Origin of the sequence: Paenibacillus shirakamiensis (genome assembly GCF_017874255.1) — a bacterium.
GTDB classification, from domain to species: Bacteria; Bacillota; Bacilli; order Paenibacillales; family Paenibacillaceae; genus Fontibacillus; species Fontibacillus shirakamiensis.
The window spans coordinates 403,701-461,371 of the sequence record NZ_JAGGLD010000002.1; the positions used below are offsets into that span (position 1 = coordinate 403,701).

A 57,671-nucleotide genomic window follows, 5' to 3' on the forward strand; every position below is an offset into this window, starting at 1 on the left:
TTCCTTCTTCGTCGTACTTAAATAGACTTTTACTTCCGCTGCTTGTTGTAGTCTGTAGAACTTTATCATTTCCGTCATATTGATACTTGGTAACGATCTTACGATCCTCCAGTGGTTTGGCATACAACGTTACCGGATCTTTACCCACACTCTCGACTAATTTGCGATCATCTCGGTCATAAGTTACTCCCTTGTACGTATACTTCCCTGCGTCCAAAGGAATCCAAGAGTCTGTAAGGCGGTTCAGACCATCATAGTTGAAGTAACTAGTATTTCCCCTTGCATCCGTAGTTGCCTTCAATACTCCATTCGTCTCATATACATTACTTACTGAATTGCCATCTGGATTCTGTCTCTCGACTTCTTGGCCCTGGTCATCATACGTCCACGTGGTTACAGCCGTATCTGTACCATTTAAGTATTTCATTTCTTTCTTCTGTGTCTTTCCATTATCCAGAACTTTATAACTATACTCGGCAAGGAGATCCGGTACTGCTTGAGCACTCGTCTTGAAGAACATTTTACTAACCCGATTCATTACATCATATTGATAGACATATGAAGATTTATTAGGCCGTGTCTCAGTTAACTTATTCCCATAGATATCGTAAGTAAAAATTGTCTCATTCCCTACAACATCAGTCTGCTTTTGGATTTTACCGTTAGGATAATACACATAGCGAGTCCCTGCGCCTGCATCTCGGTATGAATTAGATAGCGTATTATCGTTAAGTCCATCTTTATCTGCAACATATTGCATGGGAGCAATACTCTGGACTAGACGCTGCTGACTATCATAAATGAAGCGATTGGTCTCTCCCTCACTCTGAGCAGATCGAATTACATGTCCGTTGTTATCATAATTGTAATCAGTACGATAGCCACGTGGAGAGATTTGACTGGTCTTCCATCCTAATATGTTATAGGAAGCGCTTGTACTGTTCCCCTCTGGATCTGTAAGTGTAGCTTTATTCCCGTAACGATCGTAGGTGTAAGATGTCGTATTCCCTTCGGGATCGGTCTCTGATTTTAACAAACCACTAACATTTAGACCCAGCTTCTGAACTTCTGCGAGTGAATAATACGCATAGCTGGATGTTGCAAATTTTGATGGATCGTTTGCGTTATAGCTATCTGTTCCGTTTAGGGGTCGTACTTTTTTGAGTAATAGTAGTTTGTTAGCATCATAGATATAGAATGTTAATTTACCTAATTCATCTTTTTCAGAAATGAGATTATTCTTATCATCATAGCTATATTCATTAGAGCTACCATCCGGGTTCACGCTTTTGGTGATATTCCCGTTGCTATCTCTAGTGTACTGTGTCTTGTTTCCATTTCGGTCAGTAACCGCCTTCTCTTCACCAAATTTATTAAATCCGTTAGCATCATTGTAATACTCTACGAATGTTAATCTACCTTCTGGATCTTGAGACTTGATTACGAACATGGCCGTGTCATACCATTTGACAACGACTCGTCCATTAATATCCTTAATCGTCGTCATTCGGTTCGCTAGATCATACGTATAATTTTGCAGACTCCCCATATTATCCGTATATTGACTTACCTTATGTGGTCCAGTAGCAGGGCTATGATCATACACAATGGTCTCAACGATGTTCTGACTCGCATCTTTGAGCTTGGTGAGATATCCATAAGTGTCGTAGACATAGCTGCTTATGACATTTCCTTCTGGATCTGTGACAGTTACAAGTCTGTTCGAACCGTCATAGCTATATTTCACATTTCGATTCATTGGATCTGTAATCATCGTTAGATAGCCTGCTGCATTATATGTGACGGTATAGACACGTCCTACAGTATCTGTAATCTTAACAACTTTGCCTGTGCTATCTACATCTATTTTGACTATGTTCCCATTACGATCTTGCATGGATGTCAGATATCCAGCGGTATTAAAGACGTACTTATATTGATCTGCCGTCGTCAATAGATGTGTGCCATCAGTCTGTTTGACAAGGGTTCCATGTGAATCATTCGCAGTATAGGTTCCGTCGGTATTTTTGACAAACACCATCGCCGTACCTTTAGGAAGCTTGGCTACCTTTAACGTAGAGTTCGTGGAATCGTCTTTCAGATTTCCTTCAAAGCCAAAAGTCCACCCTCTTCCCATAGTACTCGAAGCACGATCATCCTTAGAATTGTACGTTCGAGTGAAATCTACACTAAATCCTGGTGCAGTAACAGTAAGATCCGTTATGGATTTGGAATAGTTCCCCGTGGTAACGGAGACACCTTCTTCCCCGTAGTGAATTTGCTCTTGTAGGGATGTATCAATGGTCGTAGCTAAGGTAACAACCATATCTCCTTTTCCTGTAGAAGGCTTCTGAGTAGTATTCGGCTTATTCGTATCAGGCTTGGTCTCCGTTGCTTTGAGTGCTTTGGCCGCATTAATTACTCCACTGCTTGCAGTCTTCCCTTCCAATGACTTCAAGTAAGTTGTACTTGATTGTACTCGCTGAGCTAACTGCTCCGCCGTCAAATCCGAGAACTGACTTCTTACTAAAGCAGCCGTACCCGTAGACATTGCCGCGGCCATAGAAGTTCCACTTAAGTAACCATATTCACGATTAGGAAGTGTGCTTAAGATTCCTACCCCTGGAGCTGCAACATCCACAGACGAACCATAATTCGAGTTGGACGCAAGCTTACCTTGATTGTCAATGGCAGCAACAGATATAACGTTAGGTAACTTATAAGCTGCGGGATAGATTGGCGCTTTAGTCATATCCTGTCCATTATTACCTGCTGCACACACGAATAACATATCGCTTTGGCTCATCGCCTCCTGCAAAGCTGGATTGACTTCGGGGCTCCCAAAGCTGGCGTTCATGACTTTAACACCCATCTGCTTCGCATATTCAATAGCCTCAATTGCATCCGAAGTATAGCCTGTTGTCCCACTGATGAATTTTAGCGGTAAGATTGTTACTTTCGGAGCCGTTTCGGCAATGATTCCTGCCACATGCGTTCCATGCTTATCATCTGCTGCGCTATCGTATACGGTTGCGTCATGGTTAGAGAAATCCCATCCATTCACATCATCGACATAGCCATTTCCATCATCATCGATTCCGTTGTCTGGAATCTCATTGGAATTGATATACATATGAGACTTGAGATCAGGATGAGAAATATCCACTCCCGTATCTAGCACTCCAACTACTGTGGATGATGCACCTTGAGTTACTTTCCAAGCATCCTTAGCCTTAATATCCATACCTGATTCTCCAGCTTGGTATCCTATATTCTGACCTGTATTGGACAAGCCCCAAAGCTCATCGAATCGATCGGCTAATGCTGAAGAACTAATAGTTAATTTATAGTCTGGCTGTGCGAACTGAACATTTGGATCTTTCTTTAATTCAGCGATCGTCTGATTCACATCATCGTTATCGCCTATTTCAAGTACTTCTACATTAGAGCGTCGCATCTTAGCTTTGGTATCTAACTTGCCTAATTTTAGCTTGGTCTTAATTTCCTTTTTACTAGCTACCGCTTTTTCGTTATTTTTGTACTTTACGATAATCTGCTTGTGGTGCTTCGTTGCTGTTACATTGGTTATTGTGTTCCCTGATGGTTCCGCTTGGACAGGCCCAATACTGCTAGATAACATGCTTATAATTACTGAACTCATCAAAAATACATGAAATGATCTGGATAATAGCTTCTTCATAGGTTCCTCCTAAAATTCCATTGGTCTAACATAACTAAGTGAATCTGTGAAGATCTTAGGCTCTGCTTTTTGAATCACGGTATAGGTTAGGGAGGAACCGCCAGATACATTAGCTCTAAATTTGATGCTGTTCAGAACACCTGTCCAAGATTCTCCTATATTCACTACTTTATCTGTGGTAAACACAATTTGGCCTGGCTTAAATGCTGTGACAGTAATATCCGTTCCTGCAATTTTTCCGGTGGAAAGTTCCGGTGTTCCTGTAATCATAGATAAGTCCACTACTGTAAGCGCATTGGAATCGTAATTCACCATTAACGTGTAGCGGCTGAAGTCTGTAACATCAGATGCCGTCAGTCCCAAATCAACGGTCTGTTTCTTGGTTAATTTAGCCGTCATTGTGTTATTTACAATCAGTCCTGTCCAATCTCCATTTCCTGCGGCATTGCGGGTACGTATCCGGTATTTATGTTCTGAACCCTTGGCAATTCGGCGATGTTGGTAGGAAGTATGCATACCCATGTCCTCTACCTTCCCATCAACTTCGATATCATAACCTTGAGCTGTTGGATCTGCATCCCAGGTAACATTCACAATACTTCCTGAAGAAGATAGTTGAATATTTTGAGGTGCGGCTGGGAAATCAGGAAGCGTAGCGAGTGTTACCATCTTGGACCAGTCTCCTTGCACCGCATCTGTGGTAGCGCGAACACGGTACGTATGTGGTGTGAAGGAGTCAAGTAAAATATCTCGGTATGTCGTATCCTCGAAGTTATTAACCACGACTTGTCCATCCAGTTCCACGTCGTAACCCTGAGCTCCTTGGACTTTCTCCCAAGTTACCGTAACGTAATCCTTCCCTGCTACGGCATTTACATGCGTAGGAGGAATAGGCTTTAGAGGTAGGGTTGTTAACGTAATGGGTAGCGACCATCCACTAATACCCGCTACTCCTTTGGCCCGAATACGATAGACGTGTGTAGTCTCAGGCGTTAGACCCTCTTGCTTATAGGTACTTCCGATTATACTTCTGATTTGTCCATCCACCTCGACATCGTAGCCGACAGCCGCGAGTACTGGACTCCAATTTAGTTCAATGGACACATCTTGCACATTGTCCGTAATCTTACTAGGAGTTGACATGAAGAAGGTAGTACACGAAATGGGACTGCTCCAATCCCCAGATCCTACTTCGTTCACGCCTCTTACCCGATACTGATGAGTGGAACCTGGCTCCAGCCCAGCAATCTCGGAAGCATTCGACATACTATTCTTGATGACTACAATTCCATCGGCCTCGATTTCATAGTAAGAAGCATCTTCAATAGGTTTCCAACTCAACCTAACCTTTTTCTCCTCTGCATCTGCTTTTAGTTCTGTAGGAATTGTCGGAAGGGTAGTAAGAGTCATTACCGTATAGCGCTGAGACCATGGACTCGCTCCACCACTATTGAGTGCACGTATCCTGTACGTATGCTGTGAACCTGGGACTAGACCTCCGGCTTTGAATTGTGTGGACTTGCTCGTCTGGCGAAGTTGACCGTCCCATTCCACTTCATAAGTCATAGCTTCAAGCACATCATTCCACTGCAAACTTACGGTTTTGCTAGTAGGTATTGCGTTAATATTACCGGGAAGTGTGGGAAGGGGAAGTAACGTTCTAACCACAACGGCAGTACTCCACGGCCCCTTAATTCCGTTATTCACCGCGCGTACTCGGTAGGTATAGACGGTATTGGAAGCTAATGAATTCGCACTGTAGACAAGCGAACTTCCATTCGAGATGACCTGGCCACTGTTTACTTCAATCTCATACTCCGTGGCATCTTGAACTGCATTCCAGCTTAATTTGGCACTATTGCTCGTGACTGAACCTTTTACATTTTGAGGCTGTACAGGTAGCTTGGCCGGAGGTCCGACTTGAATAGAAGTAGGTGAAGCCGTCTCAATTCCCTCTTGATTCCTAGCCTTAATCTGGAATTTATATGATTTTCCTGACGTAAGTCCTTTAACGGTAATTTTCTTGTTAGTTAAGGTGATCCATACAGGGGATGTAGAAAGATTTCCGCTTGCATCGACTGTGCTATTGCCCGTAGTTAATTGGTATTGTGTATTCGAAGGATTGGTGTCTGAGATGTTAAATGAAGCTGTGGTTGGCGTTGTTCCACTTAGCGCCAGAGCTGGGTCTGCGGCTAGTGTGTAAGCATCTCGATTCTCTGTAGTAATATTGCCTAAGGAGTCCTGAACTTCAAATTTGACGATGTATTTTTTGTTAGGGGTAAGACTACTTATCTTTGAATTATAAGAAGGACTATAACTCCAGCCCGTAGTCTTGTCATTAATACTGAATCTGTATGGACCAGCATTACCATTAAAAATAACGGAAGCTTTGATATCATTGGACGTTGAAACAGTACTTAGAGTGTATTGAATGGGTACATCATTCATCGAAAAATTTCCCAAGACCTGATTCATCTGAATGCCGTCACTAACTTCGTAACGAATCGTGTGATTGCCTTTGGTTAAATTATCCTTTTTCAAGCTATTAAATGTGACTATATCCGTATCACCTGATAGTTTAATATTCTTTTCTTCTCTACTTTGAGCTTCATTATCTAAAAAATATTTTACAGTTACTAGAGTGTTCATAGGACCGGAGAGTTTGACTCTGGGTAGGAAAGGCTGCTCTTGAAAAGCTGCTACAGGTAAAAATTGATTTCCTCCTAATTGAGCTATCTCACCATAATCATTGGATCCCCAACTCTTGACGCTTCCATCCTCCATCAATGCTAAAGAATGGGTGTAACCTGCAGCTAATTGTGTAACCCCTTTTAAAAATGGATTAATAGTTGGGGTTTTAATATCTTTTGTATTACCCATCCCTAACTGTCCATAGGAGTTACTTCCCCAGCTTTTTACTGTTCCATCTTCCATTAAAGCTTCAACATAACCACGATCAGCATATTTAGCCCCTGCACTTAGTATCTTTACTCCCTTTAAGTCAGGGATAGTTGTTGGTATAAGAACAGCCGAGTTATTAGCTACGCTTCCTAAAAAGTTACTACCATTTCCCCAGCTTTTTACTGTTCCATCTTCTAATAAAGCAAAGGTACCTGTACCATTAGATATTATTTGCTTGACGCCAGTAAGTCCTGGTACTAACGTAGGCACTAATCTGTCTATTTTATCTCCTGTGCCCAGTTGTCCATAGGAGTTATCCCCCCAGCTTTTTACTGTTCCGTTACTTAGTAAAGCTACACTGTAATTGATACCCGTAGCTACTTGTTTGGTTGTACCAAGTCCAGCAATATTCTTAGGACTACTTTGATCTACTAAGTTACCTATGCCTAATTGTCCTTTATTATTGGCTCCCCAACTTTGTACAGTTCCATCTTCTAAGAGCGCAAGTATGTATCTTCTACCTGCTGCTAATTGCTTAGTTTTACCAAAGTAAACACTATCAGGTTCTAATCGATTCGACTTGTTGTTTGAATCTAGTAAGCCATCCGTGTTCATACCCCAGCCCATCACTGTTCCATCTAGCATCAGGGCTAGTGAATAGTGGTCCCCTGCTATAAGCTGTTTAATTCTCCTAAGATCATCACCTAGGAAATTGAATACACTGGGAGAAGTACCATTACCTAATTGACCATAAAAATTCTGTCCCCAAGTATATGCTTTAGCATCTTCAGAAAGAGCAAGTGAAAATGAATCCCCTGCGGTCAGTTGTTTCACTCCCGTAAGATCTTTAATTACTGAAGGAATTGTCTGTAACTGCACGTAAGAAGTTCCTAAACCCAATTGATTATGGTCATTGTAACCCCAACTCATTAAAGATCCATCTTCCTTAAGAGCGTAGCTACTGTACATTCCGGCTGCTAGCATTCTCACATTCTGAAGAAAATAAAGAGTCTCAGGTGAACCCATATTATCATTCCTTATATTCCCACTCCCTACCTGGCCATAAGAATTATCTCCCCATCCTTTTATCGTTCCATCATTCAGAGTGGCAAATGCATGTGATCCCCCAGCAACTATTTGCTTTACCCCACTAAGATAGGGAATAACAGTGGGTACTTTTATGATTGAACCTATGTTATTCGCACCCAATTGACCACTACTGTTAGATCCCCAACCTTTCACTGTACCATCTTCCATTAGCGCCAATGTATAATAACCTGAAGCTGCAATTTGTTTTACTCCACTAAGTCCCGCAATAGTAACTGGAGCATTCCTTCCTGTCGTATCTGATAGACCTAACTGACCATTTTCATTACTTCCCCAACTTTTAACGGTGCCATCTTCCATTAATGCAAGCGAGTGATATATCCCTGTTGCTACTTGTTTGACTCCAACAAGATTTGGGATAATCGTTGGTGAGCTTCTATAACTACTATTATTTGAATTCAGTCCTAAAGCTAGACTATTACCGCCCCAACTTTTTACAGTGCCATCTTGAAGAAGAGCTAAAGTATGCGTTTCGCCCGTAGCCAGTTGTTTAACATTAACTAGATTAGGAACTAGGGAAGGAATTAATTTATTAGTTAGGTCTCCTGTACCAAGTTCCCCAAATCTATTTCCTCCCCACCCTTTTACCGTTCCATTCTCCAGTAGTGCAAGTGCGAAATCCTGACCTGATGCTAATTGCTTCAAATCAGTAATATTAGGTACAACAGTTGGATTGATTCGATCTTCTGTATCTCCTGTACCTAATTCACCACTTGAATTATCTCCCCAGACTCTAAGAACTCCATTCATATAAAAATATGTTGAAAAGGATTCCTCTCCTCTAGAAGCCACAATAAAATCGTTATTAACAGCATCGATTTGAATAGAAACTTTAGCCACCTTTATATTTGGATTATCAACAGGTGTAACTCTCGTAGACGTATCTCCCATACCTAACTGATAATTACCGTTATAGCCCATGACACGAACTGTATAATTATCGCGAACAATAAAACCAAAATACATCCCGGCAACGATCATGGCTACATTATTCTCACTTGCTAGTAACGTGGGTGTAGTCCGATTGGTGGAATCCCCAAGACCCAACTGTCCATTATTGTTATATCCCCAACTCTTTGTTGTACCATCGGAAAATATGGCATACGAAGAGTAGGTACCTGCAACGACTTGATCTACATTTGTGATGGACTGCACAAGCATCGGTATATTTGAGACTGTAGTTGTCCCCAGTCCTAATTCTCCATAAGAATTAGAGCCCCAAGCCTTGACTGTCCCATCTGATAATAAAGCAAGCACGTGAGCGTATCCTGCAGCGATTTGTCTTATATTTGTCAAATTAGGTACCAGTGTTGGAATAGTAACCGTAGTGGAATTGCCTAAGCCCAGTTGACCAGATCCATTGTACCCCCAACTTTTAACTGTCCCGTCATTCAATAAGGCCATCATATAATTCGGACCTACTGAAATCTGGCTGACATTGGATAAGTTCGGTATCAGAGTAGGGACTGTCGCATTTGCTGTTGTTCCGTTACCTAGTTGACCGTAACTGTTGTAGCCCCAGCTTTTAACCGTACCATCCTTTAATACAGCAGCAGCAAAGTACTGGCCTGCAGCTATTTGCTTGACATTGATTAGATTCGGAACCACCGTGGGTACATTTCTACTAGCCGTGTCTGCGAGGCCAAGTCCATAATAAGAATTGTAGCCCCAAGCTTTGACAGAGCCATCCTTTAAAAGGGCAAAAGCACTATTACTTCCTGCAGCTAGTTGTTTTACATCCGTGAGTCCCGTAATTTCAGTCGGAACCGTAGCTTGTGTTGTTGAACCTAGACCTAGCTCCCCGTTGCTGCCGTATCCCGTAGCTTTTACTTTTCCATCTACCGTCAGAAATAAAGCAAAATTATTACCCGCTGCGACATTTATTTGTTGCATGCTGGTATCGATTGCCGCGTGAACCTCATCCATAGGCAATACATTTATCATGGCCTGACTTATCAGCAGTACAGCTAACAATATTTTGGTTAATTTGTGTACCATATAATAGACTCTCCCTTTACAATAGATAAAATAATTACATTATTTAAATCATTATCCTCCTTCTTTATGCATGTCTTTTTACTCATTATTAGGAAAAATATACTACGCGAGAATCATCATACTCTTCCGTTATATAGGTATCAATGACTACTTTTGTGTTATTTTGTCGAAATGCGTAAAACTTATTGCAATTCATAACGATTTGTGTTAACACAATGTAAAAACTGTTTTAAACGAAAAAAAAGCACCCGCCTCAGCGAATGCTTCCTTCTCAAACCTACTCTAAATATTAAGCTATCCCTTCTCTCTTCCCAACCAATAACTCAGCACTGCTCCCCCTACTCCGCAAAGCGCGAGTAAAGATGCTACAAGCGGCACATAAGCTAAATCTACATACGTAATGACCAGCCCACCTAGGAAAGCACCTCCGGCATTGCCTAGATTGAGGGCCGAATGGCTTGAAGTCGAAGCCAAAAGGGGCGCTTCATGGGCTAGGTTCATGATGCGTACTTGCACACCCGGCATAATCCCAAAGGCAGCAACACCCCAGAGGAATACAGCTACCACGGCCGTATAGGGATTAGGCAAAGCTACGGTCAGCAAGCTCAACAACACCGCAATAACCGTAAAATTTATAATGAGGGAAGGCATCAGTTTCCAATCGGCTAATCTTCCTCCGAGTAGGTTCCCAAGGGTTACACCCACCCCGAACAAGACCAGAATACAAGTGACTTCATGCTCCGCAAATCCACTGATTTGCTCAAGTGAAGGCGTAATATACGTGAACATTGCGAACAAGCTGGCACAGCCAAAAGCTCCTGTTAACAGCATTAACAGCACCTGAGGTTGGAGTACCCCTTTTAACTCTTGAGCAAGACTCACTTCTTCTTTTTGCTGAATAGCTGGAATGAATAAGACAATGCCCACTAGGGATATAAGCCCAAGAATAGTGATAGCTCCGAAAGATGCGCGCCATCCCAGTTGCTGACCAATAAATGTTCCAAAAGGGACACCAATGATGTTAGATATCGTTAGTCCCGCTAATACCATAGATACCGCTCCGGCACGCCGATCTGGCCGAACGAGTCCCGCTGCCATCAGGGAGCCTACCCCAAGAAAAGTACCATGCGCAAAGGCCGTGACCACGCGGGCACCGATGAGCAGTCCGTACGTAGGCGCTACAGCTGAAAAGGCATTTCCAGCGATAAAGATAGCCATGAGGAAGATAAGCAGTTTTTTTTGAGGCATCTTTCTAGTCAAAATGGTCAGCAAAGGCGCCCCTACAGCTACCCCAAGCGCATAGCTAGAAATAAGTTGTCCTGCCTGTGATATGGATACATTCAGATCCTCCGCCACGTTAGGCAGGAGTCCCATAATAATAAACTCCGTCATCCCAATGGCAAAAGCCCCAAGTGTCAGGCACAGCAATGATAACGGAAAGCGTCCTTTTCCTTCGGGGATGTTCTGACTGATCCCTGATGTTGCAGCATTCATGAATGTTGTCTCCTTTTGTGAACCATCCTGTATGTCTATTTCGTATAGATTTTCTATATTTAGCATAACAGTTCCGTCAAGATATGATCCTCATATTTACTAGAGCCCATCCTTATAAATCCTTATATCTTACTCAATCCCATCAGTAGACTTTCTCCTTCTGTATTTAACATAAAGCTTACGCAAACCATGAATTCATTTGACACGTTCCCCCTATGCTGTAGACAAAACATGATGAAGGGGAGGGCTCTTGTGTGCCGAGTATTTGGATGCATATTGAGTATGGCAGGCAGCTAGCCGAGGAATTCAAGTATGATCTGCCCTTTGGAGGTTCAGCTCTCGAATTCAAGCGACTTTATCAGCTCGGATGCCAAGGACCAGACTTTTTGTTATACCATCGGTTCATGGTCAAGCAAGGCGGCTGTATGGTCGAGTTGGGGAATCTTATGCATAACGAACACTGTGGACCCTTTCTTCTATCTTGCTTTCAACAGACGCTTACCCTTCCTCCATGGCAAAAAGATGCCGCCCTCGTCTATTTCCTCGGGTTCCTCACCCATCACTTGCTAGATCGAACGCTTCATCCTTATGTGAACTGGAAAGCCGGATACCGGGGTTATAACCACCAGCGATTCGAGATTGCTATGGATACGCTAGTCATGCATAAGCTTTGTAATCTGCACACGTGGCAGGTTCCCGTATGGAAAGAAGTCGATGCTGGCTCGGAGCTACCTCCATTCATTGTTAGTATACTGAACCATTCCGCCAAAACATGGTACTCAGCAGCCGCTCCTTCTACCCCTACCTCTTGGCAGGTAGCCTACCGTGACATGCTCCTCGCACACAAAATACTGTTCGATCCAGCAGGTTGGAAGAACCGCTTAAGTCTAGGCTACGCCTCCTCATTCTTTTCCAAAGCAATATCGGCTGAAGAGCTTCAGCTCGATTACCTCAATGAACAGCACAAACCTTGGCGACACTCTGCTGCCTATACGGAAGTGAGTACCGACAGTGTATGGGATCTTTGGGATCAGGCTATCATGGAAGGCCGCCTTGTTCTCCACGCCCTGACTGAATGGCTCGCGGCGGATGAAGAGAATGCAGAGTACAAACAATTTATTTTCACACACATCTTAGGGAACCGCTCGTATGATACGGGAAAAGACTGCAAAGATCAGCTTCGAAATCTGTATGCGGAGCCGATTTGGTCTGTGGGGAGTTAGCTGGAGTCTCCCAGGTGCGGGTGAATTCAGCTTGTTTTTGCTTTGTTGCACCGCAATTGCTACACCTCATTTGTGGCACCGCATTGAAATTTCAAATTTTTCTAAGCGTTCATTAGACTCTTCTGCGAAGATGTTAAGTAGCTTGTCCGTGCTAAGCGGACAGCATAAACAATAAATGCTGTGGAAATTGAAAATATACGTAACAGCCCAACAAAATACAAAAAAAGCCCCTTTTGTATGAATAGGGGTCTTTTCTAACGAATGATATCAAGTTAGATCGCATGATTAGGTTTCGATTTTATTCAGCAATTTCGACTCCTTCTAGTTCCTCATCCCGCGTCGGACTGTCTACAATTCGATTAATTTCCGGCCTCAGCTTGTTTGAATCATTCTTAGGCATCTTACTCACTAGTTCAGTTAGCATGAAATATTTGAGGAGTCCGAATTCAAGAAACGTATTAAGCTTAGCCATTTTTTCCCCTTCAAAATTAATGTCCATACAAAGGCCTAACTCAATAATCTCGTGTAGTAAAGGACAATAATAGTCCTCTTTCATGTTTATTTTAGAGCCCCCCATTTTAGTTTCAATACTTTTATTAAATCTGTTCTATTAATAAATTATTTTCCAATTGCTTGTTCTACATCAACTAGAAAATAAGAATCCCATTTCTCTCTATACGGATATATAAAATTCTTCCAATAATCTCGTTCATTCCAATTTTGTAGTACTATAATTTCTGGTAAGCAATGAATCGCATCTATTAAATCGTATGCCTGCTGATACTTATTTAACAGAATTAAGTCTTTTATCTCCTCTATAACTAAATTAACAATTTGGAGATACTGGTACATTCTATTCCTTTGATTAATAGATATGATACCCTTAGAATTAATAGGATATTGATGTTCAATATTTAGCATATTTTTCTCTTCTAGACATAGTGCTTCCTCTATTAATTGATCTAAAGCCTCCCTTCTCCCTAACATGAATTGAACAGATTTCCTTTGTATCAGGTTAAGAATAGACAAAATATATTCTCCATTAGTTTCACTCATCTTGTATCGAGAAAGGATAAGCAATTTATTAACAATTAGCAGGAAATTTACTAAATCATTTCTCATTCTTCAATCTCCTACTAATCAATTTCTTCTGATATGATCCTTAACATAGTTAGCCACAACTTAGTTACTGGCAATTGATTCGAAAAAAAGAGTTGTTATTTCTCAAGTGATGAAAGCCATTGATTTAATATACTTTCTTCCATCTCAAACATCCATAACAAATCTTATTGCCCATATACATATGAACTACATAAATTAACATGTATGGTTTGAGGATGAATTTCCAGACGATTAGAACACTAATAATTACAAGCATGTTTCGGTTATCTCTTCAGCTTAAATCAACACGCTTCAGTTGGTTACTTATTTGTTAAATGGTAATTCAAACATTTCCAAATCATTTTCAACAACTTTCATTATACTGGCGACTACCACATACCGTATCTCATTTGATAACAGGACAATGATATTCTCAGGCTTTACAAGCTTATTGATTCTACGGTTAACATATTGCACATCATCATCCTTTGCACCAATAATCCTTATATTTGCGAGGTTTCGAGGTAATTCAACATAAACAACATCAAAAAACATAATGTCAATATTTTTATCATATTCATCACTTTTAATGCTTCTAATAAGTAATTCTCCATGACTAATACTATAATGCCAAAATTTAAACATTCTAGTATCCATTGAATTTATCATAGTTGATTCTTACTCCTCTCTCACTTACATGGATTTGAAACTACTTTACCATTCATATACCATGTATTCTATCCCATACTTCAGGAAGTGATTTGATTTGAAGTGGTTCCCAATCAGTTGCTCCGCTGCTCTCTTGCTGCCCTCGACACAGCTGCCCATGGACTATCTATAATGTAAGATTAAATTCTATTTAACATTTGGATTATTTAAACTATTCAACGCTATTGATCTCCAATTTTCACTGTTAGGGAATTCTTCCCAATACCTTGCTCCTTTATTCGCTACACACACATTCAGATCATTCTTATATACGAATCAAAGAAAACTTTTTAGTGGTAGTTGCATCGCTAACAGTTATATCAGATTGAATAATGAATTCATTAGGCACTGGGTGATCAACTGCTGAAAATACCAAAAGAAACCACATGAAGTATTACCCCATGTGGTTAATCAAAATTTTAATTTATACCTGTTCCTCTAGCAACCAATCCATTCTCATAAAATTCAAACCTACTTTCTGAATAAATATCTCCTTCATGATAAAACTCAATAACATGCCTCTGATTCGCAAGTATCAAAACTAACTGCAAGCACATCATCCAAAACAGATATACATTTATCTATATCAGTCTTTATTACAAGTCATGTTGCTTCATCCCACAATACATAAATAGACGAATCATACATTTTTCATATAATGTCATATTACTTTACCTATTTAATTAAATGTTTAAGTAATGATTTAAATGCATTTTCATCACCTGCAAATGGAATGTAAACTTTAATCGCATTCGCCCCTTTACCGTTCCTGAAATCTTCCATATATCGAAGTATCTATCACCATTGTCATAGTTTCTACATCTAGCTCCCAATCGCTTACATCATCAAATATAGTACGTTCGTTTCTTCCTGAGATGTTGAAACTGTTCTTATTCTTTCTTTTAACCACGTCCAGTGTAGCCTATATGATATATAAAATTCCGCTGTTTCACAGTTGAATTTGCCATTCTAACCATTTCTGAATATTTTTCCTCTTTGATGTAGTATTCACCCTTATATTTAACAATAAAATTTCTGTTTGCGAACCCCGTTTGATACATTGTTATATTGTCTGCATCCAAAAATGCAATCTGACATTCCCACGGCATGTAGCGCAAAGAGCCGTTAGTGATATGAATTTATTTTTTGGCAATATATAATTATTAATATTTTTCAATTCCCCCATTCAGTGATTCCAAACGTTTTGCTACAGTAGCCAACTGCGGGTCTGTAATATACCTCCACAGCTAGTTCTAGCACTTTTTCATCCCATTTCAGGTCATTCCCTAATTACTAACGCTTGCTTCCTTGCGTGTGCGTTGATCAAACTCACTAATCTATCCTTATAGATTGAAATACAGTGGGGAATTTCTCTGTGATTATCAGGATAAATATTCTCAGGGAATATAAAGAAGTTATCACTGTCCATTTTTTTAATAATGTAATAGTTTGCCTCGAACTCACCGCTCCTAATATGGAATGAGGTTACGAAGTCATAAATAGATTCGTATAACTCTTGTGAAGAGATTTCGTCATCTAAGAACTTCTCGATAATATTTGACAAACTGAATTCTCCTCTCACGTTTGATTATGCCCCCATACTATTTCTTTCCTTGAAAATAGTTCAATACACTCAACTTCTTTGTTTTCTCCAGCCATGTCTAGCTGTTACTCTTTTACAATTCAATCAAATTGAGAGGCTATTAGCAGAAACTGATCTCCCCATCCACTATTTATGTAGACATCCTGCAGAGAACTGGTAGGAGCAAACAATATCTTCAATTCAAAAATCACATGCTCATCATTTTCTGTTAATCTCTTAATAAAGTAATCTAACTCATACAATAAATCATCTGTCGTATTGTATTTTGACCATATCGTATCTGTTTCAGAACGATCAACCTTAGCTTTAATGATTCTTAGCAATTGAATTAGATTAGCATTTCGGAGGCTTAACAAAGTTCACACTCTCCAGTTCATATATTCTAGTTTAGAATATTTGGCTAATTTATACATTATGAAATAACCCAGTACCAGTGTTCATTTAATTTTTTTATAGTATGGTAACTATCGAAAATCTCGAAGATATCGTTCACATGTGAATCATTTACATAAATAAAGCCATTAAAATCACTTAGAATTCCTCTGTAAGAATAAAAGAAAAAGCTTGTTTTTGCCTGATTCATGAAGATTTCGCCTCCATCTGACAGATGACTGTATTTTGGAGGAAGCAATAACAGGTCACTATTGAAACTCTTCTGTTCTAACACAATTTGCCCATTCCTAACCCCATGAATGAGTTCATTGCGATCAGACTCATACATTTTAAATTCAGTCCAAACTCCTAATTGGGTAGGTAGAAATGCAACAAGTAAAAAAGTAATTACAAGGACCCATAGAGGGAGAACCTCTATCCATTTTCTTTTCATTGCAGCACGAACACTAGAAATTATAAGAATAACCATGGACACTAGAATGATGAATATATCTATAAATATTAGTCCAAGTATAGTCAATTGATGTATGAAGAAAAAATCAAAAAGTGTAACCGTCATGGTAGCGATACATATAATTAGTGAAGAGATTATTAAATAATTTATCTTTCCTTTTCTAATAAGAGTCCCATAAGTCACCTCTATCTAGGATGAAAGAGAGATTGCATCTCCTTCAATTATCTACATTTATAACAAACTCTTATTTCAGTCTACTGGAAATATTCAAACCAAACTTGTTCTAAAGGCCGCCTAATACTACAAGATTACATGATAGGGGGCAAATCATTCTCACTTAATACAACAAAATTGCAAAATTGCTCAGAGTCCCGTTCTAATTCTTTCTGTATCACACTCAAAGCAAAATTCTTACACTCTAAAATTGAATTTCTCCATATTCGATTCTCACCTAGTAAAAGGCTAGCATCCATCGAGTTAATAGGCGACACAGGCATAATTCGATTATTTATTATATGAACAAAATCGATACCTGAAATGGCAAGATTGTTATCATAACATTTTTGAATAAATTCACTTGCAACTTGGATCGGGAGATACAGTTCACCTCCACTTTGAATAATCATCACTGAAAAACCGTTTAAAATTTCATCTAAAGTCTCCAATCTTAGTCCTCCCTCCGTTATTTATCCCAAGGTCCAATCCACCCTAAGCCATTTCTGTTGCAAATTTGTGAAATTGCGACTTAAAATATACCCATCTTTCTTATAGTTATGAATATCTCACACAATCTTTCTTTTTATAATTAAATTTTTCCAGATGCCTGAAAGCTCGATTTTTATTAAATTATTAGCTTACTCATTAAAACAAAATAGCCCCATTAGATTTATAAGAAGGCGACACATAACAGTGCTTTTAAAAATATTTAATCTTCTTTATATTATTTTAGTTTGAATTCTAACCATACTAACCATTTTGGCGCAAAGCTTAAACTCGATGACCACCCATGATAACTATCAATATGAGGGTTATTTTTAAAATAAGTTTTGTTCTGTAGAACAGGATAAAGTGTCTCCGTTAAAGCTTCTTCACCCTTCCTTCTTTCATAATATATGTCACAGGTTGTACACTTAAAGAACATAATGGATTTATCTAATGCAATTTGATATATATTCAACTCTTTTTTGCATGTAGGACAATATACACCGTATTTAACCCTTAACTGTGTAAGTACATTCATTTTAATCACCTACTTTACTCCAACTAAATTAAATCAAATGATTACTACGGGTAACACTCATTAACCAAAACATCCCGCCACTTTAGAAAGCTGACATAAGTTTTATAAATTCATTTAACTGGTTCTTAGATTCACCTTATTTATGGAAGTAAGATTCTACTATCCTCATATCTAACATTTAACTAGTGATTTATTTTCCTATTTTTTCAGTAACCTCTATTATCTTCAATAAATCATTACTCATGAAATCAATATTTATCTCACTACTTTGTATAAAAATACTATACTCAACATCCTTTATAAATTCTGATATAAGAACAAATACTAATTTAGAAACTATTGACTTTTTTAAATTATTTAACATATTAATAAACGTATTAAAATATAATGTGTTTAACTTATCAGGAACCTTAATCTTGAGCTCAGCTATAAAATCTTGAAAAACTCTTAATGGGTTATCTGTGTTACTAGAAAGTTTAGCTTGAGAATTGTCTTTATCAACTATAATCACGGTAAAAACCTTATCCATTCTTTGCCCATCATATTTTAGAAATATTTTAACATTATTTCCCTTGAAGTATTCTTGAAATTGTGGATACATTTTTAATCACTCCATCCCCAAGTCATTTATCAAACTTTTTTTCTGTTTTTCACTTAAGGGACCTTATAAGTTAAAGTCTTTAAGCAAAATGTTTAAAGTGTCTAATGCCGTTCTTTTATTTCCATCGAAAGCATGATACGCGATACTTCTGATAATTGAAGCAATTTGCTCAAAAATTAAATTTAGCTTTTCATATTCGGACAAAAAAATTTCCGCAGGAAGAGAGCGCTTCGAATTAAAGCTCATGTTTACATTTGCGACAGTAAGGCCTTTTTTAGTTTTGTCAGTGAATAATTAGTGATACTTTCTACCTCTTAAGTCTTTCCTAGTCCATTTCACATTAATATTCACCTTAGTTTGACTTAATGGACACTAATCTTTGTCAATTAGATTTTTAATCTAAGGAGGTACTTTAAGTTTTTTCAATAAAATCTAACCATGTTCAAATTTTGTTCGACAGGTTATTTTTAATACGATCTAAAATCAGTATAGAACCGTACTCACACTTAAAATTCACTTAATTACTATAAGTGTATATTTCGGGTCAAATCACTCTCATATACGGCTTTGTAAAATTTAATTTAATTTTAAGTTTTAATGATTATAACATCCGCCGTCTTGTTCAGTTCCCATAGTACAAATTTATTTCCCTCAAAGAGAAGATTCTGATTCTGTGGAATCTCAGGAAATAAAAAATTCAAATAACATATCGACTCATATCGCTTATTGTTAGAAATCATTCTTATTACCACACTCCGACCAGCAGATTTATCTAATACCCCATCCACATAAAAATAGGCAATTGTATAATATTCCCCAATTGTTGAAGGGAATTTCTTTTTCCCACCCAGATCAGTAGGAACCCAATTAATTTGGGCTTTTACAAACTTATGTTTGATAATTTACTCCCTCCTTCTCCAATTATGAATGTCCTCTTTAATGACAATGATATCCTTCAAATATACCCTTCTAATAAAAATTCTTACCTATGGAATTGATATTGTGAATTAATAAAAAACCACATGGGTTATTACACTCTCATGTGGCGAAAACAAATTATTTGACAAACTTTCCCCAGACATCAAACAACGATGACAAATCTTTGTTTGATCGCCCATCTGCATATGAAATACACAAATTATAAAGTATGGTTGGAGAATATAAATCTCCACATCTGAAACCAATAACTACAGGCTTGTTTAGATATACATATGATCTGGGTTTACTTAAAAAGCCCCAGCGAAGACTTGGGTAATATTTAAGAAACACTTCTGCAAAATATATCGAAGCATCTATCACCATTGTCATAGTTTCTACATCTAGCTCCCAATCTCTTACATCATCAAATATCGAACTTGGCAATGTTTTTTTTAAGTGCGTTCATTTCTTCCTGAGATGTTGGAACTGTTCTTATTCTTTCTTTTAACCACGTCCAGAGTAAATTCAACGATTGTGGCGTCATATCGAATCGTTCGATATTTCTGATACCAGAAGCTTCTATCGCCCCAAATAATATTTTGATTCTTGTAGGAATTTCTTTCATGAACCAATCAAAGTGCTCCTGAGCTTGTTTTTTATTCATTTCCGAGTATTCAATATTTGATGGGGGAATCATCGTCGGATAGTGGTAAACCACCTGTAGCACCTCCTGCTATTTATGAATAACATATTTTATTCCACGCTGAGTTAGTATTGTAGGTAGCCTACTTTGGACTCATAACCCATACCATTAACAAGAACATCAATTACCCTTCGCCCCATTAAGTATTTGAAATACTTATAACAACCTTTGCTAATTATTTCTGTTTTTTAAAATAATTTAAAAACTTTCTCCATCTCGTTTGATACATTTAGCTTGAAGGAATACCATACCAATTTTCTAGCCCTTCACTTTTAAGTTCATCAATAACTGTTTAAAATAATTCTACATATTCTAATTTAGGCACTTAATAGGGGGTTATGCATTAATAGACATAAAAAAACCACATAGAGTTGTTACACTCGCATGTGGCTGTAAATGTTTTAATATTGTAGCTTAGACCGTTATGTGAGTATTCGTGAGGTCGTTACCCCTCAAATACTAATTATTTCTGTTTTTTAAAGTAATTTAAAAACTTTCTCCATCTCGTTTGATACATTTGGCTTGAAGGAATACCAGGCCAATTTTCTAGCCCTTTACTTCTAAGATAATCAATAACCGTTTGATATGAACCTGCATCTTCCAATCTCCATTCATTATCTGGTTTAAAATAATACGTATAGCATTTAATATTGGGACAGAAAAAATAATCTCCATCGGAAGTCAGTGCCTCAAAATAAAGTTCATATCCACATTTGGGACAGAAAAAAACCTTGTTAGTTTTTGGCAGTATATAATTATTAATATTTTCAACTCCCCCACTTTTTGATTCCAAATATTTTTGCTACAATAGCCAATTGCCCTTGTGAAATATATTTCTCACCCATCCTTGAAGCAGTTCCTAAGCCTCTAAGAACATATTTACCAGTCGAAGGGTCCTTAAAAGTACAAAACCAAGTTCGCTACCTTCTAAAAAAGCTTTATGTCCATATACTCTTTCTGTTTCAGCTAAAAATTGTTTTGTTACCTTACCATTTTCAAATGCACCTAAAATAACATCTTTTTTTGCTATAGATTGCTCTAATAGCTTAACACTAGCAGAACTAGCAGAACTAGCAGAACTGGAAGAAAATAATCCCATTACATAACCCCATCCTTTGGATATTCCAGTTTTAACTTCGTTATATACTGCTGGTGCTTGTGTAACAGCCCCTGAAACAAATCCTGCACATTGGCTGTCGTACCAACAACCCAAAACTGCATCCGAGAGGCCAGTCTTATCACCGCTAAAATGAACTGATCCTTTAGGGTACCATTTCCCTTGTATAACATCATTGTATACAATATTTCTTCCAAAATTAACACTTACCGAATCTGCTAAATATTTAGAGGTTCCAACATCAGCAAAAACTTCTCCTCTTGTGCCCCCATTGCACCCACCAGGATGTGAGTAATTACCTTTTTCATATGTACACCAGTTCCCCGTAGGATCAATATTATTCAAAGGGGCATTCTCCACATACGTATACAGATTCTGACTCAGTGGATTAGACACATCCCCTTCATACGTATCCTTACTAATAAAACGTCCTGCAGATGGATCATAATACCTCGCCCGTAGATAGTACAGTCCGGTCTCAGCATCCTGCAGTTCTCCGGCATATTTAAATGTATTTGGCACTTGCTCTTCCTGCTGCAAGATATTACCCCACTCATCGTACTGGTACTTGTTCACCACGGATTCATTCTCATCGATGATCTGCACAACATCTCCATGACCGTTATACATATAATAATATTTCTTGTTCGAAGCCGCGTCTCGCTTTTCTAGCAATTGATCTGGTCCCCATACATAGTTAGCTACAGCTTGGTTCGTCGCATCGGCTTCGGAGATCACCTGTCCACTATTGTTATACGCATAACGAGTCTTGACGCTACCTGTGGATTTGTACAGTCGTAGCCCTTGCATTTCATATTCAAACTGCGTCGTCTGTTGACCCTTAATTACAGTCTGGAGCTGATCCCAGGCATTGAAGGTATACGTCTTATCTGCCGATTCTTCTAGGTTGCTATCCCCCTTCAAAGTGGATCGGTTCCCCCGGACATCATAAGCGTAGACGACCGTTTGCACGTTTGACCTGAATCAGTCGGTTTAATTTGTCATACTGGTAGTTTGTCGTGCCTGCATTATCCGTGATGCTTGTGATATTACCATTCGCATCATAGCCATATTGATAGTCCGATAACACCGTGCTTCCCTTGGTATTCGATACTTTGGTCTGACGGCCTATCCCATCATAGTTCTTGGAAGTCTTGAGAATGCTTCCATCCCCAAGCTTCGGATAGGTGATACTGATCAGCTTTCCATCGGGCTCATACTGATAGAAGGCATTTGCTGTGTCTGCACTTGAAACTGTCGAAGCCCCCTTGGTCTGTACTTTAGAGAGTTAGGATACGTATCAAGGGGATGTATCTAATCCACTGTGCCAGAATTTATATACTTATTTATGTCATGAACAATCCTTTAGATGGGTTACATGTCGCATAATTCAGTCTCCCGCTTCATTCAGCACTGGAATAGGGAGGCTTTCATTCAAAAGAAAACCACATGGAGTTGTTACACTCGCATGTGGGGAACCAAGAAAATTTAAATCAATTGTTTTCAGGTAATTCTTCTTCAAGTGGTCCTCTTACCATATGAATGAATTCTTTTTTGCATACTCCAAACTGTCTATAATTTTCTTTCGCTTGTGCTAATGAAATATGATTTGCACCTATATTTCTATCAGGATCTTGATGCGCTACCCAATCATATTGCCAAAAACATACGTCACAAATATCATAATCACTATCTACTGTAAAATATCCGCAACATGGACATTCCAATCTTTTAATTGCCCACACCTCCTAAACATCTTACACAATCTATCATATCTTACAATTTACTTTTACCTGATCGCTTGAAAGCTCAATCTTCATCAAAATATTAGCTTTGTCTCTAAAATAAAATAACCTCCTTAGATTTTTAATCTAAGAAGGCAATACATAACAGTGCTTTTTAAGAATATTTAATCTTCTTCATTTTTGTAGTTTATTTTCTATCCATACTAACCATCTTCAGTTTAATCCCCCTATTTAATAAATCTTGGGCTAATAGAAAAATATACTAAATTATCCATTTATAATTACAAGAATACTCTTACTTAGATTACTGAAACTTTTTTTTTGATAACCTGTTCAATAATTTTAACCACTTTGGACCTAATGCTTCACTTGATCGAATTCCTTCGTAATACTGTTGATCCTCAATATTTTTTAATTGTTCATTTAGAACTTCCCCATAATCAGTAGGTATTAAAATATTCGAGGTACTGGATTTAATGTAATATTTATTACACACTATACATTTAAATATCAATGAGTCATCTGATCTATACGCATACACATTTAACTCAGATCTACATATAGGGCAGTAAACAGCATATTTACGTCGTAAAAAATTTAATAAATCCACCCTACTTCACTCCAAACATACTCGTAATCATCTCTTTTTGTGCTACACTTGGTTGCCTCCAACCTTGACTAGTTGCATAGCCTGACCCTGTTATACTCCACTTCCCTTCATAAAACGACATATTGAAACCTGTATCAGCTTTTGTAAGACCTAGTCCCCTATGAGAATATGAAAATTGGGCATCTTGAACATAAGCCTCTATGGTTCCATCACTTCTGATAATCCCTGTAATAGGTCTATTCACTGAGAGAGCCTTTTTAGCAACCGCATTTAAGGCAGGTATTGCGCTTACCGATTTACCTCTTGTAAGTATATTAAATAATACAGCGGTACCACCGGTTAGCGTTGTTGCGCTATAAGTGGATGTACCTATTGTCCCTACTTCAAGTGCTGCTAATCCAGATCCAGGACTCAATATTACGGCTCCAGTTACGGCTCCTGCAGTGAACCATCTTATTGCATCGCTCCAAGTCCAATCACTCTTTGCCATATAAGCTAGTTGCTGCTTCACTTTGTCTGAAGCACCTTCAAAAGCTGTAACATCTCCGGCATACCATCTAGCATACCTCTGTTCAACAGGGTAATTATAAACGCTAGGTGGCCCAACAAAATTGGGTCCATTTTTTATTGTTTGGCCATCATGACTCATATCATCCGAATAATTCTTCCAATTATTCGAATCATTGCAACCGCCCGGATGTGAGTACTTACCATTTGCAGATGTACACCAATTCCCTGTGGGATCAATATTATTTAGCGGGGCATTCTCCACATACGTATACAGATTCTGGCTCAACGGATTAGATACATCCCCTTGATACGTATCCTTACTAATAAAACGTCCTGCAGATGGATCATAATACCTCGCCCGCAGATAGTATAGTCCGGTCTCGGCATCCTGCATTTCTCCGGCATATTTGAACGAATTTGGCACTTGCTCTGACTGCTGCAAGATATTGCCCCATTCATCGTACTGGTACTTGTTCACCACCGTTCCATTCTCATCGATGACCTGGACAACGTCACCATGTCCGTTATACATATAATAATATTTCTTGTTCGAAGCCGTGTCTCGCTTTTCTAGCAACCGGTCCGGTCCCCATACATAGTTGGCTACAGCTTGGTTCGTCGCATCGGCTTCGGAGATGACCTGCCCACTGTTGTTATACGCATAACGAGTCTTGGTACTGCCTGTAGATTTGTATAATCGCAGCCCTTGCATCTCATATTCAAACTGCGTCGTCTGTTGGCCCTTAGTTACCGTCTGGAGCTGATCCCAGGCATTAAAGGTATACGTCTTATCTGCCGAATCCTCTAGGTTACTATCCCCCTTCAAGGTAGAGCGGTTCCCCCGGACATCATAAGCGTAGACGACCGTTTGACCGTTTGCACGTCTGACCTGAATCAGTCGGTTCAATTTGTCGTACTGGTAGTTCGTTGTCCCTGCATTATCCGTAATGCTTATGATGTTACCATTTGCATCATAGCCATATTGATAGTCCGATAACACCGTGCTTCCCTTGGTATTCGATACTTTAATCTGACGACCTATTCCATCATAGCTCTTGGACGTCTTCAGAATGCTTCCATCCCCAAGCTTCGGATAGGTGATGCTGCTCACCTTACCATCGGGCTCATATTGATAGAAGGCATTGGCTGTGTCTGCACTAGAAGCCGTCGAAGCCCCGTTGGTCTGTACTTTAGAAATCCGCGTCTTGTCATATCCATACTGAGTGAAGAAATCAAACGGATCCGACACATTCTTTAATTTGTTCTGATCATCAAATTCGTGACGGACGATATTGACTACTCCATCCGAGACGTTCGCTTTGTAAGTCTGCGACCCGTACATATTATAGTCATTGTAGACCGTCATAAAGGTAGCGCCGCTACGCGTCTCTTCCTGGCGGGTCGGACCATAAGAGCTGTACTGGTACACATTCTTAAGCAATGTAGCATTAACCTGCTTAAAAATGTTGCGACCTGATTCATCATATACATAATTAATCAGATTGCCGTTCGGATCGGTGCGAAGCGTGATCTGCCCCAGCTTGTTCCGTGAGAACTTGTCGAGCGTGTTCGCAGGATCTGCACTGCTCTTCAAGAAGCCTGTCTCATCATAATCCTTGGAGCTCACCCATGTCTTCGTCCCGTCGGACTGAGTGGTAGATTTAAGCTGCCCCAGCTTCGTATAGGCATATGAAGTGGTCTGATTCAGCGGATTCGTTACTGAGGTTAACTGATTCAGCTTGTCATAGGCATATCCCGTTGTGTTACGATTCGGGTCCGTATAAGCGGTGACATTCCCGGCATCATCATAGCTATAATTCTCTTGCACGACATTCGTTGTTCGGTTCGGCCAATTCGGGAAGCCCTTACGCATCGTCTCTCTCCCCCAGTTATCACTGGTGGATTCCAGTACATTACGCTTCAGACTATCCTGCGGATTGCTTCGGAAGGCTGGGATATCCGTACTGGCTACAAAGTAAGAGGTCTTCTTATGGTCAATCAGATCATACTCATTCCGGTAGAGGTTGCTAAAAGGATCAATCATCTCATTATTACGGCCCCATGCATCATAAGAAGTCTTGGATACATTGCCACTCATGTCCATGACATACTCTGGGCGTGCCATAATATCGTAGTGGTACTGCGCAACAATCAGCTCATTATTCTTGGCAATGTCAAGCTTACCTTGAAGTACGAGATTACCAAAACCATCATAGAACTCATGCGTATAGTTCTCATAACTTGCCACATTATTATTAAGCTTCGTTGTCTTCGTATACGCATCTACACGACTGGTCACAAGATACTTGTTATCCGCATCGAAATAATTGGGGCTGTTGTCTACAATCTGGTCATTATACTCCCAGATATCTTCCACCTGATACCGCTCACCCGATTGATTATTAGTAACAGGATGAAGAGCGCTGATTACTCTTCCATAGGCATCATATTGATATTGGGTGGTTTTGTTATCCGCATCAGTTTCTGAAGTCATCCATCCCAATAGAACATTATAGTTCCGCTGAACCGTAGTCTCTACCGGTGCTCCAGCCTCATTGGTATAGTAGCTCTTGATGGTGGTAGGGAACAACTGAGAAGCACTTTGGCTGTATACGGACACAGTTCTGGCTGTCTTTCCATTCTCTAGGGCAGTGCTAACTTCTACTGTTCTGGAGTCCGAAGCCGTTGTGTAAGTATACGAGGTGATATCTCCATTTACATTCTGAGCAGTCTTGATTCGGCCCTGGCTATCATAGGCTGTGATCTGACTCAGTAATGTGGAGCCATTATAGTACTGCGTTTTGGTTGGCAGCTTGAACGCGGGATCATATTCATAGGTAGTTGTATACTGCTTAAGCTGATTCGCATCATTCTGCTGGGCAGCGGTTAGAGGTCTAGTCTCTGACACTACATCCCCTGCAGCACTATACTGATAATTACGATATAACTTGTTTTCCCTGCCTCCACTCGTTACTTTACTTTCTACCTTCGTCGGTTTGAACTTGTAGTTCGTATCATAAGACTGCACGGTCTCGGCAGAGGTCTCACCATTCTTGGCCGTCTGCTCTGTCGTGAGAAGCTGCTTCTTATTATTAAAGGTTGACTTTGTCTTCACTCCATCGCGATTCGTTACCTCCGAACCAAATCGATAGGAATCGGGCAAGCTCTCTTCTTCATTATAACTTGGATATCCCGTAACATCCCCGAAATACGTATAGTCCTGTTGATTGTAGAGTCCCCTCGCCTTAATCTCTGGGTTAGGTTTATCGTACTCATAAATATTTAACCCATCCCACCGAGAAGTTACTTCAAAGGCTTGATAAGCCCCGTTCCCTCCCCAATTTCGCGGAACCACCTGATATTCATAGAAGCTAGTAGAATGTGGATACATCGCATATTGAAGGAGATAGACTGCTGTTCCGGCCGTGTTGCTAAGTGACTTGTTCTGAGCGTTAAAGGCCTCGGAAGCTAAATAATAGTTATAATAGGTGCTATATCCCTTGGTGTCTGTAACACTGGACAAATACGGCTCGTATCTTTTCCCTATTAAGGTCCCATTCTCAAAAATACTGACCTGTTTCCTTCCCTTCTTATAGACAATGGTCTGTTTGTCCGTTGTGGAAGGGTGGCTCACGGTTATCGAAATATTCTCTGTCATACTTTGTGTATCAAAGTTAGCGTCGTTCAAGTTACTCTGATACGCAAAGTCAATATTTCGCCCTATGGAATCTACAATCTTGGAGATGACCGGATACGTACTGCCATTTAACGTCCGATTGATGTGGGTAAACCGGACCTCGTTGCCGAACCTATCTTTCATTCCTAGTAGCCTGCCATCACTACCAAAGTAAGTCTTCTTCTTATGTTCATCCGTAAATACATAACTTGAATTCATTTGCCCATTAGAGTAACTAGAGTCATAGAGCATACTTACATCATTTCTCCCGTAATTCTCTAGACTCCCCTGATTATTACCATCAAACCGAACTACATAGGCTGCCCCGGTCCCATCATGGTAATGGATATAATCACCTTCCATTTGTAAAGAAGGAAAGGCTAGCGACCAGCCTCCTCCAAGATCATAGCGTTGCCGGCTATAAGAGTTCTCATCGGGATAAATTTTGGTCGTAGTTGTATAGGTAATCTGCACATACTGTACCGTCTTATATTCAATATCATAATCAAGATATATCCGCCCGCTGTCGGGCTGATTGCGAATATAATAATCGGCTATGCTGTAGGCTGAGCTATAGTCGCTGTAGTAACCCGGAACTTTGGTTGCATAACTGGATGTAGCGTTATCCCAATATAATAGAGTGACATAGTATCCTGAACCGTATCCAACCAATTGACTCGTGTCGGAGGTAACAGATACTCTCTTGGATCCTACTTCAGCTTGACTAGAGTTGTACTGACGATCCAGATTGACATCCAGCCCATCTTTGCCGGGCAGATTCAAGTCGTGCTCGGTGAGGGTTAAGGTGCCGGTGGCTGGATCTATCGTCTCTGATACTTGATTCCGATCCGAAAATTTAGGCTTATTCGATTCGTTAACAAGTTTTGGCGTAACCAATCCGTTCAATACACCTTCAAGAACTTTGTTATCCACTTGAGCATAGGCAGATGGAGCCCCCATCTGTGAACTGACCACAAAGAGGATAAGAGCCATTATAAAGTTACGGGTATACTTAAATAATTTGATCACCTATAATCACTCCTTCTCCGCAAGTACATTTTCACTCAAACCTTTGGCAGTCTTAAATTTACTGATAAGCTCTTGGAGGGGAGTACCTGTCTTCTCAGCTACGGCTTTCAACCTACTAAGTACTTTAGGATCTATCGACGCATCATCCGTGGACTTCGCCGATGGGGTCTTCGCTGCTGAGGTGGCAGGTTCATAATTGGAGACGGCTTTTTCTCCCTTAGACTTGAACAGACTTAATAAGTCCGTGATACTTCCCTTCCCTTGATCCAACGAACTAAGTAAAAGAATCTTATTCTGGTCCGTCAACTTTTCACTGGCAAGCTGTTGATACTCTGTAGGATGCAATTTGATCAAATCTTGAAGTAGTGATGTTTCTTTCTCTTGCTGAAGCACCTCAGCTAGCTTCACCCAGTCCAATTTGTCTCCTTCTTTACGGTTAATAATCTTCTGTGGATCTATTAATAACTTGTTGGCAAGTTCATCCACCTTATAGATGTCATCCACGCTGTACCCTCTGGTGACTAATTCTTCAACCTGTTGTTTGTTCAAGCTGAACAAATCCGTTTTTTTGTTGTCAATTTTCATCGATTTAGCCGTTATAGGATTAACCTTAGGCTGAATCTCTTCTTTCTTATGTGCCACACTGCTATCCGAAGTGAATCCTTTAAACTTGGTTAAATCTTGATTAGCCGTAATATCTCCTTCTTTATTCGGTACTTGAAGAAACGGTTTGTCAGCAGGTTTGCCCAGGATTTTCTCATTAAATTGATCCACAACTTCTGCTGCAAATCCTGTGGTTACGGAGGAAAAAGGGGATACGACAATACCAAAGCATATAGCTGCCATCATCCATTTTGTCATATGTTTTTTTCTTTTATGGTTAATCATACGATCACCTCATTAGCTAGATTTTGGTGTTTTGATTACACGACGTGCCAATAAATTCCCATTGCGGTCATATTCATATTGAATAACGTATTGATAGAGTCCTTGTTCATACTCTAATTTCGTCAAGTGGTTCGCATCATCATAAGTGTACGTTTTCAGAGGCGAAGGGGTGATGCGTAGCAGGTAGGATTCGGGTCCAAACGTCCCTGAATCCGTGTATATACGGATATACACGGTCTCATTTTTGGCTGCAAAAAATGAGACGTCTACATCTTGTTTGTTCACCGTTTGTTGCACATTCAGCTTTTGGCCTGCTGCATTTAAAATTTCCACCTTGTAATTCTTATCTACGGGCGATTGTAGAGTTAGGAAGTAACTATCACTTTCACTTGCAACAATCTTGAAGTAATCTTGATCCAGTACATCTGAGATATTGGAAGTGATTAATTTAGAGACATCTATAGCAGCTGCACTTGCGATTGTATTATTGGGTTCATACGGATCGGTATTCGTGGATGCTGTGAAATAAACTGCATCTAACGCAAGAATGTAGCTAGTACTGGATGCATTTTTCCCCTTTACTTCAAACTTCAAGGTATGCGTCGTACGGTTATCTAAAGCTATGTTCCCTACAGATACTTCTACATACTTTGCAGATGATCCATAAAGATCCATAGGCTGACCTACCGCATTGCCGTCCACATAGACTTGTGTAATTCCACGGTTAGTGAACTGTTTAACCCGAAGATCTAGTTGATAGGAACCCGGTTTGCTGACCTGAAAAGGAAACTCTATATAGTCTCCCACTGCATTTGACTCATAAAATACATGATAGCCTCCGCTAGATTCCTTCTCATTGACCTTAGTTAAGGTTTTCCCGGATGTCTTTGCTCCGCTTAACTGCTCCAGTTCAATGACATTCTTCCCCGTAAGCGTAGACACTTGGAGTGTATTGCTCCAATCCGAGTAAATTCCGTCCTTGTTCTTGGCTTTGACCCGATAGGAATACGCTGTACCCGGCGTCAAACTGAGTAAAGTGGTAAAAGTCTGCGTACCCGCTACTTTTCCTACTAACTGTTCATGCTCATAGATTTCATAACTATCAATACCTTTGGTATCCACTGAAGCTGTCCATTCCAGATTAATGGAAGTATCCGATTGAACGGCTGATTTCAGACTAGAAGGTGCCGTTGTTGCTGAGGAAGATACTTTCTTCGTTAAATAAATGGCATCTAAAGCCACAATAAAACTGCTGCTTGCTGCATTTTTGCCTGTAAGTACGACTTTAATGGTATGATTCTGAGTTGAGTCCAGATTTGCAGAGCCTACAAGCGTTGTGGTGTACTTAGCTGTTAGATTATAGAAGTCAAGCGGCTGACCTACTGCAATATTATCTACGTAAATTTGCGCTATACCTCGATTAGTAAATTGTTTGAGGCGAAGCTCAATATCATAATTTGAAGTTTCTGTAACCTGAAATGGAAATTCAATATAGTCTCCAGCTTCATTCGACTGATAAAAGGCATGGGTTCCCCCGCTGGATTCCTTTTCACTCACTTTTGTGAGCGAATCCCCAGAGCTTTTGGAGACTGTTAGACTCTCCACCTCATATACTTTTTTGCCAGAGAGGGTAGACACATCGATGCTCTGACTAAGCTCCGAATAAGTACCTTCCTTACTCTTAACTTTTACCTGAATCTTGTAAGTAGTTCCTGTAGATAAACCTGAAATGGTGTAATACGATTGGCTCCCTGCCACCGAGCCTGCTAAACTTCCATTCACATAGATTTCGTAGGAGGCAACCAGGGAGGCATCTTGAGAAGCCGTCCATTCCACATTAATCGTGGAATCGGATTGAATCGAGGATTTAAGAGAGGTAGGGGGAGTAGGGACAGCGGCTAGTGTAGCTTTTTCATTAGGTTTTACATCTACTGCATCTTTCTTTTCTTCATTTCCTTGAGGGGTTTTCTCGGGTTCAGCTACCTTGGGAAGAATAGCATTATCTTCTTTTGCAGAAGGTTCTGGGGCTGGTACGGAATTTGTTTCTTTTGTTGCACTTTTTGCCGCATACAGAGTCGTGTTCATCATACATATAACGAATAGACAGCCGAGTAACAAGATGGCGCTTTTCCTCAAAAACTTTGTCAAAATATCACCTCTTTTGTAAATTTAATTTATTATATCAATAATATTCCAAATTAATAACCGGGTTATTTTGTAGTCTATTGACTAGTTTTGTCGATAAACGTCCTAATATAAAGTTTTTTTATTTTGTACTTTTTGCATACTATTCCCTACTTTATTCATGTTTTTACTATATTGTTAATATTAAATAAACTAAAAAGACATAACGAGGATCAGATTCTATCATTTCAGATCCTGATTCTCGTTATGCCTTATAGCAATCTCAATCTCAAATCCTACACTACCTCAAGAAGAAAAATCTTCTCTTACCCAAATGAAAGGTTGTTCTTGAATACGAAACTCTGCATTTGCAGGTAGCTCACTGAGGTTAATCTCACCCGTCACTGAACTCGTGTAATCTCCCTTCTGAATCTCCACAAGCTGCTCTCCATCGGTCGGTTCAATCAGCTTCCAACCTTTGTTTTCTTTATTAGAAGATGTAGTAGGGGACTCACCGGATGGCGTGGAAGAAGATGTACCGTTTACTCCCCCGGAAGGGTTGCCTGTTGTTGTAGATGATTCGGGAGTTCCCGCATTGGGCTTCCCTTCCATGCCTGAAATCGTAGAAGGTGTGTCTGTTACTTTGCTCTCTTCAGTTACTTCGTTGCCAGCACTCGGTGCCGCTGTAGAGGATATCGCAGTGGATGGTGTTCCCGCTGCGCATGAAGATATTACATCTCTTAGCGTGTAATCTTTACCCGTATTCTCCGTTCCCGTAGAGCGAATGTTCACTTTTAGGGGAATCTTCGTATCTAAGGCCCGACAAGCTTCAGCATCACTGAATAAAAAATGGAGCTGTATCATCGTTTTGCCTTTTGCATTCGTCACTTGTGCCGCATAGACCGCGCGCTCTGGAAGCTTGGGCTTCTCGGAAGCCGGTGGGGTCACGGGCTTGTCCACGACTGGCGGAACCACAACGGCTGGCTCGGGAGTATGAGTCAGCTGTAGGATACTCCATGTGCCTAGCGCTCCGATTACCACAATGAATGCGATGAGCATGAAGGGCTTGCGTAATATTCTAGATAGCGGTGAGGTTAGCTCCAGACGGGCCTTTTCATAGACTGATTTCAATGGGTCTTCTACGGTGCTAAAATAGGTTTTCCAGTTCGATCGTTTCTTCAATGCATCTGCATCATATTTCTTGAAATACTGATATATAGCTTTCTCATAACTTCCATGAAACCGAGATTTGCCTAATACATAGCTCGGCTCCTGATTCGACCATGCGAAGAACTGATACATGACTTCAGGGGTTGCCGCCATACGGCGCAGTCCATCCACTAACATGGCAAAGTCCACAGCATCTCGGGTTCCGCCTACACAGAAAGCAAGGGCTACATTCTCAAATTGTCCTTGATTGACCTCATCCCGCAGCCACCTGCGTCCAATCCGTTGAACTTGCTCCATTTCACCTGGACTAAGCGGATCGAACAATGAAGGACTTGCCACCTTACTGCCAAACCATTGATGGAGGGCTTTTAACACAGCTCGCTTCGTTCTTAACTGAGGCCCGCCTGCTTCTTTATTGCCTTCTCGATGCTTACCAGCACTGGAAGCTTGGCTTGTCATCGGTTCAATATCCACATTCGAATTCCGGTTGACCTGCCCTCGTTGCCTTTGTCCAACATCTGAAGCTCGTTCTGGCTTCTGTATGAAGCTAATTTTATTCATTTGAGTAGGAGTCAACCTCTCAAGATCTAGTTCAGTGAGCAGAATCCGCTGGGCTGCCTCATCCAACAAATCTCGTATTCCGCTTTCTCCACGTCCCGATGTTTTCTCAATTGTAGTAGATGATCTGCTTAACTGGGACTCGATATCCTGCACAGCACCCGCCAAATCTCGTTCACGCTTGAGCTTGGCCTCAAATGTGGTCAGTAGTATTTCTACATGAGCATGTTCCTTCCAGACGTTCGGGTCAAAACGATCCCAATCCAGCACTAAGCTGACGATCTCTTTAGCCTGAGTAGTACCCTCTAACTTGTTCTGGAGATAGGGTATGAATAGCAGTGAAGCAATTTCAGAATGGGACAGAATGCGGTTGAAAAAAGCTTTGTGCAATCCTACATTGCCATCTATAAGTGCATATAATGAATGAAATAATTCAGGTTCATTGCGTGCCATCAGCAGCGCTCGCATGAAATATTCTACAATCTTTCGCTCATGACTCCGTGGATCCAGAGCATAGTAATCTCGGAAACATTCAGCGACGAATACATCTGGGGACTGTCCTACCTGAAGTGCATCAAATTCTTGATCAAAGATTGCTAAAAATAAGTCATTTAACCGTTCTTTGGAACGGAGTGCACCGGGTGGACTTAAGTAATCGAGCATGCTGCGCAAAATAGCAGATTGATGTGCAACATATTCTGAGGAATCGCCTGCTTCGATCTGATATAACCTACAAAGTTCATGATAACTTGCCACGGACATGATTGTCCCAACACCCATATCCTGTACCATATCATCAGCAAATCGATAAAAGTTTTCCAACTCCTGCGGACGATCCAACCGATCCCATACCAAATCCAGATAAGGTTGCTGCGCCCAATCTAAGTCCAGCGAAGTGTTACGCCCCGTTGCTAGATCATAGATATAATCCTTCTCAATGGAGCGATCTCCAGGCCTTAGACTCCCACGCTCTACAAAGGATATATGAATACCTTTACGGCTTTGCGGCTCCTTGGCATACGTTGTGAATCCGAGCATTCGCCTATATGCCCAAGGTAGGGCCCGATATATTAGCTCTAACAAGGGCTGAGCCGCGGTGGATATATAAGAAGCAGGTACATCCAGCGCTATATAGACTTTCCTTCCACCCGAGGCGGACAACATGACCGTATAGATCAACTGCTTAAATGTCTGTTCAGAGATACAGAGTTCTTCTAAAAGAGTATAAGGCTGATCTGCCGGAGAACCACCCTGATCTTTTTGCACAGGAAGCTTAAGAAGAGAAGGAAGATTTACTCCTTGGTCCACATCGTAGTGGTCCATGAAATCTGTATAGATCCATTGTGCATAATCTTCAACGATGGCGTCTCGGCTAGCAGAGGACAGCACATAATTATGGCTGAACATCGCACTACGAAGCCCTGTGAAATCGGCGGGTTGATAGATGTTCCGACCTATCACAGCTTCGCCACTGTCCGTATGGAACACATGGATAGATTCGGGATAAGCTCTGCCATCCTTCTCTCCACTGGCAAGTAGCTCAGCTGGAGCATCATAGACACAGAAGGGATGCAGGACTTTTTTGATAAAAGAAGGGTCCAGTCCCTCCGACTTCGCTACCGTATCAAAGCCTTCCGTGGGTCTGAAAATTCCATGTCGTTCGCGGGTATATACCTGCTGCTCGATGGGGCCCGAAGCAGAAGCAACATCTCTCACTAGGCTTCGCTCCCCTCGATATAATTCAACTTATATAACAGCCAGACGAACGGTTCATCCACACGAATCGGACTAACCACTCCTTGAAGCCGCTGATCCACAGGGTTACTCCCTAGCGCAGATACCGCAAAATAGGCCGTATCCTTGAAATACACATCCATCGTGCCTTTGAAGGGACGATCTACCTTTTCGATTAAGCGTCTGACTTCTCCGTCAATATTCTCGAATTCCGTTAGATTGAGTGTACGGCGATGTACCGCATGGTTAAAAATGTTACTGTTGTGCTTAATATACTCACCCTCATCATCGGCCAAAGCATGTAGCATATCACTTTTTGTTAAGACGATCGCCGTTGGAATATCGGTCTTTCCTTTGTCTTCATAGGCAATGAAATCGCCGAACATTGTAAGTACGACATCCCGTGGTTCATCATATTGAGAGACCCATTCTCCTGGCTTATCGCCAAGCTTCAGCCGAATTTTCTCCCGGATTGAGCGAATCTGCAATGGATCGACCATGAAGAGAATGCCGGCAGAGTTCTTGATATGTTGTCCATGTAGTCCCAGGTAATCTTGATCGACCATTCCCTCACCTGCCACATCGAAGAACACTAAGGTTAGGGGCGGTTTCCGCTCATCTTTGAAGACGAATTGGAAGATAAATGGCTCCTGCATTTTCTCCTTTTGCGTAGAAGCTAATAAATCCCCCCGCTCGAATAGAGGCTCTTCATATGACGTGCGGAATTTGCGGCTAATCTCTGCATTTAGTGGCATACAGGCCGCATTGAAATGATCTGCCGTCTCATGCTGCAACGTATGAATGAGTGCTGTCATGTACACCGATTTCCCCGCTTGCGAAGCTCCAATAATTGAAATAATATTGCTCGGTACTTTACCCGATGTCACCGGTAGTTCGTTATGACACTTCGGACACAGTCTACGTCGAGTAAGCACTCCATAACGATCTGTAAGTCCAGTTATGACATGATCTGAATAGATTCGATGCTCCTCATGAATGTCTCGAGGATAGAGAATAGCTTCAATATCATGTACGGTGTCGAGACCAAATCTAGCTCGGTAACGATTGAGCTCGACATCTTCGCCTAGCGCATAATCTTCGTCATCTTCACGGTTATGCGCAGCTCGAAATACGACTTCCTCTGGTGAGAATTTACTGAAACAAAATGGACAGACAATATCATAGAAAGGCGGCGGTGGAGCCGCCTGCGTTTTTTTCTTAAATTTGCTAAAAAAGCTCATCTACTTCTTCTCCTTCCATGTTCCCTTAACCCCGGGTCCCTTACAAGGCTTATTCGGGGATCAACGCATACGTGTGACCGTACTTGCGCCCATCTGTAAAGAACAAACGCAGTTCGTCTTGCTTCCCGATTTCAATGACGGGCAAGACATTGCGTCCCGCCTGAAAAGGATTCACAAAGGGATACACCGTCCCATCCTCTTTGCTGACAGGCATACCCCCTTGTTTTTTTACATAACACAAGATGTCCATAGCTATCGCTACTTCTGCCGTGACAATAATTTGAACGGATTTATATTTACTGAACCAACCGCCCTTTTGCCGGATAGAATAAAAAATACGTGCCTTCCCCGTACTAATCTCTGTGCGGTTCTCTCCCTCCGGCTGGCGGACTAAGACCTGCTCTCTCTCCCGGTTCGTGGCTGCATACACCGTATAGGAGATTTTACCAATACCTTGAATACGATCGTGATACCCATTGTTCGCTTTGTATTCACTGCGTGTATATAATTTAAGTTCATCTGTACGAATCTGATCCAGGGATGAGTGAATCCCCTCCGTTTCTGACATCTCGCTACCTAAAGGAGGAGTTGCGACATAGTCAGCGCCACGTCTGTGAATATATACCGCTTCAACACCCTCTGGCCAAATCCAACGTAAAGTACAACGATCTTCATCTAACCGGGAAGTAAGCTCACGAATGGCCGGTAATGCTGACCCCTCATCTCTATTGATCATCCGCATACTTGATGTTTCGCTCCCTTCTGTCTGCCTTTAAAAGCTTTTGTTATGCGAAGTATTGGATCGATCTACATAACCTGCAGCGGCTCCTCGTGCAGCGGGATTTCCCCGCTGGGATTCGGATTTGTAATGCTCCTTCACAGGAATGACTGAGGAGAATAAGGTGATGACACCGGCAAGAATGAGATCGGCCAAGAGTCGCCATACCCAAGGATCGTTCACGGAGCCACGTAAGCCAAACTCTAAAATCAAGCCAGCAAGGAGTCCTGATACCGCTCCCCCAATGGCAAAACTTTTAGCTAAATATCGATTATCGAACATAATTCCTAGGGCAAGGCCAAGCAGCAGTCCGATGAAAATTAACCCAGCCACACGAAGCAACGTATAGTACATATTGTCTGCCTCTGAACCTGTACGCTCCGTAATCAAAGAGCGATCGCCAAGCGTATCATAAATACGCTGAAAAGCTAGCGATAGATTGCCCGCATCGGACACATCGCTATAACTTCCTCCTGTAGCCTGTGCTACATCTTTGAGCAGATTCGATCCACTGACATCGACCAAATTCAGTCCGATCGTATTGACGGCAATCTGATCTTGAATATATTCCTTAAGCGCGTTCTGCATGTTCAATTGACTTACGCCATCGGACAAAAGAATGACCATTGTTCCGCGGTTAGATGTTGCCTGATCTTTAATATGCTTAAGGGTATCTGCGAGCGCTACATCTAAATCCGTTCCCCCATCCGTTGGTTTCAATTGATCAATGGCCGTTCGCACCTGATTCTTAGATGAATTGCTGTCCAAGCGAATGAAGGGCTGTACGATTTGAGCATGATCATTGAAGGTAAGTACGGCCACTCTTTTATCCGTATCCATCTGGTCTACTAGATTTTTGGCGGCGCTGTAACGGGCTTGCTTCGGGTCATTCTGTCCCATGCTGCCCGAGTCATCAATAAGCAGGACAATGTTGCTTACTTTCTTGCTGCCGTTCACATTCAGCTCATAGATGAACTCCATCGCTGTTCCGCCTACAAATAACATGATAAGCGTTGCAGGGACAAGCAACTTCCAAGAAGTGGACACATACCGTTGTCTCCAAGAAGCCCCATTCAGGCGAGGTGAGATCTGCTCTGCAATTAAGCAAAACAGTCCTACGAACAAAGCTAGGATCCCAAAATAAGCTCCCACTAGAACCATCATCGGCCATCTACCGATGTATTCATTCAACAACCATTCTCCCAGAGCGAATCCTACAAGCCCACCAATGAGGCTCATCAGAATCATTAGCATGTTTAATTTACGCTGCACGTTGTGCATACCCCTTTCAAAACCTGCTCAAGTAGGCCAAATGATTTTCCACAACTCAGCCCCTTTTCTTCATGTTACTTATCACAGCCCTATTTTTTCGTGCTACCTATCACAGCTCTATTTTTTCATGTTACTTATCAGAGCCCTATTCCTTCATGTTACTTTTCAAAATGTAGAGTATAGCTACATCAAAATTAATACCCTACACCCAAATGAATGTTGCTCTACTCTATAGAAACGCCCATTTAACTAGATTTAGCAACAGATATATCAACAGCCTACCTCAGCATTGGCAGTTGATCCGAATCCACCACATGGAATACATAATCGTTCGCCATATAAGTCTCGTACATTACCCTGCCATTACGATAGAACAGCAGATCCTCTAAGTGGAAGCCGCCCATCAGGCTGAGCTTCTCTACACCACTCCGACGATTCTCATGTACCATGCCAAGCTTATAAATTCGTGAGGACTGATCAGCGTCTAAAGCATAAGTCATGAACTCACTCTTCGCATCTCCGAAGAAATATTTCTCCTCATAGCGGTGTTCCTGCGTGTAGTCGAACAACCGTAGATGGATGCTCGAATGCTCTTCTAGCGTCCGGTACAACTGCTTGAACATCTCATCTTTGGATAAGACCTGCTTGTTGGCATACTCAATCGTAACATTAGAACGGCGGAGCAGCTCTTCTTCAAAGGTCTGGGAGAAGGGAGCAGCTGGCAAGATGTCTCTTCGCACTACTTCGATCATTCGCTCGGTAAGTGCCTTCACGCCAGGGTCGAGCATATGCACGGGACTTCCTATATAGCGTTCTTCGAAAAATAGATCCGGCCCTCTACGCGCCTCTAAATCCAGCATGATTTCCGCGGTAATCCGCTCATAGTATTCAAACACATTTTGACCAATATATTTGTCTGCTAGACGAATGCTTTGCAGTGCACTACTGCGCAAATCATCTTCAACCTGCTCTAATTGCCGAGTGTGTTCTCTATACTTCACATGCAGACGATCCAGCGCCTGCTCGTAGCGCCTAGCCAACGTAAGTTCTGACTCCATGCGTAAAATATACAACTTCAGAGCGTATACTTTATCAATTAGATAATGAATAAAGCTTCGCAAATTAAGCTTATCCATCATAGGAACTCGCTTGAAATTCTGGTCCTGAACTCGCTCTTGGTAGAGTAAGCTCAGATCAGCTTTTGCAGTATCGAGTTGCGCACTATGCTCTCGAATCAGCGCCCTAAATACCTCCCGAAGACTTCCCGGCTCTGCCGTATCATCGGTCCATTCCGCCAAATGAAAGAAACCAACCCGAGGATACTGCTGCATACTACGATCAACGGTACTCTCCATCTGTTCATCTACTCTTAATGCAGCTAGATGACGTTCTGTCCCCAGCACATAATTATCTCTAAAATACAGTTCGCCCCCTTCACCGAACAATGCCATTTCCGCTTCGCGTAAGGTCAGATTCTTCACAGCTTGGAAGCTCGAAGCGTGAGTCATCATTCCGTGCATATCCTCAAGCTTACTTACAGGCGGCAAAATTGTGGCTACCTGCTCTGCAAGCCCTGCGGCATCGAGGCCGAAGAATTGCAATTTCTCGTTGCGTCCCCAATCTATAGAACCATTCAGCCGAAGGATAAGTTGTCTGTAAAAATGATAGAGCACGGTCAGTGCGATCGATTCACTAGGTCGCTTCACCTTGGCAAATCCTGCGCTGACATATCCCTGCCTTCCCGTCTCCGTTCTGATATTGTTCTTAAAAGCATTGTTATTGTAAGCTTCACCCCACTGCGGTGTGTGAACTTGATCTTTCTTTTGCCGATTCTTCAGCAGACTGATCTGGCAGATGATCTCATCGTTATCACGAATCCCGCCAGGCAAGGTAATTCCTCGTTCATTTTTGTCAGAGAGAACATAGACTAGGTCAAATAGTGGGGCATCCTGATGTTTCACAGGAATAGAAATTCCTTCTTCTGTCTGAAGCAGCGGCTTCGCGAACGAATAATCTGCTCTTTGCATATCTTCGAGTTCCCGAAGAAAGGCCACCCCAAGCGCTCGGTTATAGTCGTAGTTAGGCAAGTCCTCCCGTTCATTGACATATACATAGAGATCCGTCTGTACAGATTTGAATGATTGTCCGAATATGGCCCCAGCTAAGAGCGTGATCTCCGGCACCAAAATAGTGAATGGATCTTGCGCATCGGTAATGACGGATACATGAATTCGGTCAAAAGAAGAATACAATCGCCCGTAATTTGCAATCTGCTGACTTACCTTACGCAAAGCCTGATTCAATCCCAGAATAGAGGACGTTCCCTCATAAAAAGATTGATATACATCTGGTCGAAGCGCTTTGGAACGCTCATCCTGCTGATTGAGGCTAGGAAGTTCATAGCGTGTCAATCGGTCGCTTAAAGGTTCAATGATCGGATTCGCAGTGTCCATTCCATAGGCAGGGGAAAAGGCGGCCTTGTTCCCTGCCGCCACTCCTACATCCGAAGTCAAATGAAAATACATGACTCCTGCACTGTTATCCCATTTCTGATCATGATTCCGAATCAAAGGTTCTATCGCCTCCTCGATTCGGTCTCCAATAAATACATAGACCGCAGGATAATGAATACTGCTCGGATCATCCTGCTTCCCATTTACCCCTTCTTGTGCAGCTGCATAGTCCGCAGCATATTGCTCTAGCAGCTTCTTCATAATCTATTTCAACCTTTTGCGAATATCATTAAGTTTGGTTGTCATTTCCTTATAGAACGAATAAGCTTCCTCTCCATTGGCCAGTTCAACTCGTTCATATTCCAGACGATCTCTGGATTCTAAGAAAGAGGTATACAATTCTTCAAGTCTCGAGAGTAGTGGATGAATATCCTCCGCAGAAGTAAGCTCTGCCTCCCGGCGTGATGATTTACGCAATAAGGTGCTTCGGCTCTTCTCATCCAGTCCACGGAAGTTCCCGTACACTTCATACTCCGCATAATTGCGGCTTTTCATCAGATTGGCGAAAGGTTCCCATGCTTCTTCTTCAGGATCGCGATCATACACATATAGTGCCCCTTTCTTAATGATGGTTCCGGTATACATGGCCTCGATAAAATGATCCAGCCACTTCTCTTCATCTTGATGCTGACCCAGCAAGGTGGAAAGAGCCTTCGCCTGCTCCTGAATCTCGCGATACTTCTCCAATTCTTCTCGCACGCGTGCAATCAATTCCGGGGAACGAATCAGGTTCTCTTGCGCCATGTCTTCGTTAATACTACCAAAAATGTCCTTGGTACCTTCCCGTTCGATTCCTTCCGCCAAGATGCGTTTCAATTCATTCAGCGCACGCTTGACCTCCCCTAGGTTCGGCTTAGCCGATGCAATCTGCATATCGTATGCACCGAGTACATCTCTCAATTGAAATGGCTTCGTCATGATGACCGTATAGCGACTGCTTGTATTTTGGTCGAGTCCCTTTTCCGTAATAATCTTACGTTCCAGCGCCTGCTTGAATTCCGTACGTACACGTGCGTTATAAGTCCGAACCCGTGCATTTGTATACACATCCCCCCACGATTTCTCTGGGATCGGTGAAGGAAGATACGTCCAGTTCGCATGCTCTGTCTGCACGAGATGACGCCCAATCCCTTCCTTATCTAAAATGGTACGCTCATAACTCTCTTCATAAACCTTAAGCGGTGTATAGACGAATAGAGGTACACCGTTCTTCGTATTCAGCCAGAAAATCCGATTCTTGACTTGGCTTTCTTTGACCGTAAAGTGAGATTTGCCCACTGCATTATTCTGATAATTCCGAATGCCTTTCAAAATGCTTGGCGCCTGAACCGGCACAGAGACGAATCCCCAAGATGGGAAATAAAGATGGCCTGAGCTGTTGCTCAAATGGAACACAGGTACAGCCTCATCATCGAGCTTGTTAGCAATTTGCCGCTCTACGAATTTCTCAATCGATTCGTCCTGACCGTATTTCATCAAAAGGAAATCCTCCATGGACTGCGTAATTAAATCTCCAAATTTGGTGGTTAAGAACTCAGAGATTGAACTCACAATATCCATATCCTGCTCTTTGATCCATAGATTTGAATGATCGAGCAGCTCTTGGCTGAAATCCCGAATCAGGTCGTCAACGTCCTTAGATTCCATAAGTTCGCCTACTACCTTAGAAATATCCGGTACGCTTACAATGTTCCAGTAATAGGTCTTGTTGCCTTTATGGTCTTCCTGCTCGTCGCTATTGAGCAGAATATCCCCGTTCTTGGCGAAGATTGAATTAAGTGCGTTCAAAATTTCAGTAAACACGTTATAAATGCGGTTATTTTCCTTGTTCAGCAGTTCGTAGAGGTCCTCATAGAATTCAATCATTTGCTCGGTACGTTCTACATCTGCATGAAGCCAGAATTCATTGATTTTTGCCTCGATGTAAGTATTTTTCTTCTTATCCTTAGAGACGAAGGCGCTCTTTGCATCTCCAAATTTCTCCTCAGACTGCTCCCGCGCGGCTTCGATATCCCGCGGAATGCGCGTTAAGTTCTCCCTTAAAGTCTCGATGTAGGACAGTAGCATCTTCAGGAGACTGAATCCTTTTTCGGTAAAAATAAGACGGGATACATAAAATGGCCCTTGTTCTGGATGTAAAAATATACGCCGAACCTGTTCCGTGAATTGGCCGATGACCTCGCCCGGAAGCTGTTTCTTCGCCTTGATATATTCTTCACGCGCACGAGCTAAGAAGCTCTGCTCCAGCTCCGTATCCATATTCACGACCTGCTGCTTCACCACGTTGGCATAACTTAGTCGCTCACTATTTTGAAATCCGGGCAGAGGTTCAGGCACACGAGATTCAAAGGTCTTGACAATCGTATCCAGATCAATACCAAGCTTACGCGCAAAGTTCTCTACATCATCTTGGCTTGGGGCCTTCTGGAACATCTTCTCCATTTTTCCGAAGAGTCGATAAGCAAGGTACGTTGTCATCTCTTCAATCGGGAGTACCGCCGAAGAAGCACCAATGATGTTATATTCGTAGTTGGCAGGGTAGGCTTTGTTCATCTGGGCAATGTTCGTCCGAATGTTGCTGATATAGTCATGGATGGCGAACTCTTCGCCGGACTGCTTCTCTTCACTCGCCATGAAGTTCGTAATGTTCTCTGCCGTTACATTCATGCAGTAATCATACGCATTCTCCAATAATTTGCCCTCGGTATTCGTTGCCGAAATCAAGTGACACAGGTTAAATGGCGGCAGCGGGGAGTTCACACTCAGAATACTTCCGTACTGCTGACGGAACCGTTCTCCGCGGCTATCTACATTCATCCAGTAGTCCAACTCTTTGAGCGCGGCATAACCATTTTTCTTAATATACTCCCGGGTATGTTCGCTTAAAGATTTGTTCGCTAGATTAATATCCGGTGTAAAAAGATAGCCCAGTGTATTGACCCGGTCAATTCCCGCCGAACCATGATCCCGCTCAATAATTCCGCGCACGATATAAGCAATGTCCAAGAATGTTCCGCTTCCTGTTCCTCCAGACAATCCTGTAAGCATAAAGACCATCAGCTTTTTATTCGTCCCCACCGATAGCGTCTTGATCTTCTTGTCTATAGCCTGAACGACCTGATTGATTTTCGTAAACAGCAGCAGTCTGCCTGCTTGACGTACCCCTGCCGCACCGTTCATTCCGTCCGTAATGCTAAGCTCAGGAGACAACCAATCCGTGATATAAGGTTCAAGAATACTGCGATTCTGTAATAATCCACCGATTTCAGCGTTGGACAGCAGAACGAATTCATTAATCGGATCGAGTCCAATGCCTTTGTAGCGCTTGCTTCGATCTTGTTCATTCGTCTCAAAGGCAAGAAATTCTACGTTGCTAGGCTTATCCATTCTTTTCTTAGAGATTGGATCTTCCGGCAGCTTAAAGCGGCGGTTGATCTGATATTTCAGACGAAGTAATGCATCAATCCCCGTACCTCCAAGACCAATAATAAGAATAGGATTATCTATCGTATCTACACGAATCTTTTCACTGACAATCCCTCCGCCTAACGAGACATCTAACTGCTGAATATGCTCTCTAACGATCGCTTTCATAACTTGACCCTCCTATAGTTGCTGAGGAACAGCCTAACTGGCCTGTGCCCCAGTAGTTCATTCATTAATTCATTTATGATATGAAGTGTATTACACCAGATACTCCAGTAAAATCGTCTTATCTACACTGCTAAGTGGAATCGTAAGACGGTCCCCGCCTTTCATCTCCAGACCCTGAGTGGCATCTACGGCTCGGCCTGATTTCTCAATCGTTGCTGATGTCCCATTTTTGAGTACAATGCGGTCATTACGAGTGGGGGTGAAGATGATCTTCTCTGTCTCCTTCAGTTCAGGAGCAAGTTGCACCAATTGATGAAGGTTGAACTTTCCTTTGAAAGCACTCAGCTTGCGGTATTGAGGATTGGTTTTCTCCCCGGTATTATTATCGCGAATCTCAAGGACCAACTGTCCGACGAAGCCCTGATTGGCCTTTTGCCACGTGCGATAGAGGTAATATGCAATCCCCCCCACTATAAGGACGCCTAGAATGGATAGAACTACTGCAAGTACCGGAAATGGTTTATCTGGAGAAGTGGTATGGGTACTTCCCGTGCCTGTTCCAGCAGCATTAGCTTTCGTTGAAATCTTGGTGACGGGAGTCTCACGGTAGAAACTCTTCTCCTCCGCTCTTACTTTGATCTCATAATTATGTTGATCTGGAACTACAAAGCTGCCACTAAAATGATCCCCTGTGTTGCTAAGCTTGGTTTCTTGGATTTTTCCAGTATCCAGATCCTTGGCGACAACTACAGCATTCATCCCTTGATAAAGCGCGGCATTCTGTACTTTATTTCCTTTACTAATCAGGTAGGACTGAATATCAATGTTGTCCCCTGATTTGTAAGTCTTTGCAGGTATAGCATCCAAGGTGAGTTCCAAATCATAGTTGAACACAAGATTAATATCGATTTTATCTTTATCTGCCCCCTTCACCTGGAGCTTCCAATCTCCCTGAACGGGTTTTAGAAGTTTAATTAAGGTATAACTCTTCGATTTGGACACGAGCAATTGAGATGAGGGAACCGCTACCGTCTTGCCTGAAGGATCCGTTAGCAACACATCTACTGGCTGACTCGAAATCATCGAAATGTTCGCTTCCAGTACGTTGGCATTCGGCACATTCACCGTTACATCTTGGTAATTGCCATTTCCCGTAATGGATTGAATCGGCACCATTTTTAGTTTTAGATGGCTTGCAAAAATCTCACTTAGAATCTGCGGTAAATTATCTGCGGAATCTGTAATGAAGGATTTGCCTCCCGTCTTTTGCGAAATCTGAGCCAAGGCTGCTTTATTCAGCTTGCCATCTGCATTCAGCCCAATCGTATAGACAGGAATCTGCTCATGGCTTGCTTCCGTTAGCGCCGCACTGAGTTCCTGATCGGACTGTGCCTGCGTACGTGAGGATCCTTTATTGAGATCGTTATTCCCATCGGCCAGCAGAACAATCATCGGCTCGTGATCTGGATTTGCGCCATGCTTCAGCACCTTGACAGCTTCCTGTACGCCTACAGCAACGTCGGTATAAGCTCCGCGCTGCAGCCCGTCAATGAACTCCTTCAAGTCTTGCTTATCTGCTTCGGACTGAATCTCCATCAGTGCTTTCTCTCTCTGAATCTGATCTGTGTAAGCAACGACCCCAACTTTGTCTCCCTTAGCGGACAACATATCTATGAATAACTTCATAGCCTCACTGCTAATACGTTCGTGATCACTCTTGTTCATCGAATTACTGTTATCCACGACAAGCACGGCATCAATCTGCGAGGACTGCGCAGCAGCCTCTGCGATTTGCATTTTGCCCGGCAAGGCGAGCATAATCATCATAATAAGCATGAATAATCCTGCTTTTATCTTTACAAACATAGCGTTACTCCTTCGTGTGAAATCATAATGGTTCCCAGTCTAGTAGGGACCGTTCTATTCAATCTATAGAACTTTTGTTAAGACGACATGAAGAGTTCATTAACTTTTCCTAAAATGGATTCATCCATAATATAGGCGTTACCCTATTCATGTCTCAGCTTACTAAATCTGCCATCCCTTATACAATATGATATAGTTAATGCGGATTAAGTTCAATAAAATGGCATATCCCCCTATGGATGGAATGAGTTAACCCTATAAATAACGAGTATGAACACCCCGAAGTTTCAGGGATCTCCCCTATTAGGGAGAAGAAAGGACTTAAGTATGATTACATACGGATGTATTGGAATATTGTTTCTTTTTGTCTTAGTGCGCTCCTTAATCTATCGTTCGAAGCGCAAACACAGGCTTTCCTTAGAGGAGATTGATCGTGAATTGTTAGCGATTGTCAACGAGGGGCGTGAATCCTCATGATGAAGAAAAGAACTCCTGTAATACTGAAGCCTTTTAAGCCTACAAGGTATAAGTATGAGAAGCTTCGTGTCTGCCGAAATTGTGGCAACTATACGATACTCTGGGATGAATCCTGTCCGCAGTGCGGAAAATCCTTGCTTCTTGGAATCGAGAACATGGCCCTCATGAAGGTGAAACTACAGATGCAGACAGAGCGACTAATAGCTGTATTGATCACTCTCGCTGCTGTATTATTCAGCTCTACTTTTCAGCACATTGCTTGGTCTTTAGGTCTGGGCGCCGGGGGTATCATTCTCTTGAGTCTCGTTCAGCGCTCTATGCTCGAAGCCCAAGTTCCCTATCAAATCCAAAAAATACTTGAGACGAGCACCCGGCGATTAATGGAGGGGCTGAAGCTTAATATCGAAGCGGCTTATGACATGCGTTCAAGCGATGAACCTCTTGCCTACGAAATGATGCGGGAGATCGCTACTGTGGTGTACAGTGACCGCCTTCGTCTTCAGCAGCTTAAGCTTCTGTGCTCATTTCAATTGCGTAAGGACATGGATCTACAGCTTGAAGAGCTCCTCATATCGGATTTTGAAGAAGAAATGGTGGACTATATCGGAGAGATTGCGCGGATTAAGCCAGAACTGATCAGGGAACGCATTATCCTTTACGTTACTCAGCATGAACCTGAGATTCTTATCCTGTCACGAGGACAAGAAATATTAACAGCTGTCGCTGGTGCTGCCTTAAGAAAAGCTAGGTATGTCACACTCTATCCGGAATTTATGGAGCGATATGCTCGCCATTTGCCAAAAGAACGATTTTTACGTCTATATCATCTGATTATGGAACAGGAAGAGTTGAGATCTACTTCTCTAGCGAAGGAAGTTGCAGATATTCATAGGAACAGGTATACACAGAATGCAGATATTAGTATTTCCGCTGATGGGGAGGCTTCTTCATGAGAAATATGTGGAACCTCCTTCGCAGAACATTCACCCTACGTCATACCTTGTTGCTGTTATGCACGATCATGGTCATCCTTATAGCCATTAAGGGATATTATATTCAGCGCAAGATCGCTTGGACCCGCGAGGCAGAGACCTATTACAGTCAGAAGAATTGGGTGGATGCGGAGACGCTGTACCAGAAATCTAAGCATGATGGGTGGTTTCACTATAAGGATGATCTTGTTGCGAAAAGACTAGGTGAATTGTCTCCCATTACAGAGATCAAAACACAGCTCGCTGGACTGGACGAGATAACGCAATCTGTGAATTCAGACTCAGACACCGATTTTACCCAAGCCATTCAAGGATACGCTGTGCTTCAACAATTACGAGCAAAATATATGGATAAGAGCACGATGTACAGCCCTTATTACAGACAAATTTCTATCGATTATCAAGTAACAGAACATTATATGTCTGCATTCCGCTCATTCGAACAACGGTTCCTTCAGCAGAGTAAGGAAAATTTGAAAGAGGCTTCCTATACGGATGAATCTTTCCGCCAGAAACTCCTGCAAATCCCTGTCGCCTACTACGGGACAAAAGAAAAACAACTAGCCTCCCTTACGCCAAAGTTCAAATCCTATGACGTGCAGAAGCTTACTCAATTTACTGCTAGGGGGCAGTTCACAGATTTCTTAAAAGAGGCATCCGTCCTGAAAAGGCTGTATTTAGAGGCCAAGATTAATGCGCCATGGATTCATACCCATGTAGAATTATTGGCTAATCAAGTCCTTGCTTCAGATTTAAAATCTTCCAATTATGCTGCTTTTGCTACGCATGGGAAAAGCTATGCTCATTTTGTAGAGCAAGAGCACTGGAGATCCAAGGTGACGGGCTATATCCGTACACAGTATACCAAGCTGCTCCGCAAGGCCAAGCTTATGATTGCAAAAGGCGAATATCAACAAGCGATTACCCTCTATCAAGCGATCAAAGATTATCAAGGAACGACAGCTGAAATCGCAGCGGCCAATGCGGCTTGGACTAAGAATCAACCCCTCCGACTTCTGCAAACTGCCGATAACACACAGACCTTTAGCCATGTCATTGAGGGCAGTAGATTATTTGGATATACATCTTATGTAGCTGCGGCAGATGGTACGAATCGGATTTATTTTGCGGGAATAGATGCTTCAGGTCAGACTAAAATTGTCTCAAGCGACGAATTCCCAGATGGAACCACAATCAAGACGATCTCTGTTCATAACCAACTCAGCACACAACTTCATCCGATGCTTATCATTCAGAGCAGTTCGGAGTCGCGCAAAACTCATTACACTGCCTTTGAAGTTGGAGTTAACACGCTCGATAAGCGGTTTGAATTCGAGGCTGACGGCTTTACTGTACAGTCTGATGGTACACTGCTTGTAGAGAATCCAACAGGAGAGGGTGCAGGCCAACAGGTCCTGTATACCTTTGACGGCAATCAATATGTCTTCCAAGAAATTCATACGGAATATATCGATATTCAAGTAAATGATCTACTAGCACACGCTAACGAGAAGGTTCGGTTCACGGCGGACATTATTCTTTCCTCAGAACAAGGACCCGTTGCCAATCTAGGAGATGGATACATGCTACTCAAATACAAATCAGACCTTCCTATAGGCCTTCTTCCTGTATCCGGCCAGTTCACCAATCAATATGAAGAGGTGACGGTGAATGATGAAGTGCTTTCCCTTCCTGTATTTGAAGTGGAGCAAACAGAATAGATAAAAGAAAGTAACGCTGACTTAGGCCTGAACAACATAATGCAATCATCAAATTTTTTTTAATTACCGTTGTAGCCGTTTTCGAATGCCTGTAGTGTTCTCTTATGACAATAAATATGGTTACGGTCTCAGAAAATTGGTAAAATGAATAAGACTGTATTACTTCGATACCTATTTCGATATCTATAATGAGTTTTTTAATGAAAAGTGAGGTTATCCATCCTATGATTATTAAACCAAGAACACGTGGCTTTATATGCACAACCGCACATCCTGAAGGTTGCGCTGCTCAGGTCCAAGAACAAATTGATTATGTTCAAGCTCTACCCAAAATTAACGGACCCAAAAATGTGCTTGTTATAGGCGCATCTACTGGATATGGGCTTTCCGCCCGAATTACAGCGGCCTTTGGAGCTGGTGCAAATACAATTGGAATCTATCGCCCTAGCAAGAGTACAGCAGGTCGCACGGCTTCAGCGGGTTGGTATCAATCTGCAGCATTCGAGAAACTTGCGGAGAAAGCGGGACTTCAATCATTTAGCCTGACGGGAGATGCTTTCGCTGCTGAGACTAAGGAAAGAGCCGTTGCCTTAATTGCCAAAGAGTTCGGTACCGTTGATCTAGTCATATACAGTGTCGCATCTGCTCGCCGAACGAATCCACAGACAGGTGAAGTGTTCAATTCCGTGCTGAAACCTATGGGAGGAACGTTTACGAACAAAACAGTGAACTTTCATACGGGCGAGGTGACCGGAGTTACGATTGAGCCTGCCACGGAAGAGGAAGTTCGTGCTACCGTAGAAGTGATGGGTGGAGATGACTGGCAGCAATGGATAGATGCCCTAGCTCAAGGTGGTGTGCTAGCAGAAAATGTGAAGACTCTAGCTTACTCTTATATTGGCTCCTCCATTACCCAAGCGGTGTATCGGGATGGATCCATCGGTCAGGCTAAGGACCATCTGGAAGCGACGGCTCATGAGCTTACGGAACAACTTCGCAGTCTACATGGTCAAGCCTTTGTCTGCGTAAGCAAAGCTCTGGTTACTCAATCCAGTTCTGCTATTCCTGTGGTACCCCTATATGTATCTGCACTCTATAAAGTCATGAAGGAAAAAGGCATCCATGAAGGTGCTATCGAGCAGACCTATCGCATGTTCACAGAACGTCTATACACCCCGGATGGTCAAGTGCCTGTCGACGAAAAAGGCAGAATTCGTATCGACGATTGGGAACTTCGTGAAGATGTTCAGAATGAAGTCATCAAGATCTGGGATCAAGTGAGCAGCGAAAATATTTATGACATTACAGATTTGGAAGGTTATCGCAAAGAATTTTTCCAATTGTTCGGGTTCGAGACCGATGGGGTAGATTATGAGGCAGATGTGAATCCTGAGGTGGAAGTTCCACACGTGCATCAAGCTTAAGAGAAAATTTAATTTGAGATATAATCAACTATAATCAGAGATAATCAAATTTTAGTTAACAATGTATAAGAACCCTCTACTTTTGTAGAGGGTTCTTATTTTCCATACTCATCTATGTGCGCATGCCAGTAACGCACACCAAAAAAAGTGTAAAGTACCTCTACACTTTCCAATGGCTTGACTATAGCTAAGGTAACGAACTAATTAAAAAGTTACCTGCAATTACGCTCCGTATACGGTACTGAATGCTTCTTCAACCTTCTCCAAAATCGAATCCCAATCTGCATCAGGTTCTTTGGTTACGGTAACGAAATCGTTAATCCCAAAAATATTATCCACGCCTTCAATCGCAAGCAGAGCTTGAACGATTGGAAGTTCCGCAGTATCCCCTTTTTTGAAAGAAACGCTTCGAGTTCCTTCGAAGAGGCGTTCGCTGGCATTAAATTTAACCGCGTTCGGGTTCGGTGTAGATTGTACATCAATTTGAATAGCCATGTTCAACGTCCTTCTTTCCAGTTTTAGTTATGGAGCAGTCTTACTTAGCTATATATAGCTAACATTAAGTACGTAGGGAAGCCCATTTTTGCTCAAGCCATGTATCGAACTCATCGCCTTTGTCGCCTTCATAGGTGTCATACACATCCACACGCATTTTTTGAAGTTTAGCTTTGAAGTCTTCGTAACTATGATCACGAGGCAGACTTTTCTTGATTCTCACCAAAAGTTTCGTTATCCCTTTGACCAAATCGCCTTCTTGGCGCTTCGGTTGAGGTACAGATACGCCCATCTTCTGGAGCTGACGGTAAGCCGCTTCGCGGATTGGGAATACGCTATCATTCTGTGCACGTGCTTTCAGCACATCAGCAACTTGATCATGATCGAGTTGTCCGAGTTCCTCAACCGCTTGCAGGCGTTCACGCCAATTGGATGTACGGTTCGCAGACTTTTTCAAAGCCTCGTATTTTAATTGTTCTTCATTTACAGGAACTACTTCTTGTTCTTCCATTCCTTCAAAGTCATCTCCTTCAGTTATGCAGTCAGCCCTCAAGCTTTGAGCCTTCACGCGCGACTACATGATGAGTTCTACAATACCACAATGGCGCGAACAGACCAAGCCCTGAAGCATCAAAAAAGGTCTAGGAGCATATCTCCCAGACCTTTGGCTTTAATTCATTTTTTCGCGTTGAATGGAATCCTTATTCTCAGGCTCCGTGGAGTAGTAGAAATATCCAGTTGAATAGTCCATTCTACCGAATGCAAAATTATAAAAGAGGCGATACCCTGTACCTTCTTTTGTTATAGCTTCCGCTGGAAAATCACTAGGATACGTAGATGTGTGAAGACTTAGAAAAAGCAAAATTAAATTTTCACTGAGACCTAAATTTTTGTGCAATTCATCGGTATAGTTTAAGATCTAAAGTATTCATAAGAAAGAACAGCTTACAGTGTAAGCTGTTCTTCTTTTTTAATTAATAGCCAATAATTTATACCTACTTAGCTACGTTCCAACCTCTTCTTTTTCCACCCGCTTGAATCCAAAGCCTGTTATAGCAAAGACAACGAAAACCGCTCCTAGGAAATAAAATAAGCTATGGATTGAGACAAAGCGTATACCATAGCCTCCAATTACAGGTCCCAGTACGCTACCTATACTATAATGAACGGAAGCTATCACTCCCGTTGCGGGAAGAATCGCTTTCGGTACGATATCCGCGGCATAGGACATGCCCAGAGAATAGAATGATCCTACAATTCCCCCTGCCACAGCGAACAAGAACAGCATCAGTAGCTTGTGCTCATTTACCACGGGTATGAGCAGGAAGAGTACTGATCCTATGAATCCACAAATCATAAGTACCTTTTTACGACCAATTCGGTCACTCCAAATTCCTAGTGGAAGCTGTAAGACAATACTCCCCACTCCAAAGGTTACTAGTAATATGGAAATCCACTGCTGACTCAGAGCAATTCCAAGTCCATACAGAGGGAACGTGCTGTTCATGGACGCTTCCATTACTCCATATAGTAAAGGCGGAATCAAGGCGAACCAAGCCAACTTATAAGAGCGTATAAAACGATTCTCTTTCACTCCCTGCGGGTCTAGCTGTTCAGGCCTCTCACTTTGCAGACGCAACACAAGTAACAAGATACCAGCATATAGTGCTCCAGATGCTAGAAAAGGTACCCTATCTCCTAGATTCAATAAGTTAATCCCTAGGGGGCCCACGCTGAATCCCACCCCATAAGCCATGCCATAGAGGGAAAATACCCGTCCCCTGCGATCGGCCGGACTACTGCTAAGAATCCACTGCTGCGTAGCAAAATGAAGTGAACTATCGCCTACACCCACCAATAACCGCAACACGAACCATAACACCAAGGACTCGCTAATAGAAAACAGCAACGTACAGCCTGTCACAAGTAGCAGACCTATGATAATTACTTTTTTATAGCCAAACCGAACCACAGGCTTCTCAACGAAAAACATCGTACAAAAGATGCCTATATATAATGCGGCGGCATTCATGCCGTTCACATCGGAAGATACACCATGACGCTCCAATAAAATAGAAAGCAGAGGAAGCAACAATCCTTGACTCATACCCGAGACAATGACCACCAGCAGCAGCGTGATCAGTTGATAACGTGGGGATATCGAGCGATTGTTAAATGAGTATGCAGATGACAAGATGAGAACTCCTTTACGCAAATGATGATTTTTGCACATTCTTATAGTCTAACTGTTGAGCACACGAATGGTAAAGGAGAAATCGACCTGATGGAGGGTAAAACAACAAATAAGCTCTTTCTTAAAAGAAAGAGCTTGCTTATCTGTGCATGTAAGACTATGGCCTAGGCCTTAGCTGCATGTTCTTTGTTCGCTACTTCAAGCATCGTATCCCAATCAGAGAAATCCGTCTCTCTCGCCACGTGGCGATCTAAGAACTCGTCTGGGATGTTGTTCACATCTTCAAGTACATTGACTTGGAAATTCCCTTTTTCTAAGAACTCGTCAAACGTGCCCCAACGGGTATGGTTCTTCATGAACGCATCATTAAAGAGTACTCTCAAAGGGACATGATTCGGATCTTCTTGTGCGGTTTTTTGGCCTTGTAGTTCCGTTAACAGATCGTCAAATGACATGGGTTTTTGTTTTCTCAAATTACCACTCCTAGGTCTATATTATTCTTCGTTCCTCGGTGCTGCATCGTCTTGATTTTTAGTGCCTTTGCTTTTATAAGGTTTGGGTGCGCTTTTTAATTTTTTGGCACTGGCTTGCCACCGGTTCCAGCCTTTTTTGCCTGTACCCCTGCCTGTACCGCCTTTTGCTTTACTCAAAGTAATCACCCCATACTGATAACTATAAACGCACAGCACTCCACATGCACCATTTGTCGGACTAAGTTATACGATTTTGTTGTCCGCTGCATTAGTATAATACACTACAAACCGGACAATATCTCGCATAATTCATAAATAAAATAAGACGCTAGCCTTTATTATATACAATTTTTCACATTATTATAAATGTTCTCCCTTTTAGAAAGGCTATTCCTTACAGCGTTTGCGATCTCGATATTGCTTAGGCGTCATGCCTGTGACATGTCTGAACGTCTTGGTAAAATAACTTTGATCATGGAAGTTAAGTAAGGTCGCAATCTCCAATATCGAGTATTTACTGTAATTGAGTAGATTCTGAGCTTCCTGCACTCTAGCCCGCTGAATCGATTCCGTGAGCGTCATCCCCACCTCTTTTTTAAAGAGAACCGATAGATAACTTGCATTCATACTCGTGTATTCCGCCAAATGAGACAAGCGAATATCTTCATATAAATGTCTAGAGATATAGGTCTGACAGCTACGAATCGGTGAAGAGTAGGGCTCATCGCGCGTTTGCTTTACGCGATCAGCGAAATCAAGTAAGGCATCCAGTATTAACTGTCCCACGGAATGACTATCGAACATCTCTTCTACATTCTGGATATATAAATCACTTAGCGAGAATGCCATCTCATACGGCAGTCCCCCATCGATCGCCGCACGGGTCGTGAGTGTAATGGCTGAAATTGCTAAATTTTTAAGATTGCGCAGATGACTTTTTTTAGACAAAAGACCCAGCGAAGTCTGCTCCATCATATACTCAATATTTTTAATGATCTCTTCTTTTTTACCCTCCTGCACAAGACCAAAAATCTTTTTTTCTAGCAAGGGATCAATATGAAAATATTCCTGTTGCCGCGATTTCGATCGATGTTCCTCCATATTCGCAAGCTTCTGGGTCTCTCTATTCATATGGTGATTCTGATCCAACAGTTCCGGAATATCTAAAGGCTTCTGATATAGCAAATAGTACAGGTTCATACTGGCATGTACGAAGGAGATCTGATTCAGGATAGGTAAAGATTGAAAATAATCGCGCAGATTCTCGCTTTCTTCCTCCATATTGAAGTCATGCGCAATGCGGTCGATCTCCTCTTGCTGGATGGGACCATAAGCGCAAGGGCCTACGATAATGCAGCCCAAGTATTTCCCCTCATCCACAACTGACATGGTAAAAAAATGGTCAGCCCCCATCTCATCATGATACACCGGATAGTGCTGTTCACTATTATCAGCATAGAGATGTCTTAATAGATCTTTCGGCGTCTTGTAGAGTGGATGTAACCAAGTCACTTCGGGACTGGGATAATGAACGATCTTTCCCTTGGCACAGATCATCGATACAGAAAGCTGAAAACTTTTAGAAAAATTATTACATATATAGGCTAAATTTTCTTGGTTTAAATGACTAGTACTGCGCTTCACATTCTCCCAACCTTCCATTATGTATATCTTTGCTGTCCAACTCACCCTTCGCAAGAAACATGATTTTACTTATTTTACATCTCAACTACCTAATTGGATCTTTATTTATAATACCTAATAATTTTACCTTTTTTCAATGTTCTGGATATGTTTAACTATTCTCTTATATATATATCGTAAAACTTAGATGAATCTTTATATATTACCTGAATGGTCATCATTATAAACCATGCCTAAAATGATAAAAGAAAAGTCCTATCTAGAACAATCTAGATGAGCCATAAAAATAATCTGTTTACAATCGTAATAATCATTCTTCCAATGTATTAATATCTCAATTAGTAAAGTGCTCATCAAACTGTGTCCATCCTTCTTTACCTATACTTTCAATTAGTTGTCTACTTTCATTTTCACCAAAACGATCTTCAAAATAAATGGGCTTCGGTGGAACTAATTGCTTTACATAAGATTTGTTGTTCTCAACAAGTGAAAGATAATCCACATTTTTAATTATCTCTCCCTTATCATTTTCGTAATCTAAAACCCAAAGGGTAACTTGATTAAATTGATCTGTACTTAACGTTTTTTTGAGTGACTCCTGACTAGAAATCAGACTAAAGGTATTTTCTGCTTTATCAAACTCAGTCTTATTACTTTTTGGATTAAGAACACTCATACCATAAGGTTGTTCTTTGCCGACTTTCTTATTGTATCCATAAACATTTATACGACTTAAATGGATATAATTAACATCTGAAGTATTTGTGGTTTTTTGTGTGTTTTTTTTATTTAAGTCATTTACTCCCTTATTATGATTATCTTGACTACTATCTGTATTAGAAGAACAAGCCACTGTCGTAACTAAAAGTAAACAACTGATTAATTTTATATATTGCTTCATGGTTTCCTCCTTAAAGTATTAATTTTTTAGCGTTACCTTATATTTACAATTATAATGTAACAGACATGACATTTAATATAGAAATAAGAAAGAAGAAATAAAAATAAAAAGCCCTGAAAATCCAAGGCTTTTAAAATACATATTTATGCCCATGAACTCCAATAACTATCGAATATGACCTTGAAAAAGTAATTCCCTCCAGAACAATTAGTTAACAAACTTTGTGTCTATAGCATGAGGTGTGTCTTTAATCTAACTAAGTCATGGAATGATGAAAAACCTCCTCTTTATATAGAGAAGGTTTTTCATCATGAATCTATACTCCTATTAAAATTACTTAATTAGAATAGTCATATCCTTATCCAGCGGGGTCCAAGCATCTTTACCTGCCTCCGCAAGCAATTTGTCCTTCTCTGCTTTAGTATATTTATCATATTTCGGAGCAGCGGTCATGAATTTTTTGGTGAAGAACTTCTGGTCATGGGAGACAGATAAGTACTGTACAACTCTCACGACTTTAGCGTCTTTATCCTGAAACTCAAAAGAAAATAGATAGGGACGATCCAGCTGATCTGCGGTTAAGGTCACACTTTGCTTGCCAAAATCAATCCCATTCATAAAATTGTTCGCTTTCTCTACCTCATTCGGCGTGGCTAGAACTTTGACTTCTTGAGGCTGCGGTTGAGCGCCTTTCTCGCTGTATGAGGAGATCTGTACTCTAGCTAAGTGAACTCCCTCTGCTTCATTAGTACTCTCTGGTGCACTGACCTTGCTATCCTCT

Annotated in this window: 36 protein-coding genes (2 of these 36 cut by a window edge); 4 read left to right on the forward strand and 32 right to left on the reverse strand. The window is 41.5% G+C overall.

Going from position 1 to position 57,671, the window contains the following annotated elements; translation table 11 throughout:
* The 3 genes from J2Z69_RS08835 to J2Z69_RS08845 form a co-directional block, all read right to left on the reverse strand.
* A protein-coding gene (locus J2Z69_RS08835) for a S8 family serine peptidase (RefSeq protein ID WP_209861234.1) crosses the window boundary here: on the reverse strand, positions 1–3,700 show its beginning. 5,048 nt of this gene lie to the left of the window's left edge; only the first 3,700 of its 8,748 coding nucleotides appear in the window; the start codon lies at positions 3,698–3,700; its stop codon lies beyond the left edge, outside the window.
* A 9-nt stretch (positions 3,701–3,709) separates the two neighbouring features.
* The gene (locus tag J2Z69_RS08840) at positions 3,710–9,706 is read right to left on the reverse strand and encodes an RCC1 domain-containing protein (protein ID WP_209861235.1); all 5,997 of its coding nucleotides are present in this window, start codon (positions 9,704–9,706) and stop codon (positions 3,710–3,712) included.
* A gap of 294 nt (positions 9,707–10,000) precedes the next feature.
* On the reverse strand, positions 10,001–11,200 hold the full coding sequence (locus J2Z69_RS08845; RefSeq protein ID WP_209861236.1) for an MFS transporter: 1,200 nt from the start codon (positions 11,198–11,200) through the stop codon (positions 10,001–10,003).
* A gap of 254 nt (positions 11,201–11,454) precedes the next feature.
* On the opposite strand from J2Z69_RS08845, the gene J2Z69_RS08850 reads away from it, so the two are divergent.
* Positions 11,455–12,423, forward strand: a complete 969-nt coding sequence (locus tag J2Z69_RS08850; protein ID WP_209861237.1) for a zinc dependent phospholipase C family protein — start codon at positions 11,455–11,457, stop codon at positions 12,421–12,423.
* 298 nt (positions 12,424–12,721) lie between these two features.
* Here J2Z69_RS08850 and J2Z69_RS08855 read toward each other — a convergent pair whose 3' ends face one another.
* From J2Z69_RS08855 to J2Z69_RS08955, 21 genes are all read right to left on the reverse strand, one after another.
* Positions 12,722–12,979, reverse strand: a complete 258-nt coding sequence (locus J2Z69_RS08855; protein WP_209861238.1) for a hypothetical protein — start codon at positions 12,977–12,979, stop codon at positions 12,722–12,724.
* Positions 12,980–13,041: 62 nt separating this feature from the next.
* Positions 13,042–13,545, reverse strand: a complete 504-nt coding sequence (locus J2Z69_RS08860) for a hypothetical protein (protein WP_209861239.1) — start codon at positions 13,543–13,545, stop codon at positions 13,042–13,044.
* Positions 13,546–13,848: 303 nt separating this feature from the next.
* A complete protein-coding gene (locus J2Z69_RS08865; protein WP_209861241.1) occupies positions 13,849–14,193 on the reverse strand; it encodes a hypothetical protein in 345 nt (114 codons plus the stop codon).
* Between the two features lie 2,054 nt (positions 14,194–16,247).
* The gene (locus J2Z69_RS08870) at positions 16,248–16,661 is read right to left on the reverse strand and encodes a hypothetical protein (protein ID WP_209861242.1); all 414 of its coding nucleotides are present in this window, start codon (positions 16,659–16,661) and stop codon (positions 16,248–16,250) included.
* A gap of 329 nt (positions 16,662–16,990) precedes the next feature.
* Positions 16,991–17,347 (reverse strand): hypothetical protein, encoded by a 357-nt coding sequence (locus J2Z69_RS08875; protein ID WP_209861243.1) that lies wholly within the window; start codon positions 17,345–17,347, stop codon positions 16,991–16,993.
* Between the two features lie 765 nt (positions 17,348–18,112).
* Positions 18,113–18,523: a hypothetical protein gene (locus tag J2Z69_RS08880; protein WP_209861244.1), complete on the reverse strand. Its 411-nt coding sequence runs from the start codon at positions 18,521–18,523 to the stop codon at positions 18,113–18,115.
* Between the two features lie 1,342 nt (positions 18,524–19,865).
* Positions 19,866–20,159 (reverse strand): hypothetical protein, encoded by a 294-nt coding sequence (locus J2Z69_RS08885; protein WP_209861245.1) that lies wholly within the window; start codon positions 20,157–20,159, stop codon positions 19,866–19,868.
* A gap of 448 nt (positions 20,160–20,607) precedes the next feature.
* Positions 20,608–20,937 carry a hypothetical protein gene (locus J2Z69_RS08890; RefSeq protein WP_209861246.1) on the reverse strand — a complete coding sequence of 110 codons (330 nt, stop codon included), beginning with the start codon at positions 20,935–20,937 and terminating at the stop codon, positions 20,608–20,610.
* A 66-nt stretch (positions 20,938–21,003) separates the two neighbouring features.
* Positions 21,004–22,233 carry an RHS repeat domain-containing protein gene (locus tag J2Z69_RS08895; protein ID WP_209861247.1) on the reverse strand — a complete coding sequence of 410 codons (1,230 nt, stop codon included), beginning with the start codon at positions 22,231–22,233 and terminating at the stop codon, positions 21,004–21,006.
* Positions 22,208–22,462, reverse strand: a complete 255-nt coding sequence (locus J2Z69_RS19500) for an RHS repeat domain-containing protein (RefSeq protein ID WP_209861450.1) — start codon at positions 22,460–22,462, stop codon at positions 22,208–22,210. Before J2Z69_RS19500 ends, J2Z69_RS08895 begins: the two co-directional genes overlap by 26 nt.
* A gap of 292 nt (positions 22,463–22,754) precedes the next feature.
* Positions 22,755–23,006, reverse strand: a complete 252-nt coding sequence (locus J2Z69_RS08905; protein ID WP_342591574.1) for a CPCC family cysteine-rich protein — start codon at positions 23,004–23,006, stop codon at positions 22,755–22,757.
* 611 nt (positions 23,007–23,617) lie between these two features.
* Entirely contained in the window at positions 23,618–28,831 is a 5,214-nt protein-coding gene (locus tag J2Z69_RS19420) for an RHS repeat domain-containing protein (RefSeq protein ID WP_209861249.1), read from the reverse strand.
* A 6-nt stretch (positions 28,832–28,837) separates the two neighbouring features.
* Entirely contained in the window at positions 28,838–29,692 is an 855-nt protein-coding gene (locus J2Z69_RS08915) for a hypothetical protein (protein WP_209861250.1), read from the reverse strand.
* 39 nt (positions 29,693–29,731) lie between these two features.
* Positions 29,732–31,867 carry a fibronectin type III domain-containing protein gene (locus J2Z69_RS08920; RefSeq protein WP_209861251.1) on the reverse strand — a complete coding sequence of 712 codons (2,136 nt, stop codon included), beginning with the start codon at positions 31,865–31,867 and terminating at the stop codon, positions 29,732–29,734.
* Positions 31,868–32,149: 282 nt separating this feature from the next.
* A complete protein-coding gene (locus J2Z69_RS08925; protein WP_209861252.1) occupies positions 32,150–35,287 on the reverse strand; it encodes a GAP1-N2 domain-containing protein in 3,138 nt (1,045 codons plus the stop codon).
* Positions 35,287–36,546: a TRAFAC clade GTPase domain-containing protein gene (locus tag J2Z69_RS08930; protein WP_209861253.1), complete on the reverse strand. Its 1,260-nt coding sequence runs from the start codon at positions 36,544–36,546 to the stop codon at positions 35,287–35,289. Before J2Z69_RS08930 ends, J2Z69_RS08925 begins: the two co-directional genes overlap by 1 nt.
* 49 nt (positions 36,547–36,595) lie before the next feature.
* Positions 36,596–37,288 (reverse strand): beta-mannanase, encoded by a 693-nt coding sequence (locus tag J2Z69_RS08935; protein WP_209861254.1) that lies wholly within the window; start codon positions 37,286–37,288, stop codon positions 36,596–36,598.
* A 30-nt stretch (positions 37,289–37,318) separates the two neighbouring features.
* The gene (locus J2Z69_RS08940) at positions 37,319–38,572 is read right to left on the reverse strand and encodes a vWA domain-containing protein (RefSeq protein ID WP_245339103.1); all 1,254 of its coding nucleotides are present in this window, start codon (positions 38,570–38,572) and stop codon (positions 37,319–37,321) included.
* A 302-nt stretch (positions 38,573–38,874) separates the two neighbouring features.
* Positions 38,875–41,310: a transcription initiation factor TFIID gene (locus tag J2Z69_RS08945; protein WP_209861257.1), complete on the reverse strand. Its 2,436-nt coding sequence runs from the start codon at positions 41,308–41,310 to the stop codon at positions 38,875–38,877.
* A gap of 3 nt (positions 41,311–41,313) precedes the next feature.
* Positions 41,314–44,703, reverse strand: coding sequence for a tubulin-like doman-containing protein (locus tag J2Z69_RS08950; protein ID WP_209861259.1), 3,390 nt, complete (start codon positions 44,701–44,703; stop codon positions 41,314–41,316).
* Between the two features lie 90 nt (positions 44,704–44,793).
* Positions 44,794–46,569 (reverse strand): vWA domain-containing protein, encoded by a 1,776-nt coding sequence (locus J2Z69_RS08955; protein WP_209861261.1) that lies wholly within the window; start codon positions 46,567–46,569, stop codon positions 44,794–44,796.
* 473 nt (positions 46,570–47,042) lie between these two features.
* Here J2Z69_RS08955 and J2Z69_RS08960 point away from each other — a divergent pair, with 473 nt between their 5' ends.
* The 3 genes from J2Z69_RS08960 to fabV all read left to right on the forward strand — a co-directional run bounded on the left by J2Z69_RS08960 (position 47,043) and on the right by fabV (position 51,183).
* Positions 47,043–47,999, forward strand: a complete 957-nt coding sequence (locus J2Z69_RS08960) for a hypothetical protein (RefSeq protein WP_209861263.1) — start codon at positions 47,043–47,045, stop codon at positions 47,997–47,999.
* Positions 47,996–49,759 (forward strand): hypothetical protein, encoded by a 1,764-nt coding sequence (locus J2Z69_RS08965; protein WP_209861265.1) that lies wholly within the window; start codon positions 47,996–47,998, stop codon positions 49,757–49,759. The genes J2Z69_RS08960 and J2Z69_RS08965 overlap by 4 nt, the downstream gene beginning before the upstream one ends.
* 224 nt (positions 49,760–49,983) lie before the next feature.
* Positions 49,984–51,183: an enoyl-ACP reductase FabV gene (fabV, locus tag J2Z69_RS08970; RefSeq protein WP_209861267.1), complete on the forward strand. Its 1,200-nt coding sequence runs from the start codon at positions 49,984–49,986 to the stop codon at positions 51,181–51,183.
* Positions 51,184–51,405: 222 nt separating this feature from the next.
* Here the strand turns inward: fabV and J2Z69_RS08975 are convergent, their stop codons facing one another.
* From J2Z69_RS08975 to J2Z69_RS09010, 8 genes are all read right to left on the reverse strand, one after another.
* A complete protein-coding gene (locus J2Z69_RS08975) occupies positions 51,406–51,678 on the reverse strand; it encodes a NifU N-terminal domain-containing protein (RefSeq protein ID WP_209861269.1) in 273 nt (90 codons plus the stop codon).
* Positions 51,679–51,742: 64 nt separating this feature from the next.
* Positions 51,743–52,189, reverse strand: coding sequence for a HEAT repeat domain-containing protein (locus J2Z69_RS08980; protein ID WP_209861271.1), 447 nt, complete (start codon positions 52,187–52,189; stop codon positions 51,743–51,745).
* Positions 52,190–52,681: 492 nt separating this feature from the next.
* Positions 52,682–53,872 (reverse strand): MFS transporter, encoded by a 1,191-nt coding sequence (locus J2Z69_RS08985; protein ID WP_245339104.1) that lies wholly within the window; start codon positions 53,870–53,872, stop codon positions 52,682–52,684.
* Positions 53,873–54,036: 164 nt separating this feature from the next.
* Entirely contained in the window at positions 54,037–54,327 is a 291-nt protein-coding gene (locus J2Z69_RS08990) for a hypothetical protein (RefSeq protein ID WP_209861454.1), read from the reverse strand.
* 39 nt (positions 54,328–54,366) lie between these two features.
* Positions 54,367–54,528 (reverse strand): DUF3934 family protein, encoded by a 162-nt coding sequence (locus J2Z69_RS08995; RefSeq protein WP_209861456.1) that lies wholly within the window; start codon positions 54,526–54,528, stop codon positions 54,367–54,369.
* 204 nt (positions 54,529–54,732) lie between these two features.
* Positions 54,733–56,007, reverse strand: a complete 1,275-nt coding sequence (locus J2Z69_RS09000; RefSeq protein WP_209861275.1) for a helix-turn-helix domain-containing protein — start codon at positions 56,005–56,007, stop codon at positions 54,733–54,735.
* A gap of 316 nt (positions 56,008–56,323) precedes the next feature.
* Positions 56,324–56,890 (reverse strand): hypothetical protein, encoded by a 567-nt coding sequence (locus J2Z69_RS09005; protein ID WP_209861277.1) that lies wholly within the window; start codon positions 56,888–56,890, stop codon positions 56,324–56,326.
* A gap of 333 nt (positions 56,891–57,223) precedes the next feature.
* Positions 57,224–57,671, reverse strand: partial view of a hypothetical protein gene (locus tag J2Z69_RS09010; protein ID WP_209861279.1) — the 3' portion only. 119 nt of this gene lie beyond the right edge of the window; only the last 448 of its 567 coding nucleotides appear in the window; its start codon lies off the right edge, out of view; its stop codon occupies positions 57,224–57,226.

Excerpts from the sequence above, each read along its gene's own strand:
- fabV (WP_209861267.1), top strand. The coding sequence starts at position 49,984 with ATGATTATTAAACCAAGAACACGTGGCTTTATATGCACAACCGCACAT.
- J2Z69_RS08935 (WP_209861254.1), bottom strand. The coding sequence starts at position 37,288 with ATGCGGATGATCAATAGAGATGAGGGGTCAGCATTACCGGCCATTCGT.
- J2Z69_RS08945 (WP_209861257.1), bottom strand. The coding sequence starts at position 41,310 with ATGAAGAAGCTGCTAGAGCAATATGCTGCGGACTATGCAGCTGCACAA.
- J2Z69_RS08955 (WP_209861261.1), bottom strand. The coding sequence starts at position 46,569 with ATGTTTGTAAAGATAAAAGCAGGATTATTCATGCTTATTATGATGATT.
- J2Z69_RS08965 (WP_209861265.1), top strand. The coding sequence starts at position 47,996 with ATGAGAAATATGTGGAACCTCCTTCGCAGAACATTCACCCTACGTCAT.
- J2Z69_RS08960 (WP_209861263.1), top strand. The coding sequence starts at position 47,043 with ATGATGAAGAAAAGAACTCCTGTAATACTGAAGCCTTTTAAGCCTACA.
- J2Z69_RS08990 (WP_209861454.1), bottom strand. The coding sequence starts at position 54,327 with ATGTCATTTGACGATCTGTTAACGGAACTACAAGGCCAAAAAACCGCA.
- J2Z69_RS08940 (WP_245339103.1), bottom strand. The coding sequence starts at position 38,572 with ATGATTCTGATGAGCCTCATTGGTGGGCTTGTAGGATTCGCTCTGGGA.
- J2Z69_RS09000 (WP_209861275.1), bottom strand. The coding sequence starts at position 56,007 with ATGGAAGGTTGGGAGAATGTGAAGCGCAGTACTAGTCATTTAAACCAA.
- J2Z69_RS08860 (WP_209861239.1), bottom strand. The coding sequence starts at position 13,545 with ATGAGAAATGATTTAGTAAATTTCCTGCTAATTGTTAATAAATTGCTT.
- J2Z69_RS08840 (WP_209861235.1), bottom strand. The coding sequence starts at position 9,706 with ATGGTACACAAATTAACCAAAATATTGTTAGCTGTACTGCTGATAAGT.
- J2Z69_RS08845 (WP_209861236.1), bottom strand. The coding sequence starts at position 11,200 with ATGAATGCTGCAACATCAGGGATCAGTCAGAACATCCCCGAAGGAAAA.
- J2Z69_RS08915 (WP_209861250.1), bottom strand. The coding sequence starts at position 29,692 with ATGACAAAATGGATGATGGCAGCTATATGCTTTGGTATTGTCGTATCC.
- J2Z69_RS08975 (WP_209861269.1), bottom strand. The coding sequence starts at position 51,678 with ATGGCTATTCAAATTGATGTACAATCTACACCGAACCCGAACGCGGTT.
- J2Z69_RS08865 (WP_209861241.1), bottom strand. The coding sequence starts at position 14,193 with ATGATAAATTCAATGGATACTAGAATGTTTAAATTTTGGCATTATAGT.
- J2Z69_RS08855 (WP_209861238.1), bottom strand. The coding sequence starts at position 12,979 with ATGAAAGAGGACTATTATTGTCCTTTACTACACGAGATTATTGAGTTA.
- J2Z69_RS08980 (WP_209861271.1), bottom strand. The coding sequence starts at position 52,189 with ATGGAAGAACAAGAAGTAGTTCCTGTAAATGAAGAACAATTAAAATAC.
- J2Z69_RS09005 (WP_209861277.1), bottom strand. The coding sequence starts at position 56,890 with ATGAAGCAATATATAAAATTAATCAGTTGTTTACTTTTAGTTACGACA.
- J2Z69_RS08880 (WP_209861244.1), bottom strand. The coding sequence starts at position 18,523 with ATGTATCCACAATTTCAAGAATACTTCAAGGGAAATAATGTTAAAATA.
- J2Z69_RS08930 (WP_209861253.1), bottom strand. The coding sequence starts at position 36,546 with ATGAGCTTTTTTAGCAAATTTAAGAAAAAAACGCAGGCGGCTCCACCG.
- J2Z69_RS08870 (WP_209861242.1), bottom strand. The coding sequence starts at position 16,661 with ATGAAAAGAAAATGGATAGAGGTTCTCCCTCTATGGGTCCTTGTAATT.
- J2Z69_RS08950 (WP_209861259.1), bottom strand. The coding sequence starts at position 44,703 with ATGAAAGCGATCGTTAGAGAGCATATTCAGCAGTTAGATGTCTCGTTA.